Source organism: Streptomyces catenulae (assembly GCF_000718015.1).
Classification (GTDB): Bacteria; Actinomycetota; Actinomycetes; order Streptomycetales; family Streptomycetaceae; genus Streptomyces; species Streptomyces catenulae.
Map to the genome: position 1 here is coordinate 112,119 of NZ_JODY01000005.1, position 56,981 is coordinate 169,099.

A 56,981-nucleotide genomic window follows, 5' to 3' on the forward strand; every position below is an offset into this window, starting at 1 on the left:
ACAGCATGAAGGGCCCCGCCATCGTCTCCCTGCTCTGCGCCCCCGCCGCCGCCCCGCTGCCCACCGCGGGCCGCAGCGTCTGGTTCGACCGCGGCGACAACCGCCCCGCCACCGGCGGCGCCCGGGGCAGCGACTGGTCCGAGAAGGACTACAAGGGCCAGTGCGCCGACACCGAGTACGTCGCCGGGGTCGCCATGACCTGGAAGTCCGCCCAGCAGGGCCGCCCCGCCGCGCTGCTCTGCCGCGCCCTCACCTGAACCGGCTCGGCGCGCGGTGGGCCCGGCCACGTTCACCGGCGGGCGGCCAGCACCGCCGCGAGGCCGTCCCGCAGATCCTGGACGAAGTACCCGGGCACCTCCAGCGACGGGAAATGCCCCCCGGCCTCCGGCGCGTTCCAGCGGACGATCCGCCGGTACCGCTCCTGTGACCAGGGGCGCGGGTACTTCTCGATGTCGCGGGGGTAGATCGTGATCGCCGACGGGACATCGACCCGGAGCGCGGGGTCCAGCGCATTGTGGCTCTCGTGGTAGATACGGGCCGCCGAGGCGCCTGTCCGCGTCAGCCAGTACAGGGTGACGTTGTCGAGGACACGGCCCCGGGACACCGTCTCGAACGGGCTGTCCTCGGTGTCCGACCACTCGGCGAACTTGTCGAGAATCCAGGCGAGCAGCCCGACCGGTGAGTCGACGAGCGCGTAGCCGATGGTCTGCGGCCGGGTCGCCTGCTGCTTCGCGTACGCCGCGCGGTGGCGCCAGAAATCGCGGGTCTCCTCGGCCCATCGGCGCTCGACCGCCGTCAGCCCGTCCGTCGTGGCCCCGGGCAGCCCCTCCGCGAACGTCGTGTGGATACCGAGAACGTGCTCCGGGAACCGGCCGCCGAGCACCGTGGTGATGTTGCCGCCCCAGTCGCCGCCGTGGGCGAGGAAGGCGCCGTAGCCGAGCCGTGCCATCAGTTCCACCCAGGCAGCCGCGATCTTCTCCGTCCCCCACCCGGTGGTGGCCGGTCGCTCGCTGTACCCGAAGCCCGGCAGCGACGGGACCACGACATGGAACGCCGGGGCGTCCGCACGCGCCGGGTCCGCCAACTCGTCCACCACGTCGACGAACTCGGCGACGCTGCCCGGCCAGCCGTGCGTGAGGATCAGCGGCGTGGCATCCGCGCGCGCGGAGCGGCGGTGCAGGAAGTGGATTCCCAGACCGTCGATCGTCGTACGGAACTGACCGATCCGGTCGAGGCGCGCTTCGAACGCCCGCCAGTCGTAGCCGGTGCGCCAGTGCTCCACGACCTCGACGAGATCGGCGAGCGGCACGCCCTGCGCCCAGCGGCGGCGTCCGCGCGCGGCGGGGTGGACGGTCTCGGCCTCCGGCAGCCGCGCCGCGGCCAGCCGTGCGCGCAGATCGTCGAGATCGGCTTCGGTGGCGCGGGTTTCCCAGGCGTACACATCGCTGGGCACGGGATCGCTCGGCACGGGGCCTCCTGGTCGTCGCGGAGCCGGCTCGGTCTCGGGTGAACCGGCTAAGACGGTTCCAGCCTGCCCCGGTGGGCGCCGCCGCGCAACCGGCTAAGGTGGTTCCATGGATGCGCGGTTCCCCGAATTCCGGCTCGGCAAGGTGCTGGCGACCAGCTTCACGGCGACGCTGACGGAGCGGTGCGGCGATCCCGTCGAACGGATCCCCGTGCCGCAACGGCTCATCGACTGGCTGGCCGTGAACGACCTCGTGGTCGAGTCCTGCACCGCCGCCCAACTCGACCTCGCCCGGGAACTGCGGGAATCCTTGCACGCCGCCCTGACCGCCGCCGCGCTCCGGGAACCCCTTCCGGCGTCCGCCGTCCACGTCATCAACGACCGCAGCGTGCACGGCCGTGCCGCGGCCGTGCTGACCCCCGAGAACACCCGGCACTGGCGACTCCGCCCGGCCTCCGGCGTGGTGGACGCCCTGGGCGTGATCGCCGCCGACGCGATCGGCATCCTCGCGGGCGAACGGGACGGACGGTTGGCCCTCTGCGCCTCGCCGACCTGCCGGGCCGCCTTCTTCGACACCAGCCGGAGCCGCACCCGCAGATGGTGCGAGATGAACACCTGCGGAAACCGCGAGAAGAAAGCCCGCTTCCACGCCAACCAGCGCAAGAACCCGGGCGCGGTGCCGTAGGTGTCGTACGCGGTACGCAATTACGGAAAGTGCCTGGGGGGAGGGCGAGCGACGGGCCCCGGGCTCCCAACCCCTAGGCGCACCTCGGCACTCGGGCATCGCCTCATAAGGGCGGCGTCTCGCCCAGGGGCGGGGGAGGGGTGCGGCCCACGCGTCCCGACCGGAAGACTGGCCGCTATGCCGCACACCCCGAATCCGCCGGACGACCTGAACGCGCCGAGCCGCACGACCGCGGGCCCGTCCGTGATCCACCCCGTCCCGTACCACTCCCAATGGGCCTCGGCCGCGTTGGTGCCCGCCATCATCGGGCGCGAGATCTCGGCCGCCGAGGACCCGCTGTGGCGCGCGTACGGCGCCGACAGCCCGGAGACGTACGCCTGGTGGTCCTGGCGGCTCTGCGGCATCGCCTGTCTGCGGATGGCGCTCGACCACTGGCGCGACGGGGCCGAGGACGGCGGGGCACCCACCGCGATGGCGCTGGCCGCCGAGTGCCTGGCCGCCGGTGCCTACGTCGAGCGGGACGACGGCGGTCTCGACGGCCTGATCCACGCCCCGTTCGCCGACTACGTCCGCACCCGCTGGAGACTCCCCGCCGAGGCCCACCCCGACCTGCCCGCCGACGACCTCCCCGGGCATCTGGCGGCGGGACGCCTGGTGATGCTCTCCGTCCACCCCACCATCCGCACCCTCGCCCCCGAACCGCCGCAAAAGGGCGGCCACCTGGTCCTCGCCGTCGGCACCACCCCGAACCACCTGCTGATCCACAACCCCTCCGGATTCCCCGACCACTCCCAACGGTTCCACCGGATCCCATGGCCCGACCTGGACCGCTTCTACGCCGGGCGCGGAGTTGTGCTCGGGCCGCGGGGGGAGGCCGGGGCCTAGCCCTTCCCTCCGTCCTCAAACGGCGCACCGTTGCGTAATCCGCGCCCCGGGGGCGAACGGTGGCACGTGGGGGCCGGTCGTCGTACGGCGCGATCCCGTGGTGCGTCGCGCCCCGTTGCGCGCATCTCGCGCCCCCGCTTTCCCGGTGACGAAGGGGCAGATATCTGTGCAATGCTTCCGGGGCAGGTGGCCGACCGCGAGGGTGGAATTCCGGTGGAGCCGTCTTTTTCCTTCCGCTCCTTTTCCGTTTCCTTCTCGCTTCGATGCCGCCTCCGTGCTGTACGCGTGCCGGAATCCCGGACCCTCACCCCGAATGGAGATGTCGTGACGCTTGAGGAATTCGAGCAGATTCTGACGAGTGTGGTCCACGGCGACAAGGCAGGCCCCGAAAAAGCGATCAGGCTTCCCGAGGAGGCGCTCGACCGGCATTTCGAAGAACTCGATGTGGATTCGCTGGCCAGGGCCGAGATGGTGACGGTGATCAGCGACACCTACCGGATCGAGATCGGCGACGACGAGGCCGGTGAGCTGACCACCCCGCGCTCGGTGCTGGAATTCCTGGCCGCGGCCGAGCGCGGCACCTCGTGAGCGTCGACGCCGTACGCCCGTGCCGCATGGTGTCCACGGGCTCCTACCGTCCGGCGTCGGTCGACGCCGGGCAGGTGGCGGAGCGGTTGGGCGTGACAAGGGAATGGGTGCTGTCCCGGACGGGCGTGGAGTCCCGGTGCGTGGCGGGCCCGGACGAGTCCGTGATGTCGATGGCCACCCTCGCGGCGCGGGAGGCGCTGGCGGCGGCGGAGTTACCGGCCGACGCGGTCGATGTCGTCCTGGTGGCCACCTCGTCCAACCTCCAACTCTGCCCGGCCGTCGCCCCGCAGGTGGCCGCGGCCCTCGGGCTGCAGGTGGCCGCGTTCGACCTGAGCGTCGCTTGTGCGGGGTTCTGCTACGCCCTGCACGTGGCGCGTTCGCTGATCGGCGCCGGGGGCTGCGACACCGTTCTGGTGATCGGCGCGGACCGGATGCTGGACATGATCGACCCCGACGACCCGGTCACCGCCCCGCTGTTCGCCGACGGCGCGGGCGCGGTGGTCCTGCGTGCCACGGAGGGTGAGTCGGGGGTGGGCCCGGTGGTCTGGGGGTCGTGCGGGCAGCGGTCGGCGGCGCTGGAAGTGCGCCCGCATCCGCTGGAGTTGGAGATCGCCGCGCGGGTGCATCCGCGGCTCCACATGGACGGGCTGGCGGTCACCCGCTGGGCCTGCGCCACCGTGCCCGCCGCGGTGCGCGAGATCCTGGCGGCCGGCGGAATCGGCTGGGACGACGTGGCGGCGTTCATCCCGCACCAGGCCAACTGGAAGATGATCCGCCGGGTGGTCCGGGCGCTGGATGTGCCCGACTCCGTCGTGGTCGCCGATGACGGCCGCTTCACCGGCAACACCAGCGCCGCATCGGTGCCGCTCGCCCTGGACCGCCTGGTGACCTCGGGCGGCATCCCCCGCGGCCGGTGGGCCGTACTGGTCGGCTACGGCGCCGGTCTGGCCTACGCCGGACAGGCCGTACGGATCCCCTGACCGCACCGGACGGCGCCGCCGCGCATCCGGCCCGCGGCGGGACCCGGGATCAGTCGGTCCGTGCGACCGCGCGCAGATACGCCTCGGCGAACAGCTCGCAGCTCTCGTCCACGCCGGGGAGGACGGCGCCCAGCGTGGGTTCGAGGACGGGCCGCAGCAGGAGGTGGGTGACGATCGGCCCCAGCAGCAGCTGGACCAGGACCGGCAGCGGCAGCGGCCGGATCCGGCCCGCCTCCACATGCGGCAGCAGCAGCCGGGAGAGGCTGTCGAACAGCCGGGGCAGATAAGCCTGCATCGCCCGTGCGGCGGGCCCGTCCGGGCGGGCGAAGAGGTCCGCGAAGATCGCCGGGAGCACCCGCGGCTCGCGCCGGAACGTCGTGAGCACGGCCCGGTGCAGCTCCCGCACGGTGTCCTCCAGCCGCTCCGGCGGGTCCGCGGCCAGCGCCTCCAGGTCGGGCAGCGGGCCGTGGCGCTCGTAGACGGCGCCGAGCAGACCGTCCCGGCCGTCGAAGACCGTGTGCAGGCTGGGGAGCGAGCACCCGGCCCGCTCCGCGACGGCGTCCAGGGTCACCGCGCCGAGGCCGCGTTCGGCGACGAGCTGCGCCGTCGCCTCGATCGCCCGCTCGCGCACCGGCCGCCGCCCGCCGGGATCGACACCGGCCCGCCGGACCGCCTCGTCCAGCGCCGCCCGGGAGCCGCCCAGCCGACGCAGCAAAGTGCTGCGGGAGACTCCGGCCTTCGCCGCGATCGCCGTCAGCGGGACATCCGCGACGTCCCGGTCCCGGTCCCGCGCCGCCGCCAGGGCCACCGCCACCAGATCCGCCAGCTGTTCCCGCATGTCCCGCTCCTGGATGGTCCGTTCCCGCCCGCCTCGTGCCCGCATATGGAACATCGTACTACTTGACATCTGAGACCGTTCCACAGACTCTGTTCACAAGGGTTTCATTCGGAGTGATCGGAATGAGGGGAGAGGGCCATGAGCGTCGTCGTCTCCGGAGGCGGACCGGCCGGAATGATGCTTGGCCTGCTGCTGGCACGGGCCGGAATCGAGGTGACCGTGCTGGAGAAGCACAGCGATTTCCTGCGCGACTTCCGTGGCGACACGGTCCACGCCTCCACCGTGCGGCTCATGGACGAACTGGGCCTGGGCCGGAAGCTCGCCGCCCTGCCGCAGAGCAGGCTGGGCAACATGGAGGTGCCCGCGGCGGACGGCAGCGAGGTACGGCTGACCGATTTCGAGGGCCTGCGCGCGCCGTACAACTACATCGCGATGATCCCGCAGTGGGATCTGCTCAACCTCCTGGCCGAGGAGGCCCGGCAGGAGCCGACGTTCACCCTGTGGATGGACACGGCGGCGACCGGACTGATCCGGGAGGGCGGCAAGGTCGTCGGCGTCCGCTTCCGCACCCGGGACGGCGAGGAGGGCGAGATCCGCGCCGACCTCACCGTCGCCGCCGACGGCCGCAGCTCCGCGCTGCGCCGGGAAGCCGGGCTGGAGCCGCAGGAGTTCCCGGTCCCGTTCGACACCTGGTGGCTCCGGCTGCCCCGGCACGCCGAGGAGCGGTCCCAGGAGCCCCGGCTGATCCCCGCGTTCCGGGCCGGTGAGTTCGCCCTGAGCCTGACCAGGAACGACTACTTCCAGATCGCCTACTTCACGGCGAAGGGATCCGACGCCCGGCTGCGCGGCGAGGGCGTCGAACGCTTCCGGACGCGGATCGCCGGGCTGATGCCGCAGTACGCGGACCGCGTCGACCGGCTGGCGAGCATGGACGACGTCCATCTGCTCGACGTCCGGCTCAACCGGCTCCCGCGCTGGTACACCGACGGCCTGCTCTTCATCGGCGACGCCGCCCATGCGATGTCCCCGGCCGGGGGAGTGGGCATCAACCTCGCCATCCAGGACGCGGTCGCGGCGGCCACCCTCCTCGCCGGACCGCTGCGTACGGGCCGGTTGACCACCGCCGACCTGGCGAAGGTCCAGCGGCGGCGGTGGCGCCCCACGGTGATCATGCAGCGCGTCCAGCAGATGCTGCACAACGGCTTCTTCGCCCCGGTCCTCACCGGCCGCCGGATCGGCCCGCCCACCTCGATGGTCCTGGCCGCCCGGCACCTCCCCGGATTCCGCCAACTCCCCTCCCGCCTGGTCGCCTGGGGCCCACGACCGGAGCACGCCCCCGCCTTCGCCCGCCGCGCCCCGAAGGCACCGGCAGGGGCGTAGCCCGGCGGCCTCGCCGCGTCGCCGGGGAGGACCGTCCGGCGGGTGCGCCCGGACCCGACCAGGTCCGGGCGCACCCGTACGACGTGGGGCGGGGCCCGCGCGGTGGAACTTTCCGGCGCCGCCCGGGCCCGCGGTGTCGGATTCGGCCGCCGGGGCCGCCGTGGCTCGTGGGGCGGGCCGGTCCGACCGCAGAGTCATCGGGTCGACGAGCGGGATCCGCCCGCTGTCGTGAAGGAGCCCGGAGTGAGTGCAACAGTGGTCGAAGAACGCCCCGACCGGCGGACGGCAACGCTGGTCATGGCCTGTCTGGGGGTGTTCGTCGCCTACCTCCCGGTGACCACCGTCTCGGTGAGTCTGCCCGTCATCCAACAGGCGCTGCACGCGTCGACCTCCGACCTTTCCTGGGTGTCGGACGCGTTCGTCCTGCCGGTGGCGGCGCTGATCCTCACCGCGGGCGTCTTCGGTGACGTCCACGGCCGCAAGAAGGTCTTCCAGACGGGCCTCGGCTTCTGCGCCGTGGGCGCCGCGGTGGCGCTCAGCGCGCAGTCGATCGCCCAGGTGTGGATCGGGCAGGCGCTGCTGGGCGTCGGCGCCGCGGCGCTTCTGCCGATGACGCTGGCCCTCATCAGCCATGTCGTACCCGACCCGCGCGAACGCGGTAAGTACATCGGCCTGTGGACCACCTCGATGATGGGCTCGCTGGCCGTCGGCCCGCTCGTGGCGGGTGTCATCGTGCAGCACGCCGCCTGGCGCTGGATCTATCTGCTCCCCGTCCCGCTGTCGCTCGGCACGATGGTGGTGGCCGCCTTCGTCCTGTCGGAGTCGAGGTCCCCCGTGGCGCGGGCGCTGGATTGGCCCGGGCAGATCACCGCCGCACTGGCCGTCGTCGCCCTGGTGTACGGCGTCATCGAAGGCGGCGCGGGTTCCTTCGGCGAACCCCAGGTGATCGTCGCGCTCGCGGTGGCGGTCTGTTCCGGTGCGGCGTTCGCGCTGTTCGAGCGGCGGAGCGCCGATCCGATGCTGGACCTCAGCCTCTTCCGCAGCGCCGCGTTCACCGGGTCCGCGCTGGTCGTCATGGTCAGCTTCCTCGCGCTGATCGGCTTCTTCTTCGTGCTGAGCCTGTACCTGGGCATGGTGCAGCAGCTCAACACCCTGGAGGCGGGGCTGCGGATGCTGGTGATCAGCGTCCTGCCGATGGTGCTGGGCACGGCCGTGGGCCGCCTGATGCGGTTCCTGTCCGCCCGCACCCTGATCGCCGGGGGGCTCGTCCTCACGGCGGCGGGGCTGTTCACGCTGACCGGCGTCGGCGCCGACACCTCGTTCGCCGCCCTGGCCTGGCGGTTCGCCCTGGTCGGGCTCGGACTCGGGCTCGCCTTCCCGTGCATCACCGCGACGGCCGTGTCGTCCGTCCCGCCGCACCGGGCCGGAATGGCCGCGGCGGGCAACAACGCCTTCCGCCAGGTCGGCGGCGCACTGGGCCCCGCGATTCTCGGCGCCCTGCTGACCGGCAAGGTGGTCGGCGCGCTGCCCGACCACATGGCGGCCGCCGGAGTGCCGACGGCCGTCCGGGACCAGGTCCTGCACGCCGTCGACGCCGACGGTCTCGGCGCCGTCGCCGGTCTGCCGCTCGGCCGCGCCACCGGACCCGCGCTCGACGCGCTCTCGCGCTCCTTCCTCGACGGACTCCACCTGTGCCTGGTGGTGTCGGGCGTCGTCGTCCTGTGCGGCGCGGGCGTCGCGGCGCTGCTGCTGCGCCCCGTGCGCGGCGCCCGGTCCGGCGTCCCGGTCGCCGGTGGCCCCGGCCGTCCGGGAGCCGGGGCGGAACGCGTGTCGGGGCAGCGGGCCGACCGCACCCCTGTGTGACGCTCCGCTGCACGGAGACATCCCGGAGGAAGGCAGCCCACGTGTACGAGCCCGACGCTCTCGACCTGTGCCTGTTGCAGGCGCTGCAACTGGACGGCCGCGCGCCGTTCCGCAGGATCGCGGAGGTGCTCGGCGTGTCCGACCAGACGATCGCCCGCCGCTTCCGCAGGCTGCGCGGCGAGGCGCGGCTCAGGGTGGTGGGCGTCGCCGACCGGAGCAGGCTGGGGCGCACCAACTGGATCGTCCGGTTGCGGTGCGCCCCGGACGCCGCCGAACCGCTGGCGGACGCGCTCGCCCGGCGGCCGGACACCTCGTACATCGGGCTGATGTCCGGCGGCACCGAGGTGATGTGCACGATGAAGCCGCGCAGCCGCCAGGACCGTGACGACCTGCTCCTGGACCGCATCCCTCGCACCCGCCGGGTCACCTCCATCGACGCCTGCTGCGTCCTCTCCCACTTCTACGGCGCACCGCTCGGCTGGCTCAACAAGATCGACGCGCTCACCCCGGAGCAGGAGGCGGCCCTGCGCCCGGACCCGCCCGGGGCGGTGGACGGTCCCGTCGCCCCGGACGCCCTGGACGAGGCGCTGTTGGAGGTGCTGGGGCGCGACGGCCGCGCCTCGGCCACCGAGCTGGCGGCGGCCACCGGTCAGACGGAGTCCGCGGTCAAACGCCGGGTGAGGCGGCTGCGCGCCTCGGGCCTCCTGGTCTTCTACATCGAGTGCGACCACGAGCAGCTCGGCCACGGCACGGTCGCGGTGCTGTGGCTGAAGGTGGCGCCGTCCCGGCTGCGCTCGGTGGGCCGGACGCTCGCCGGGCACCGCGAGGTGCGGTTCGCGGCGGCCACCAGCGGCCAGGCCAACGTCATGGTCTCGGTGCTGTGCCGCACCACGGAGGAACTCTTCGCCTACCTCGCGGACCGGGTCGGCGCCATGGACGGCGTACAGGCCATCGAGACGCTGCCCACGCTGCGCGAGGTCAAGGCGCTCACCTACGTCACACCCCGCTGATCCGCCCGGCCGCCGCGCCCCCCGGAGCCGGAACGTCCGGCCCCGCCCGAAGAGAGGAAGCAGATGACCACTCCCAGCCTCCAGGACGGCATCGACCGCGCCGGTTCGCCCGTCGCCCTGCTCTGGCAGCCGGGCGCGGAGCCGTGGACGCCCGAGGTGGTCGACCGCGAGTACGCGGGCTGGCGCACCGAGCAGCGCGCCTGGCACGAGGGCGTCGCCCTGCTCAACCTCTCGCACCACATGTCCGACCTGTGGATCGAAGGCCCCGACGCCACCAGGGTCCTGGCGGACCACGGCGCCAACGACTTCACACGCTTCGCCGTCGGCCAGGCCAAGCAGTACGTCCCGGTCACCCGCCACGGCCACCTCGTCACCGACGGGATCCTCTCCCGCGAGGCCGAGCACTCCTATCTGCTCAGCGGCGTCCCGGCGGCCCAGAACTGGATCCGGTTCCACGCGGAGAAGGGCGGCTACGACGTCGGCTTCACGACCGACCCGTCCTCGGCGTTCCGCCCCGGCGGCGGCGCCCCGCGGCTCTTCCGCTACCAGCTCCAGGGCCCGCTCGCCCTCGCCCTCGTCGAGCAGGTCTTCGGCGCTCCCCTACCGGCCACGAAGTTCTTCCACTCCACCCCGGTCACCCTCGACGGACGCACCTTCAAGGCGCTCCGGCACGGCATGGCCGGACAGGCGGGTTACGAGTTCGTCGGCCCGTGGGAGCACGCCGACCACGTCCACGAAGCCTTCCTCAGAGCGGGCGAGCCGCTCGGCCTGGTGCGGGTCGGCGCCCTCGCGTACGCGACGCCCAACATCGAGAGCGGCTGGATACCCTCACCGGTCCCCGGCATCTACACCGACCCGGAGCTGGCGGAGTACCGCTCCTGGCTCCCGCTCCACGGCATCGAGGGCAGCCGCCCGCTGCACGGCAGCTCCTTCTCGCCGCACATCGAGGACCACTACGTCTCCCCGTACGAACTGGGCTACGGCAGGTTGATCCACTTCGGGCACGACTTCCTCGGCCGTGACGCGCTGCTCCGGGCTGCGCGGGAGCCGGAGCCACGCCGGAAGGTGACCCTGGTCCTCGACCCCGACGACGTACGCCGGGTGCTCGGCGACGGCGCGGACCCGGGCCATGTGCTCAGCTACGCCCGTCACCGGGTGGAGACCGCGTCCGGCCCGGTCGGCGTCACCCTGCAGACCGCGTCGATCGATCCGGTCGGCACCCTGCTCTCCCTGGGCCTGGTCGACGCGGCACACGCGGCGCCCGGTACCGAGGTGACCGTCGTCTGGGGCGACCACCCGGGACCGGGCACCGACCCCGGGGCCGACCTCGGGTTCCCGCGCCTGCGCGCCACGGTCCAGCTCACCCCGTTCAACCGGCACGCGCGCACCGAGTACCGTCGTGACGCCTGATTTGCGCGCCCCGCCCCATGAGGAGCTCGATGAACCCCCTCTGCCCGGCCTCGCCGTCGGTGAGTGCGTCGTTGCTGGACGACTTCTCCCTGGAGATGACCGGTAAGGACATACCGAACCTGGAGGCGGCCGCACCGCTCGTGCCGCCCGGGACACGGATCAATGTGACCTTCCTCGGCAACGAGGACCTGCGGATGCGGCTCGCCGCCGCCCGCGCCGTGAAACGCCTCGGGTTCCGCCCGGTCCCGCACATCTCCGCCCGGCGTCTGGGCTCCCGGGCCGACTTCGAGCAGTTCCTCGCCGGACTGCGCGCGGACGCCACCGGGACGGAGGTCTTCGCCGTGGGCGGCGACCCGGCGAGCCCGCAGGGCCCCTACCCGGACTCGCTCTCCCTGATCGAGTCCGGCCTGCTGTCCTCGTACGGGGTGCGGCACATCGGCATCAGCGGCTATCCGGAAGGCCATCCGGCCATCGCCGCCGAGGCGCTGTGGGGCGCGTTGCGCGACAAGAGCGCCGCCCTGGCCGAGCAGGGGCTGGGCGGCAGTGTCATCACCCAGTTCGGGTTCGCCGCCGAGCCGGTGCTGACCTGGCTCGCCCGCGTCCGCGACGAGGGCATCACCCTGCCCGTACGCATCGGCGTCCCCGGTCCCGCCGGGGTACGGCGTCTGATGGGGTACGCGGCCCGCTTCGGCGTGGGCACCAGCGCCTCCATCGCCAAGAAGTACGGCCTCTCCCTCACCAACCTGATGGGCACCGCCGGGCCCGACCGATTCCTGCACTCGCTGGCCGAGGGCCACGACCCGGCGCGCCACGGCGCCGTGAAGATCCACTTCTATACGTTCGGCGGCCTGGAGGCCACCTCCGAGTGGATCGCCTCGTTCCGGAAGAACGCCCTGGTGTGACGGTCGCCGCCGGTCGGGCGGCGGCTGCCGGGGACACCGGGGCGGCAGGACGACGAGGCGGCCCACGGAGCCATTTGCCGCCCCTCGCGCGGCACGGTTGTTCCTATAGGTTCGACACATCCCGTCCGAGGACGGGGCCGGACCTACGCGTGAGGGAGCTTGCCCGCATGGCCTTCATCCACCGCACCACCATGACGCCCACCAAGCTGGAGCTGCTCACCGAGTGGCTGCCGAAGCAGAGCTGGTACGTGGGCGGTGCCGCCACGCCGGAGCTGTCCAGGGCCGGTGGGTTCCGTCTGGACGACCCGGAGGGCGCGGTCGGCATCGAGTTCATGGTCGTCGTGGACACCGGCGCCCGGGAGCCGGTGGCGTATCTGGTGCCGATGGGCTACCGCGCCACGGCGCTGGAGGGCGCCCCGGGCGGGGCCCTGATCGGCACCTCCGAGCACGGGGTGCTCGGCACCCGGTGGCTCTACGACGGCGGCCACGACCCGGTGGTGCTGGCCCAGTTGGGCGCCCTGCTCCGCGGTGAGGCGGAACCGCAGCAGCAGAGCGTGAGCGACACCCCCGACCCGTCCGTCACGGTCCACGGCACCGTCCCGGACGGCGGGTCCGGCGTCCGCCTCCACCGCGTCCTCCGCGAGGCGACCGCCGGGCAGCAGCCCTCCGCCCACGTCGTCGCCGGGTGGACCTGGCCGAACGGAACGACCGCACAAGGCGTCTTCGCGACCGCCGCACCGCGGTAGACCCCGCCGGGGGAGAGCGCCGACCGTCGGCCGGTGCTCTCCCACCCTCGCCGCTCAGGACGGCTGGTGTTCGTCGAAGAAGGTGACAGCTTCGGCGGGGTCCGGGCTCACCAGGCGTTCCAGACCTGCCGTCGTGAGCGCCGCCCATCTGCCCGCCCGTGCCCACATCTGCTCCTCGAAGGCGCGGACGGTCGCGTCCAGGTCCTCGGGGTCGGCGGCGAGCGACTCGGCGAGTTCGGCGCCTTCCAGCATCGCGAGGTTCGCGCCCGCCCCCAGCGGCGGCATCAGATGCGCGGCGTCGCCCAGCAGCGTCACCCCGGGGACGTGCGCCCAGGTGTGGGCGACCGGCAGGGCGTGGAGCGGGCGGTGGGTGAACGCGGCGCCGTGGCGGAGGAGCGCGAGGACGGGGTCGGCCCAGCCGTCGAACAGCGCCAGCAGGCTCGACCGCAGGGCCTCGGCATCGGCCGGGTCCAGGTCCGCGTGCCAGTCCACCGGCGCACGGAACTGTGCGTACACCTTGACGTGGCCGCCGCTGTTGCGTTGGGCGACGAGAGCGCGGTTCACGCCGTACACCGCCAGGGAACCGTCGCCGATCAGGTGGGCGAGGTCCGGGTGGCGGGTGTCCACGTCGTCAAGGGAGGTCTCGACCGCGGTGACGCCGGTGTAGTGCGGGGTCACCGGCGAGACGGCGGAACGGGTCCGGGACCAGGCGCCGTCCGCGCCGACCACGAGGTCGAACGTCTCCTGCCGCCCGTCCGCGAGGTGGACCCGTACGCCGTCCCCGCCCCCCGGCACCACCTGCCGCACCGGCTGCCCCCACCGCACGTCGAGCGGGCCGAGCAGCAGGTCACGGAGGTGTCCGCGGTCGATCTCGGGGTGGGCCCGGTCGTCCGGATCCGGTTGCCAGTCGCGCAGGACGCTCCCGTCCGGGGCGAGGATGCGCAGGGCCTGCCCCTCGGGTCGGGACAGCGCCCGGAACTCCGCCAGCAGCCCCGCCTTGTCCAACGCCCGCTGCCCCAGCCCCTCGTGGAGGTCCAGCGTGCCGCCCGGGGGACGGGCCGTGGGCGAGGTCTCGCGTTCGAAGACGGTGACGGGGTGGCCGTGGCGGTGCAGCACCCGGGCGAAGGTGAGGCCGGCCGGACCGCTCCCGACCACAGCGATGCGATGTCTCATACCGATACACTGTATTGCTCGGATACGGTGTATCACAACGGTACGGTGTGATCATGACTGTCTGGGACCGGCCGGAGCCGCCGCACCGCCCTGTGCCGCTCGACCGGGAGCGGATCGTCGCCGCCGCCGTCGCGCTGGCCGACGAGGGCGGGCTGGCGGCGGTGTCGTTGCGCAAGGTCGCCGCCCGGCTGGGCGCCGGGCCGATGCGGCTGTACGGATTCCTCTCCACCAAGGAGGAGTTGTTCGACCTCCTGGTGGACGAGGTCCAGGGCGAGATCCTCCCCGAGGAACGGCCCGATGACTGGCGGGAGGCGCTGAGCGTCCTCTCCCACCGCACCCGGCGGACCGCCCTCCGCCACGAATGGCTGGCCGACCTGCTCGGCGGTCGGCCGACCCTGGGACCGAACGGCCTCGCCGTGACCGAGGCCAAGCTGGCCGCCCTCGACGGTCTCACCGACATCGACACCGCGCTGCGCGCCGTGGAGACCGTCAGCGCCTATGTCACCGGCGCGATCCGGCGGGAGATCGCGGATCTGCGGGCCGAGCGCGCCACGGGCCTGTCCGAGCAGGAGTGGCAGCGCGCCTCCGGACCGCATGTGACGAGCATGCTGGCCACCGGCCGTTTCCCGGCGCTGGCCAAGGCGGTCCACGACGGCACGGACGTGGACGCCGAGACCTCCTTCGCCACCGGCCTGGACTGGGTCCTCGACGCCGTGGCCGCCCAACTCGCCCGGCCGTGACGGGCTTTCCGGCCGCGTCGGACCGGCGAACCGGGTCCGGCACGTTCACGCGCCGGACCCGAGCGCGTCAGCCATTCATGGCTGCCCAGAACTCCTCGAAGGACATCGTGCGGTCGCCGTCGGTGTCGAGGGAGTCGATCAGCTCCTGCGCCTGCGACGCGGTGATCTCCGAGCCCTCCAACTCCGCGACGACCTTGCGGTATTCCTCCGCGGTGACCTGACCGTCCCCGTCGATGTCGTACCGCTCGAAGACCTTGCGCGCCGCCGTCTCCATGATGTCTGCCATGTGCTCAGCCCTTCCGTGATCTTTACCGACGGCCCAGGCTATCCGCCTGCCGGACACACCCCGGGGGCGCCCACCGCCCGCCGCGGTCGGGTCCCACAGGCGGCCGGAACCCGGCGCTTTCCGGTGGGTCGGTCGCCTCGTGGGCGCCGGGGGAGGGACCGGCTGTTTCGCCGGTGCCGCCGCGGTGAACGCTCAGTGCGTCCGGGCGGCCACGAGCGGAAGGCGGATGTGGATGAGCGTGGACGGAGTGAGCCGACGCGGGTTCTTGCAGGTGGCCTCCGCCGCCGGGCTGGTGGCTGCGGCGCCCGCCGCCCCGGCCCAGGGGGCGGCAGCCGAGGGCACCGGGGAGCAGGTGCTGACGTACACCGCCGCGACCGGCGGCTCGGTGACGGGGTGTCCGACGGGCGGGTGGTGGCTCGCCGAGGTCCAGGGGGTGCTGTGGCGCATCCCCCGGCACGGCGGTCGCGCGGCACAGCTGACGGACTGGACGCTGGAGCCCACGCGCCCGGCCGTCTCCCCGGACGGCACCGCGGTGGCGATGAGCGCCTACCGCGGCGGGGGCTTCCACCTGTGGCGTATGCGGCCGGACGGCGGCGGACTGCGGCAGCTGACCGACGGGCCGTGGGACGACCGCGGCGTGGCCTGGTCCCCGGACGGCGACCGGCTGGCGTTCTCCTCCGACCGGGGCGGGGACCCGGTACGCGGCGGCGGTTGCCACCTCTGGACGCTGGAGCTGCGCACCGGACGGCTGACACGGCTGACGGACGGCCCGTTCGAGGACTACGACCCCGCGTGGACGCCGGACGGGCGCGCGGTGGTCTTCGTCCGCGCCGCACACCGCCCCGACGGCGGCAACGACGGTGGCCGCACACTGGCCCGTACGCCCGCCACCGGCGGCGGCGCGGTGACCGTCCTGCGTACGGTGCCGGACGGGCGGCTGCTGTGCCCCGCGATCTCCCGCGGGAGCCGCGTCGCCTATCTGCATCTGCGCGACTCCGCGGACTCCGCCTCGCTGCCCGCCGTGGGCGCCGCGCTGCTGATCGACGGCCGACCGGTCGTCACCGGGCAGGACCTGGCCGCGGCTCCGCCCTGGTGGCGGGGCGAGGACCGGCTGCTGTACCTGGCCGACGGCCGCATCCGGCTGCGCACCCTCGCCACCGGCGCGGTCGAGGAGATCCCGTTCACCGCCCGCCTCCGCGTGCCCCGCCCCGGGCACCGGGCCAAGCGCCGCGACCTGGATTCCGCCGCCGCCCGGCCGGTGCGCGGCATCCACCGGCCCGTACTCTCCCCCGACGGGCGGCACGTCGCCTTCACCGCGCTCAACGCCCTGTGGACGGTGCGGCTCGGTGCGCCGCCGCGCAGGATCGTCCGGTCGCGGCCGGAGCACTACCTCCAGATGCCCGCCTGGGCACCGGACGGCCGGTCCCTGCTGTACTGCACCGACCGCGACGGGTCCACCGCCGTCCACCGCCACGATCTGCGCGACGGCGGCGACACCCTGCTGGCCGCGGGCGGCCGCTTCACCCCCGCGCTCTCCCCGGACGGCACCCGCCTGGCCTGCCAGGACGCCGCGGGCAACCTTCTCGTGCGGGAGCTGCGCACCGGAGCGGAGCGCACCGTGGCCGCACCGCTGAGCGGGGGAGGACCGCCCGGCGCCCCCACCTGGTCGCCCGACGGCCGCTACCTCGCCCTCTGCGACCGCACCCGTCTCAACCGGCGCTTCCGCGAGGGCTACCACCTCATCCGCGTCCTGGACACCGCCACCGGCACGGAGACCCGGCACCTCCCCGCCGCGCACCAGTCGCTCTCCGACCGCTTCGCCGCGGGGCCCGTCTGGTCACCCGACGGCCGCTGGATGGCGCTGGTCGCCGAATCCGCCCTGTGGCTGCTGCCGGTCGCGCCCGACGGCGTACCGACGGGGCCGCCGCGGCGGCTCACCGACGAGCCCGCCGATCACCCCAGTTGGTCCGGTGACTCCCGCACGCTCTGCTACCTCTGCGAGGGCCGACTGCGCCTGGTGGACCGGAACGGTACCCGTGCCCGCACCGTCCCCGTGGCGCTGACCACCCGCCGTTCCCTGCCGTCTCCCCGCGACACCGTGAGTATCCACGCCGGTCAACTCTGGGACGGCACCGGCGACCGCCCCCGCCGGGACGTCGACATCCTCCTCACCGGCCACCGCATCACCGCCGTCGAACCCCACCGGCCGCGCCGCGCCGCGCACCGCACGATCGACGCCTCCGGACAGACCGTGATCCCGGGCCTGTTCGACAGCCACACCCACCCGTACCCCTTCACCTACGGCAACCGGCAGAACCTCCTCGCCCTGGCGTACGGCATCACCACCACCGCCTCCATGGGCGGCCCGCTGCACGAGGGGACGCTGCTGCGGGAGTCCCTGGACGGCGGGCACCTCACCGGCCCGCGGCTGCTGTCCTGCGCCGAACTCATCGACGGCTCCCGCGTCGCCTACGCCATGGGCCGCGCCCACCGCACCCCCGACGGCGTCTCCCGCACCCTGCGCCGCGCGGCCGCCCTCGACGTCGACTTCGTCAAGACCTACGTCCGCGCGCCCGGCGCCACGATGGCCGCCGCGGCCCACCTCGCCGACCGGCTCGGCGTACCCTCCGGCAGCCACCTCTGCTTCCCGGGACGCGCCGCCGGGCAGCGCCTCACCACCCATCTGCAGGCCACCCAGCGGCTGCCGTTCGGGCACGCCACCACGCCGCTCGGCCGTGTCCACCAGGATCTCGTCCGGCAGTACGCGGACGGGGAGTTCGCGTTGATCGCCACGCCCTTCACCGCCCGTCCGCTGCTCGGCGCCGATCCCGCGCTCGCCGACGATCCGCGCGTGACCCGCCTCATGCCGCCGTGGGACGCCGACGCCGTACGCGCCGCCGCCCGGAAACCGCCGACCCCCGACCAACTACGGGCCCTCGACACCGAGATGGGCGCCTACCGCAGGCTGCTGGACGCCGGGGCGGTGATCGCGCTGGGGACCGACGCCCCGCTCGTCCCCGTCGGGCTCCATCTGCACCTCGCGCTGCGGGCCCTGCACGCCCACGGCTTCAGCCCCGCCGAGACGCTCCGCACCGCCACCGTCACCCCCGCCCGCCTCTTCGGACTCGCCGGGGACCTGGGGACCGTCGAACCCGGCAAACTCGCCGACCTCACGGTTGTCGACGGCGATCCCTTCACCGACTTCGACTCCCTCATCCGCACCTCACTGGTCCTCCGCGACGGCGTCCCGCACCGCCAGAGCGAGGTCACCGCCGTCCCGGCCGCTTGGACGGCGTAGGCGCGGGGGCGAGCGGTACGTCCACCGGGCGGGGCGGCGCTCCGTGCCCTCGCGGGAGCACTGCCCGGCAGGCGTTCACCGCGCCGACGGCGGCTCAGACGTAGCGGCTGGAGAGGGGTTCCCCGTCCCCCTGTCCCCGTCCGCGGCGTCTCCGGGTGATCAGGTGACGCGGTCGCAGGCGCGGCACCGCCTGCGGTCCGTCGGCGCCGGGTCCGGAGACGCTGGCACCATGTCCTCCCACCTCAGCGGCCCGAACCCGCGCTCCCCGGTGGGGGACGCCCGGCTGGAGATCACCGACCTGTTCGCCTTCGCCGTGCCCGGCGACCGCGCCGTCCTGATCATGAACGTCCACCCGGCCGCCCCCACCGGCGCCGCGTTCCACCCGGACGCGGTCTACCGCATCGACGTCGACACCGACGGCGACCACCGGGCCGACACCGCGTTCAGCTTCGTGTTCTCGCGGCCGGAGAACGGACGGCAGACCGCCACCGTCCACCGCGCCGAAGGTCCCCGCGCCCGGCAGCAGGACATCGGCGGCCTGCGGATCTTCGCCGACGAGCCCGTCTCCTCCGGCACCGAACCGGCGGTGGCCGCCTCCGGCCCGTATCTCTTCTCCGCCGGGCTGCGCAGCGACTCCTTCCCCGCCGACCCCGACGGCATCGTCCGGGACTTCCGGTGGACCGGTACGGACCGGGGCGCGGACCGGAACGTCCTCGGCATCGCGCTGGAGATGCCCCACACCGAACTGGGCCCCGGCCCGGTCATCGGCGTGTGGGGGCGGGTGAGCGTGCGCCGCCACGGACGGCTCACCCAGGTCGACCGCGGTGCGCACCCCCTGCTCGCCGCCTTCCACGCCGAGGGGGCGGCGGACGCGTACCGCGCGGGCGACCCCGCCGACGACTGGGACACCTACCGCGAACCGTGGGCCGCGGTCCTGCACCGAACCGGCGGATACCCGCCGCGGGCGGCCGAGGAGGCGCTGCGCACCGTCCTGCCCGACATCCTGCGCTACGACCGCGCGCAGCCCGCCGCCTACCCCAACGGCCGCACCCTCACCGACGACGTGACCTCCGCACGGCTCGCGATGCTCTCCGGCGGCAGCATCACCACTCGCGGCATCGGCCCGCACACCGACCTGCTCCCCGACTTCCCCTACCTCGGCCACCCGCACCCCGCCCCACCGGCCGGTTGACCGGGCGCGCAGGACACCCAGGCTCACCGCGCCTCCGCTCTCCGCAACTCCCGCCGGATCCGCCGACGTTCCCGGGCGGCGTCGGCGCCCACGAGGCGGACCGGTGGAGCGAAGCCGCGCAACCTCCGTCTGCCGGCCCTCGGTGAAGCGGACGACGGCCACCAGCCGTGTCTCGTCCGCCGACTCGGACGCGCCCGCCCGCCTCCCGTGCGCGGGATACGGAGGCAGCCGCGGGTACTGCCGCATCCCCGGGCCACGGTGGGGGAAGTGCGCCGCCCTGCGGGCACATACGGCGGCCACCTCGGTCCGGAACCGCCGGTACCGGTCGGCGCCCGCGCACACCAACAGGACGACCTGCTCCGGCTGTTGCACCCACAGCGCCTCGGTGAACCGCCAGACGTTCTCCGCTCCCGGCCATCCGCCCCCCACCACCGCCCGGGACGGCGAACAGGGCCGTCCGACCCGGTGCGGCGCTCCCATGGCTGGATTTCTCGTTCGGGTGACTTCTCGCATGTCAGACATTTCTGGTGGCCATGAACTCCGCATGGCCAAGAAATCCTGGTGGCGCACCGCCGCCACCGTGGCGGTCGCCGCCACCGCGCTGCTGGTTCCGGCGTCCACCGGAACCGCCGCCTCGCCGTCCGCCGCCCCCTCCCACAGCCTCGCGTTCCAGCTCCCCGAGCCGCCGTCCGCCGAAGTGGCCCGGGCGGAGCTGACCGGGCTGCACGTGGACACGCCGCATTCGATGAACGGCTACAGCCGGTCGAAGTTCCCGCACTGGATCAAGCAGCACGGGGAGTGCGACACCCGGGAAGTCGTCCTCGCCCGCGACGGCAAGGACGTCAAACAGGACGAGAAGTGCCGGGCGATCTCCGGGACCTGGCTCAGCGAGTACGACGCCAAGGAGTTCACGGTCTCGGGTCAGCTCGACATCGACCACATCGTCCCGCTCGCCAACGCCTGGCGCTCCGGCGCCGACGAGTGGACCACCCCCGACCGCAAGGCTTTCGCCAACGACCTCGTCCACTCCCAACTGATCGCGGTCTCCGCCGCCAGCAACCGGCAGAAGGGCGACCAGAGCCCCGACCAGTGGGCGCCGCCCCGGCACGCCTACTGGTGCACCTACGCGCGGGCGTGGGTGGACGTCAAGCACGTCTACCACCTCGACATCACCGCACCGGAGAAGGCCAAGCTGGGCGAGATGCTGGACACCTGCGCATGACGGGCACCCCTCGGCAGCCTGCGGTGACCGCCGAGGTCACCGCAGGTCCCGGCGGCGCCATGACCGTGGAGGTCGGCGTCGTCACCGGCGATCTCACGGTCACGACCACGGACACCGGCAACGGCACCGCCGCCGTCCGCGTCCGGTACACCGGCGCCGACGAGTGGTACGAACTGGAGGGCAGCCCGGTGCCGATGCCCGAAGGCGAGATGGCCGCCGTTCTGGACGCCGTCACCCAGGCCATCCGAGCCGGTGGCGCGGCTTGCGCCCCCGGGGCGCCGCAGAACCCCTCCGGGAGGCCGGATACGGCGTAGCCCGCGACGGCGCACCGAGGAACCGACCTCCACCCTTCTCGGGCGGCTTCACCTATATGGGTGAAGCTCCGCCCGTAGCGGCGTGGAGGGAGGCCGTCGAGGGGTAAAGGCCGCAGCAGCATCGGCGGCGGTGGCCCCGGCTGATGGCCCTTCGGCTCTGTGGAGGCGTGCGGTGAGCGTGTGGGAGATGCGCCGCTTCCGGCGTGATCCGCTGGCGTACATCGAGGACCGGGCTCGGCGGAGCACGGGCGAGGTGTTCCGGCTTCCGTGGGGCGCCTGGTGTGTGAAGGACACCGAGCTGGCACTCACGGTCCTGCACGACCCGGTCTTCCACACCGGAGTCTCCACGTTCTTCGGGGACATGCTCCCCGCCCGGCCCGCCCAGATCGCCCTGGGCCGCGCCGTCCGGAGCGTGATGCGGGCGCATCTGCCCCGCTACCGCGAGCGTCTGGCCGAGGCGGTGGCCGAACTGGGCCCGGTCAGCCGGTGGCCCGATGCGGGACCGTCGCTGGTCCACCGGTGCACGGCGGACGCATTGCTGCACCCCGACGCGCCACCCGCGCTGCACCATCTGATGGCGAGGGCCGTGGCGGGCGGATTCGCCGCCCGCCAGCGGTACATGTGGCAGCGGGCCCGGGTGGAGTTGCTCCGCCCCGGGCTGCTGGCCGCGATCACCGCGGAGGTGCGGGACCGCCGGGCGGCGGGCTCCCGCAGGGGCGAGCCCCGGGACGTACTGGACGGGGTCCTCGGAGCCTGCCCCGAGGAGACCACCGACCGGACCGTGGCAGACCTGTACGTGCTGCTGTTCCAGTCGATCGTGGGCAACATCGGCTACACCGTGGCGTGGTCGCTCCTGCTGGCCTGTCTGCACCACCCGCCCGGCCCGCCGTGGCCCTGGGCCACGGAGTCGCTGGTGCGGGAGGCCGGACGCCACCGCCCGTTCGTCTGGATGGTCGGCCGACCCGTTCCCCACGTGCTCGTATGCGGTGGCCTGTCGTTCGCGCCGGGCACGATCCTGTCGGTCAGCCCCTATCTGCTCCACCACGACGCGCGCCACTGGGACCGGCCCGAACAGTTCCGGCCCGAGCGCTGGGACGAGCCGGACGGGCAGGGCCCCTACCTGCCCTTCAGCACCGGCCCGTTCACCTGCGCCGGAGCGGCGGTCGCCCACCGGATGATCGCCGAGGCGGTCACCGCCCTGAGCCGGGACGCCCAGCTGGCCATCGGCGGGGGAGACGCCCGGCCCCTGGTGTCCGGCTCCGTCCACCCCCGCCCCTTCGTCCTGCGGCGCGCCCCCAGGACCCCCGTCCACCCCGCGCCTGAAGGGAGGTGAAGACATGATCGCCGCCATCCGACGCATCTTCCGGAACAAGCCCGCCAGTTACTGGGACCCGCCCGTCTGGCTCTAGCCGCCCCGAGCGCCCGACCGGTCCGCACCCCGTTCCCACGGAGTGCGGACCGCCTTTTTCTCCCGGCGGACGAAGGTGACGACGGGCGTCCGCTCCCGGCGGTGGGACGCGCGGGACAGGTGGGACAGGGTGTGGAACACTGACGCGGAGCGTTGCGGCAGGTGCCCACCAGGCGGTGATACAGGGGGTGTTGGCCTGTGGGAAGCGATCGGTGCGGTCGATCGGAACCCAGTGTCCATCAGTTGCGGTTGTTCGTGACGCTCTCGGAGGAACTGCACTTCCGGCGCGCGGCGGCCCGGTTGTTCATGACACAGTCCGCCCTCAGCCAGCAGATACGCGCCCTGGAACAGCGCATCGGTCTGCAACTGCTCAGCCGTACGACGCGCACGGTGACGCTCACCCCGTCCGGAGAGGCGCTCCTTCCCGAAGCCCGCGCGGTGACGGAGGCCATGGACGGACTCCACCGCACCGCCCGGGTCCGTGCGCGCGAGGTCGAGGGACGGGTCGTCATCGGAACCCTCACCGCAGAGCCCTCGATGCCGCAGACCCGGGCCATCATCGACGGACTGCGGTCCCGCCATCCGGCCCTCACCATCGAGATGCGCAGCCTCAACTTCGCCAACCAGTACGAGGCGCTCGCCACCGGCGAGGTGGACGTGGCCTTCCTGCGCCCGCCCGCCCCTCCCGGTATCCGCCTCCAGCATCTGGTCGAGGAGCCCCGGGTCGTCTGCCTCCCGGTCGACGACCCGCTGGTCGACAAGGAACGCATCGTCCTGGACGACCTCGCCACGCGCTCCATGGTGACGATGCCGGACGCGTCCCCGCGCGTGTGGCGGGACTTCTGGGCCATCGATCCGCGCCCGGACGGCACCCCCATCTCCTTCGGCCCGCTGGCCGTCGACGTGGAGGAGGTGTTGGCGCAGGTCGCCCTGGGAACGGTCATCGGCTTCCTGCCCGCGTCCGTCCGCACCTTCTACCCGCGCCCCGGTATCCGCTACCGGGATGTCGCCGACCTGCCGCCGTGCACGATGGCACTGACATGGTTCGCCCAGAACCACGACCACCCCGAGATCACCCTGATACGCAATCTGGCACGCGCCGTACTGCCCACCGGCCCCCACGGCGTACCGTCCGACGGGCCCTCCCGCACCTGACGTGGTCGACGGTCCGCCGGGACCCCGCTGCGGCGCTTGAACCAGTGGCCGGACTCCGCCACGGCGCCGCTGGTCCGCCCCTGCGAGACTGGCCCGTATGAGCACGGAACAACGCGCGATTCTCGTCATCGGCATCGGAGCAGGCGACCCGGAGCACCTCACGCTCGCCGCGGTCAAAGCGATCAGCCGGGCGGACGTCTTCTTCATCGTCGGCAAGGGGCCCGGCAAGTCCGCCCTGACGGATCTGCGGCACAGCATGATCGAGGAGCATGCGCGGGCCCCGTACCGCGTCGTGGAGATCGACGACCCGAGCCGGGACCGCCGCCCGATGGACCGCTCCGACTACACCGCGGTGGTCCGGGACTGGCACACCCGGCGGGCGGACCTCTTCGAGCGGCTGATGCGCGACGAGATGACCGCGGGAGAGACCGGAGCCTTCCTCGTCTGGGGCGACCCCTCGCTGTACGACAGCACACTCGCCATCCTCGCGGACGTCGAGTCGCGGGGCACGGTCTCCGCCGCGATCGAGGTCGTCCCCGGCATCAGCAGCGTCTCCTCGCTGTGCGCACGGCACCGGATTCCGCTGAACCAGGTCGGTCGTCCCGTACACATCACTCCGGCGCGCCGTCTGCCGGAGGTGGGCCAGAACGACGACGGGGACATCGTCGTGATGCTCGACGGCGGAGAGTCGTTCACGCAGGTCGACGGCGACGACGTGTGGATCTACTGGGGCGCCTATCTCGGCACCCCGGACGAACTGCTCGTGGCGGGCCCGTTGCGGGAAGTCTCCGGCCGGATCTCCGAGTTGCGGTCGGCGGCACGGGCCCGGCACGGGTGGATCATGGACACCTATCTGCTGCGGATGGCGTCCCCGGATCCGGAACAGCCGTGACGGTCGGCTCCGGGCGGTAGCGCGCCGAGCAGCCGCTGACCCGTGAGGCGGCCGGAGCCGCACGGCCGGGAGCCGGTACCGCGGTGCCTCCGGGGGGGCGACGGCGCGGTCGGGACGGCGGCGGTCCCGTCGGGGCCCGGTCCGCCCGGCGTCGAGCCGGGCGGACCGGCCGCGTCCCGGCGCTCAGGCCGACCGTGCGCCGCTCGCGGAAGAGCCGCCCCACGGCCCTGCTCTCATGCGGACAAGGCCCGGGGGAAACGGCCGCGCGCGAAGCCTTCGGGCTGCGCCGCCTTCCCGACCGCAAGCACAGGGTTGAAGCCGAAGTCGCGCTGGAGCTCCGTCAGCGTCCCTTCCGCCGTGGCCTTCACATCCCTCGGAACATCTCCGAGCTCCTTGATCAGGTCCTCGTAGATCGGTGTGTCGCCGCTCACGTGTTCCTCACATCTGGTATTGCGCTTGCAATTGCTTGTCCGCGAAGATCGCAGAAATCAGGAGTGTACGGGGCGCTGGCTGCTGACGGACACGGCTACCGGCAGGCGATACGCATGATGTGTTCATGGTCACCGCCGACGACCGATCCGGCGCCGCCGGAGGCGCCCATCACCTGAGGGGCCGAGACGCCGGAGCCTGTCGTACATCTGCTCCGCGGGCTCAACGGCGCGGGCAAGACGACCTACGCCCGGCGCCTCGCCACGCACCCGCCCGCCGTGTGGTCCGGGCTCGACGCATGGATGCCGCGCCTCTACCCGTACCGGTACGACACCGTCGAGTACGCCGAGCGGGCCGAGGTGCGCGGAGAGCTGATCTGCCGGATCCCCGCCCCCGCCGGTCCGGTCGCCGCGGACCGACCGGCTCGCCCGGGCCCTGCGGCGTTTGAGCGGCGGATGCGCCTTTTCCGATACCTCGCTGACAAACAGGCCGCATACGTTTCTTCTATGCCGTCGCGGCGCCCACCGACCCGAGCGGCACACCGCTGACAACCGTGCCCCGGGAGGGTTCCGTCTCCATGCCTATACGCGCCCGTGTCCTGCGTCGCACCATCCTCACCGTGGCAGCCGCCGCCGTGGCCGCCGTGGGGACCGCCTGTAGCGGTCCCCGGCCCGAGGCCGTCGGCCCGGCCCGGATCTCCGACGAGGCGGGCACGAAGCAGGTGGCCCAGCTCACCTACGACCTCGGGGACACCGCCTACGCACCGCCCGGTCCGGCGGGCGGACGTACGGAGTTGAGGGCCGCCGTCACCTACCCCCGCCAGTTGGGCAAGGGGAAGCATCCCCTGGTGATGATGGTGCACGGCTGGGCCGACACCTGCGCCGCCGGGGACGACCCCGTCCGCCCCTACGCCTGGCCGTGCGGCAAGGGCGCCCGGCCGGTCGACAACTACCGGGGCTACGCGTACCTCGGCCGGGCCCTGGCCGAGAAGGGATACATCGTGGTGTCGGCGTCGGCCAACGGCATCCAGGCACACGAACAGGACCAGGGACACCTGGCGCGCAGCGCCCTGCTGGACAGGCATCTGGAGATGTGGCGGCAACTGGCCGACGGAAAGGGCCCGTTGCAAAAGCTCGGGCAGTTCACCGACCACGTGGATCTCCACCGGGTCGGCACCCTCGGGCACTCGCGCGGCGGCGGAGGAGTTCTCGAACAGGCCCTGGACAGCCACAAGCCGCTGCCCGGTGTGACGATCCGGGGCACGGTGGCGCTCGCGCCCGCCCTGAACGGCATCGACGCCGGGAAGGAGCGCATCACCCGCGTCCCCGTCGCCGTGGTCGCCGGGACCTGCGACGCCATGTGGGACGACAGCAAGATCGCCCTCACCATGACCGCCGGGAACCCCCACGCCTCGCACCACGCCGTGACCGGCGCCAACCACAACTTCTTCAACACCGTCTGGACCCCCGGCACCGGGCCCCGCTTCGCCACCGACGACGTCGCCGTCGAGCAGCGGAACCTGCCCGGCGGCCGCTGCCGCAGCACCGACGGATCCGGCAACCCCCGGCAGCTCACCCCCGCCGAACAGCGCCGGGCCGCGACCCACTACGTCACCGAGTTCTTCGACACCTACGTGCGCTGAGACCACCCGCCCACAGCCGTCGCCGGACACGGCGCCCCCGGCAGGGCCGGTCGGCGGCTCTGCCGCGCAGGTCGTGGCGGGTGTCATTGACCGGTTCGGCGGGCCGACGCGATTACGGTGCCCCTGCTGACAGCGTGACCCCCACCACACTGGAGGACGTATGGTCACCCGGGACACCCCATGGCCCGAAGGAACACCCTGCTGGGTCGACCTCGCCGTGGACGACATCGACAGGGCCGTCGCCTTCTACGGCGGACTGCTCGGCTGGAACGTACAGCGAGGCGGCGCGGAGGTCGGCGGTTACAGCCTGGTCGTGCACGAGGGCGCCAACGTCGCCGGGATCGGCCCGAAGATGTCGCCCGGTGTGCCGACCGCCTGGACCACCTACCTCGCGACCGAGGACACCGACCGCACCGCCGCCAGGATCACCGCCGCGGGAGGCACCGTCGTCGTGGCGCCCATGGACGTGATGACGCTCGGCCGGATGGCCGTCGCGGCGGACCCGGCAGGCGGCGTCTTCGGCCTCTGGAAAGCCGGTGACCACACCGGCTTCGGAATCGCCAACGAGCACGGCACGGTCGTGTGGAACGAGAACATGAGCCGCGACTACGCCCACAACCGCGAGTTCTACGGCTCGGTCTTCGGCTACCGCTACGGCGACATCGACGACGGCATGATCAAGTACGCGACGCTCGACCTGCCGCATGGCACGGTCGGCGGCATCGGCGAACTGCCCGCGAGCCTGCCCCAGGAGATCCCGGCGCACTGGATGACCTACTTCAGCACCCCGGACATCGACGCCGACGTGGCCCGCGTGCCCGGCCTCGGCGGCACCGTCGCGCAGCCGCCGTTCGACACCCCGCACGGCCGGATGGCCGTCGTCGCCGACGACCAGGGGGCCGTCTTCAGCCTGATCACCCCGCCGCCGACGGACTGACCGTAAGCCCCCGGCCGGGCGGCCGACCGGGGGCGTCGGCGCGCCTGCCTCGCTCCCGGCAGGTGCGCGATCGGCGGTCGCGGCGCGCGGAATCCGCCACAACCGGCGGTCCCGTGCCCCGGCCGCGGGAGGCGATCGTGGCCCGGTACACGCACCATCCGCCCGCACAATCGGGAGCAACCATGACCTGGCCCAGTGGAGAGACCGCCTTCGTGACCGGAGCGGCATCGGGGATCGGCCTGGGCATCGCACGCGCCCTCGTCGCCCGCGGCGCACGGGTCGCCCTCGTCGATCTGGACGCCCACAAGCTCGCCGCGGCCGTCGGGGAACTCACCGCGGCGGGCGGGTCGGTGGCCGCGGTCGAACTCGACGTCAGCGCGGCGGACCGCTGGGCCGACGCCGCCGACCGTGTCGAGGCAGCCCTCGGCCCGGTCTCGATCCTCGTCAACAACGCCGGGGTCATCAGCGGCGCACCGATGACCGGGACGACGCTGGAGAGCTGGCGCCGCCACTTCAGGGTCAACGCCGACGGCCAGTTCCTCGGGACGTCCACCTTCCTGCCCCGCTTCCTGGAGCGGGGCGGGCGGGCGCACCTCCTCAACACCGCGTCGATGGCCGGTCTGATGCCCGTCCCGGGGGTGGGCGCCTACTCCGCCTCGAAGTTCGCCGGCGTCGGCCTGTCGCTGGCCCTGCGCGAGGAGCTGCGGGACACCGACGTCGCCGTCTCCGTGCTGTGCCCGGGCACCGTCTCCACCGGCATGGTCGCGGCCGACGCGACCGGCGAGCACCCGGCCGGCGCGGACCCGGACCGCGTCGGCGAGCAGGTCGTCGAGGCGCTGGAGGCCGGGCGGTTCTGGATCCCGACCCACGGCGACTTCGAGCCGATCGTCGCCGCACTCCACCGCGAGATCGAGCAGGCGTTCCGGGACACCGACGACCGGCACGGCCCCGACCCGTCGACGCAGCTGATGCTGGGCGGCATCGACCCGGTGGACCGGATGCTGCGGCCGGAAACCGCCCGCTGACCTTCCGGCCGAGCCCCTCAGCTCCCGTCCCGACCCGAGCCGCGCCCGTGATTCCCGCTGCGCGCATCCGGCCCCGGAGAAAGAGAACACCATGTCAGTGAAGCCTCCCCGTCCCCCGTTCGACCCGGAGCTGGAAGCCGTGCTCGCGGCGCTGGCCGACCAGTTCCCCGTCGGCATGACGGCCGAGATGATCCCGCAGCTGCGCGCCTCCGACGTACGGGCGCTGACGGACGAGCAGCTCGCCGCCGACGATCTGACCCGGCGCGATGTCACGATCCCGGGGTACGGGGGAGACGCCATCACGGTCTCCGTGATCGCCCGGCGCGACCACCGGGGCGCCGGACCGGGGATATTCCACACGCACGGCGGCGGGATGGTCACGGGAGACCGGTTCGCGGCCCTCGGCCAGTGCGTCCCCTGGGTGCTCGAACACGACGCCGTCCTCGTCACCGTCGAGTACCGGCTCGCCCCCGAGCACCCGGACCCCTACCCGGTCGAGGACTGCTACGCCGGGCTGTTGTGGACGGCCGGGCACGCGGCCGAGCTGGGGATCGACCCGGCCCGGCTGATCATCGCCGGGCCCAGCGCGGGAGGCGGCCTCGCGGCGGGCACCGCCCTCCTCGCCCGCGACCGGAAGGGGCCCGAGCTGGCCGGTCAGGTCCTCATGTGCCCGATGCTCGACGACCGGAACCTGACCACGTCCTCGTACCAGTTCGACGGCGTCGGCGTATGGGACCGCGGGAGCAACCTCATGGGCTGGACCGCCCTTCTCGGCGACCGCCGCGGCACCGAGGACGTCTCCGTCTACGCCGCCCCCGCACGCGCGACGGATCTGTCCGGACTGCCGCCCACCTTCATCGACGTCGGCTCCGCCGAGGTCTTCCGGGACGAGGACGTGGCCTTCGCGACGGGCCTGTGGCGCGACGGCGGGGAGGCGGAGCTGCATGTGTGGCCCGGCGGGTTCCACGGGTTCGACATGACCGCGCCGCACACCGCGGTCGCGCAGGCGGCGGTCGCCGCACGCAACGCCTGGGTGGCGCGCATACTGGAGTCCTGAGCAGGCCGGACCCCGGTGGGTCGGCCCGGCGACTTCCGTGAGCGCGACGAGAGAACGCACATGCACCATCTGCTCGGTCGGCTGAGCACCAGCGATCCGGAGGCCGGAGACAGCCTCCGGATCGTGGCGTACTTCGATGTCCTCCTCGCCCGGGGCTCCGGGGTCGCCGGACTGCTGCGCGGCGCCGCGGTCCTCGCGGGCTGCACCGCCGGAGCCGAGATCTCCGGACGCATCCGCCGCCGCGACCCCGAGGGGAAGGAACCGGCCGAACACCGCGACGCCCCGCGCGCCCCGCAGCGGTCCGGCACCGACTGGGCCGTCTGGCTGGAGCGCGACGGCGAGGGGTCGGCCCTGGACGAGATGATCGTGGACCGTCTCGCCTTCGGCGTCGAACTCCTGGAGACCCACCGCGCCCCCACGGGCTTCGACGCCGTCGTCGACGACGCACGGCCGCTCGCCGAACGCGTCAAGCGGCTCCCACGGTTCCGCCTCGACCCGTCCACACCCGTACGCATCCTCGCCACCGCCGCGGACGCACCGGAACTGGGCGCGCCCTCGGCGGTCGTGCCCACCCGCTACGGACTCCTGCGCGCCACCCTCGACGTCTCCGGCCGTCTCGCCGCCACGGGTACGACGGGCATCGGCCCCTGGGCCCGCGCCGATCAGGCCCCGGAGTCCTGGGAGGGAGCCTGTATCGCCTTCCGGCTGACGGACGCCGACGACCCGGTGGTCGACGCCTCGGACCTGGGCGCCGTGCTGATGCTGCTGCGGGCCCACGACCCGCGGGCGCCGCACGACGACGTCCGGGCCCTGGCCCGCCTCGACGCGCGGTCCGCGCACGTCCTCCGCACGCTCGTGGAGGCCGACAGCATCCGCTCCGCGGCGGCCACGCTCGGTATGCACCACTCCAGCGTCCAGGCGCGCCACGAGGCACTCGTCGAGGCGCTCGGCTACGACCCGCGCACGAACGTCGGCAAGATGCGCTACATCGCCGCCGAACTGCTGCAACGCCTCACCGACACACCGCCCGGAAGGTGAGACGCCGCCGCTCCGCGCCGCCTCACCTCCGGACTCACCCCCGCGACCTCAACACATCGACCTCACAGCCCGGTGCGAACGGGTCGAAGCCGTGCTCGACCAGCCAGCGGACCACCAACAGGCTCCGCAGCGACCACCATCCGCGGATCACGGCGCGATCGACCTCGGCGCCGTAACCGGCGAGGACGTCGTCGAGACGCTCCTCGTGGCCGAGCGTGAAGGTGGCGAGGTCGTACAGGGCGTCGCCCCGGCCCGCCTCGGACCAGTCGATGATGCCGGTGACCTCGTCGCCGTCGACGAAGACGTGCGCGATCTGCAGGTCACCGTGGGTGAACGCCGGGGTCCACGGCCGGAGTGCGGCCTCGGCGACCCGGCGGTTGCGGGTGACCAGATCGGCGGGGGGGACGCCGCCCGCCACGAGCTGCTCGCACTCGGCGTCGAGCTGCGCCCTCAGCGCGGCGGCGCTCCGACCGGCCTGGCCGGGACGGGGCGGCGGCGGTGCCTCGTGCAGCTCACGGAAGGCGGCGCCCGCCGCCGCCCACGCCGCCGGGGACCCGGTCGACGGTCCGCCGAGACGCCCGAGCGTCGTCCCCGGGAGCGCGGCGAGGGCGAGCACGGGCGGTCTGTGCCACCGGATCTGCGGGGTCGGGACCGGCGCCAGGGACATCGCCTCGACCTCGGCTTCCAGACGCGCCCGATCGGCGTCCACCTTCAGGAACACGTCGCCGACGCGCAGGGTCGCGCGCTCGGAGTGGGCGACGACGACTTCGACCTCATCCATGGGCGACCAGTATTCCGGGGATGATCGCCGCCGTCGCCGGGTTTCCGACGTGCGCCCGCGCGGCCGACCGTGGCCCGGGCACCCGGCGGCCAGGCGGCGGAGCTCGGTGGGCGGCCGCCCGTCCACCGCGCTCCGCCGTCCTCATCCGACGCGCAGCAGGATCTTGGTCCCGGTTCCCGCGCGGAGCCTGTGGATGGCCTCGACGGCGTCGTCGAGCGCCATCTCCTCGACCCAGCCGGTGGTGTCGTACTCGCCCGCTGACATCCGCCCGATGACGCCGTCGAACTCCTCGGGGCGGTACCCCAGCGAACCCAGCAGCTCGTACTCGCCCATCATGATCTCGTTCGGCTGGATCTCGAACGGCTTCTCATGTCCCGACTGGAGGATCACCCGGCCCCCGGGGGCGAGGTGGGCGAGCCCCGTCCGCAGGGCCGCGCCGACCCCCGCGGCGTCGTAGAACACATCGACGCCGTCGCCACCCGTCAGACTCGCGACCGCCGCTCCGAGGTCCTCGGTGACCGGGTCGATGACGTGCGCGCCGAGCGCCGCGAGCTTGCCGCGGCGCTCCCCGTTCGGCTCGGACACCAGGATGTGCGCGACGCCACGCGCCCGGAACGCGTACCACGCCCCGATGCCCACCGGACCGGCGCCCGCCACGAGCACGACGTCCCCGGGGCCGGAGCGGCTGCGACCGGCACCGTGCCATGCGACGGACATCGGCTCGACCAGGGCGCCTCGCGCCAGGTCGACGTCCTCGGGCAGCCGGTGGAACTGCCGCGCGTCGATCGAGACGAACTCCGCCATGCCGCCGCCGTTGGCGTTCGCCCCCAGCCCCGCCATGAGGCGGCAACTGGTGGGCCGTCCGTGGCGGCACGCCGTGCACGTCCCGCAGCTGTAGGCGGTGGGGAAGACCGCGCCGCGCTCGCCCACCTCGACTCCGGTGACGCCTTCCCCGACCTCGACGACCGTCCCGGAGAACTCGTGTCCCATGGGCTGCGGCAGCTGTGCGCCGGTCACGGGATGCGGGCGGAAGAGATCGACGGGGGACGCCTCCGGGTGGAAATAGGTGTGCACATCGCCGCCGCAGATACCGACGTACCCGTTGCGGATCTTTATCCGACCGGGACCGACGACGGGCTCCGGCACGTCCTCGATCCGCAGATCTTCCCTGCCGTAGAACATTGCTGCTTTCACGGTTGCTCCTCGTCCCCCGTCCTCGCGCACTGAACAGGGCGCCCGCCGGTGCGGTGCCTGTCGAGGAGGGTTCCGCTCCCGGCAGGGGGCCGACAACCGCCACATGAGCAGGGTGGGACCGCCGCGCACCGCCACCCGCGCGGAGGGCGCGCGGGCGCGGTGCGCGCGCCGGTGTCGGAGGTGTGGCTACGGCAGCACTTCCTCCGTCACCTCGATATGGCCCTGGTCGGGGTCGATGACGCCGCCGAGGCGCTGGAAGGCGCCGTCGGTGAGGTCGAGGCACTTGGGTTCCTGCGGGGTCTGGGCGAAGGTGCCGCGGTCGTTGATACGGACGACGAGGGACGCGCCGGTCGCCGTGTTGGTGACCTTCACCCGGGTGTTGAAGGGCAGCTGCGGATCGCGGGAGAGGGAGGTCGCCGCGGTGTCCGCGTTGTTGTCGAAGAGTTCACCGCTGGCGGTGTAGGCGCCGGGCGGTATGGGGCCGTAGTGCGTCGCCCAGCAGGTGTCGGCGCGCGGCGCGGTGGGCGCGGCGGAGCTGGGCGGCGCCGCGAGGACCACCGCGGCGAGCGCGCTGACACCGACGGCCAGCCGGGCGAGGGGGAGTGCGCGGACCATGACTGCTGCCTTTCTCCGGGGCGGGAATGTCGGGCAGTTCTGTGGTTCAGCCCGCCGCGCGGTAGGCGGCGCCCACCTGCGTGGCGGTCGTGCCGTCGTACAGTCCGGTGCCGTCGCCGCGGCTGGTGGAGAGCGTGAACCAGGCGTACCGCTCGACGAACGGCAGGCCCTGGAGCATGGCCGTCGACTGCTGTACGAACGCCGCCTGCTGCTCCTGCGACGGGTAGCGCGGGGTACCGGACGAGAAGTCGATCAAGGCGTACTCGGTGAGCCAGAGCGGCTTGTGGTGACGGTCGTAGGTGGCCTGGAGGTAGCCGCGCAGCTGGTCGGTGGCGCGGGCGGCGTCGAAGTCGCCGCCGTACCAGTGGACGGGCACGAAATCGACCGTGAGGCCGCGACCGGCGGCGCCCTGGAGGAACCGGTCGAGCCAGCCACCGGCGGTGTCCGCGCCGGTGGCGACCGCGGGCGCGCCGAGCCGCAGGCCCGTCGACTGCAACCGGGGCCACAGGTCGAGCGCCTGCTCCACCGGCATGGTGGCCTGTCCCGGGTGGTCGGGCTCGTTGAAGCCGAGCAGCGTCGTGCCCTGCTGCTTGGCCTGGTTCAGCTCGTCGTCGGTCACCGAACCCGGGCCCCAGATCATCGGGACGAACTCGACGCCGTCGGGCGCGGCGATCCCGGACCGGCCCGAGGACCAGGTGTAGAACCAACCGGCCCCGGAATCGGCGAGCGCCCAGGCGTCGCCGTCGAAGTTCCAGGCGCTCACGCCCTTCTTCTTCCCGTCGGCGACCTTTGGAACGGCGCTCCGGCCGGTGGCCGTCGCCGGGGCGTCGTCCGGAGCCGGGAGCGCCGTGGCGCTCCCGGCGGCCGAGAGGACGAGGGGGGCCGCCAGTGCGGCGGTGAGGATGCTTCTTCTGCGCATGGTGCGTTCCCGTCCGTTCAGGCGCCGCGGTGGAATTCGACGGTGAAGCCGCTGCACCGGCTGCACTGCTGCATGACCTGGTTGCCCGGCTCCTGGTCCTGCCCCGACCAGCCGTACGCCTTCGGGCAGTTGGTCGCGATCATGTCGCTGTAGGGGGTCTTGGCGTCACGGTTCGGGCTGGTGCACAACTTCGGCGTGCCGTCGTCCCACCGCGTCAGGTTGTCGGCGGGGCACTTCGGCAGCAGATCCTCGGAGCACCCCACCTCGCCACAGCCGCCACCGGAGCCGGACACCTCGGTCGGCGTGATCGTGATGGGGACGGAGAAGGCGTTGACGTAGCTCACGTTGTACCAGGGCGCCAGGCCGTCGCCGCGGTCGAAGTTGAACTCGGCGAGACTGACCGGCTGTTCGCCGGTGTCCGGCGCACAGTGGTCGGCGAAGACGCCGCAGTCGCCCAACTCGCAGTGGAAACTGCTGCCGGACTCGCCGCTGCACCCCATACGGGCGAAGAACTTGCCGCGCCAGTGGCCGGGGTCCGCGTCCTCCGGGACGGTGACCGTCGCCGACTGCCCGGGCTCCAGGACGGGCAGCGACCCGAAATTCCGGGAACCGTCGGCGTTGACGGCGCTGCCGACCCAGATTTTCTTTCCGGTGCTGTTGACGAACGTCACGGTGTGGGCGCCCGCGGTGGCCGCGGCAGGCACGGCGGCGAACGTCGAACCCGTGGCCGTCTCCGTCCGGGACCAGGCGCCCGGGTGTGACGGGACCAGCACCAGTAACGCGGCGACCACGGCTGCCGTGGCCACCAGCACACTCAAAACCTTGCGCACAACTCCTCCGTCGAAGGTGGGGTGGGAGGCGGGAATTCGAGGACGCGCCGGTCACGCCGGTGGCTCTACGGTGCGGGCGTCGGCGCGGCGTGCGGTGCCCGGCGTACGACGCGGCGGTCGCGGCCCGGGCCTGCCGCGGCCCCGCCCACAAGGGCGCCTCGGGCACGTGCGGCAGTACATGGGCGGTAGGAGTCCGGTGGGCGGGGAAGCGGTGGCGGACGGTGGAACGGCCGGCCGGCGAGGGGACGTTCGGAATGGCAACGTTGCCATCCCCCAGGCGCGGCAACCCGAAAACACGTACGGGAGCCCGCCGGGTCATATGACAGCCGCCGCCTCCCCACCTGTCAATGGTCTGCACCAGAACGCGACCCGTTTCCGGCCAGACGAAGGGGTGCCCCGTGGGGCGGCGCCGCCACCCCTCCTTGACGTTCCGGCCACGAGGGCTGAAAAGGCGTCATTACGCATCGAGCCGAGGCAATGGATCCTGAAACGGCGAGGAAGAAGAGCGAGGTACGAGGACGCGGGCCCAGCCGAGGGGGAGCGCCATGTCCGGACCGCTGTATGTTCCCGTTCTGCCGGCGAAGTCGCACGCCCGAGAGGCGTACCGAAAGCTGATACCGGAGGTTCAGAGCGCCGTCGTGCCGCTGTGGAATCTCCCTCCCCGTCCGGGCCGCCGCCCGGACGAACTCATCTCCGGCGTACGGGGCGACGTACTCGACGTGAGCAAGGCCCAGCGCCACCATCCCGCCTGGGTCGACTCCCCGTTCGCCGACGAGGCGCAACTGTCGGTTCTCGCAAAGGTGTTGGCCGACCTCGCCGAGATGGGGCCGTTGCGCCCGGTCACCGGGCCCGAGCGCCCCGCAGGGCATCAGGCCGCGACGCTGGAGACTGCGCGGTGCGCGGGAAACGGCCTGGCCATACGGGTCAGGGTGCCCGGTGAGTGGGATGACGTCGTCAGCCACGCTGTCCGCGGTCTGGTCGCCCGAGTCGATCCCGCGGTCGAGGCGGACCTCCTGCTCGACCTGGGCGCCGTCCGCGCCGACCGGCCCGATGCGGCGAAGGAGGCGTTGCGGGCGCTCGACGCCCTGATGCCACTGGCGCCCTGGCGGACGGCCGCCGTCCTGAGCGGCGGCTTTCCCGGCGTGACCGCCGAACTCGTGGAACTTGGCACGGCCGTGGAGCCTCGCTGGGATTGGCTCGCCTGGCGTGAGCTGGCCAGCGCCACACGGGAGTTCCTTCCCCGGCTCACCTACGGTGACTACGGCATCGACTCCCCGCACGGCATCGCCCGGGGCCCCTCCTCCGGCAGCGGCGGACCGTCCTGGGGCGTGCTGCGGTACACCACCGACGAGTCGTTCGTTCTCGCGAAGGTTCCGACACAAGGCGACGGCAGGGCCGCTGTCATCCGGGACGCCGCTCGGGAACTGCTCGCGCTGCCGGATTTCCGTGGTGCGACGGCCAGTGCGGGCGAGACCTGGCTGCGCGACTGCGCGGGAGGCCGGGGCCCGGAAGGCACCGGGAACTTCGCGGTCTGGCTCCGGATGGGCAACATCCAGCACATGACGTACCTCGTCCGGAGCCTACGAGCCTGACCGGCGCGGGGCACCTCCACGCGCTGCACGCCGGTCACGACGACGTCTTCGCCGCTCTGCGGCACTTCTCCGGCACCGGCGCCCCCCCGGGCGCGCGGGCGGCCTCGCGGTCGACCCGCTCTGGTGGCGGCGCCTGCTCGGCCGGTACGCCGACGCGGTGCACCGGCTCAGGGGACGACCGCGTTGCCGGGGGGGCGGGTGCCCGCCCCGCCCCCCGCCGGACACCTCAAGGCTCCCCCTCCGTGCTGCCCGCCCTGGCGTTCTGGAGGTCGGGGGTGGGGTTCGGGGGGACGGGGTCGTGGGGGAGGCGGTGTTCCAGGCGGAGCATCAGGAGTGTGCCCAGTGCGGCGAGGAGGCCGATGGCGAGCCAGGGGAGTTGGTGGTTCCGGCTGAAGAGGAGGCCGAACAGGCTGGGGGAGATGACGCTCGCGGCGGCGAAGGAGTACTGGAACGCCGCGAGGTAGGTGCCCCGCGATTCGATCGGCGCCGACGCCGCCGCGAGCGCGTTGGACGCGGGCCCGTACGTCATCTCCGCCAGGGAGAAGCACACCACCACCGGTACCAGGACCGGCACCAGCGCCGCCGACGGCACCAGCGCGGCGGCGGCGGACGCGGCGCACCACACCACCCACAGTCCCCCCGCCCACGCCATGGCCCGCGCCCGGGAACAGCGGCGGCGGACGAACCGGCTGACCGCGGCGGTGCACGTGGCCAGCAGCAGCGTGTTGAGAGCCAGCAGCGGACCGGGGGCCCAGCCCGGCCCGGACAGGCCCTTGACGACGTACGTCGGCAGCGACAGCGCCAGGAAGTTGCTGCACAGGGAGAAGAGGGTGCAGGTGGCGATCAGCACCAGATAGGGCCGGTCGCGCAGCAGCGCCGGGAGGCCGGAACGGCCCTGGGGCGACGGCGCCTGCGCGGTGCGGACGTGCGAGGTGGACGGCACCATCAGGACGACCACCACCGCGGCCACCAGGAACGCCAGCGCGCTGCCGAGGATCAGCCCGTCGTACGCCCGCGAGGAGTCGACGGCGAGCAGCAGACCGGCGAGCAACGCCCCGCCACCGGCTCCGGTCTCGCGGAGCATGCCGGTCCGGGCGAACCACGACTCCTTCGCGTCCGCCCCCTCGGCGTCCGCCTGGTCGGCGATGAGGGTGAAGACCGATGACCAGTAGACGCGGGTGCCGGCCTTCATCACGAAGACCGCGATCAGCAGGGAACTCGTCCCCGACACCGTCAGATAGAGCAGGAAACCCAGCCCCTGGAGCGCCTGCCCACCGGCGACCACCAGCCGGGGCCCGAACCGGTCGACCACCCGCCCCACGAGCAGCGGCACCGGCAGCGCCGCCGCGCTGGCCACGCTGACGAGCACCCCGATCGTCCCCAGATCCAGCTCGGTGACGCGCAGGAAGTACAGCAGGGACAGCGGAAGGTACAGGCCGGTGCCCAGGGAGTCGATCCCCACCGCCACCAGCAGCGGCCACTTCCTCGGGCCGTCCCGCCCCGCTCGTGTCGTATCCCCTGCCACCTGCGCACCACCCTTCCCACCCGCCGGTACCGGGACCGGCGGGGCTGGATCTCCTTGTTCGGCTCCGGCCCGCGGACCGGTACGGCCGTCCGGCGGCCCGGCGGCGCCGGTCAGCCGAACCACCGCTCCAACTCGCGCGCCACCCCGTCGTCCTCGGCCGCCTCCGTGACCGCGTCCGCGGCGTCCAGGACCTCCTGCGGCGACCGCGCCACCGCCACCCCGTGCCCGGCCCGGCGCAGCATCTCGATGTCGTTGTGCCCGTCACCGATGGCGAGCACCTCCGCCTCCGTCAGCCCGAGGTCGGCGCAGACACGCCGTAGCGCGGACGCCTTGGAGACGCCGACGGGCGTGAGGTCCAGCCACGCCGACCAGCCGACGACATGGTCCGCGCCCGGCAGATCGAGGGTGTCCGCCAGCCGCGCGAACTCCTCGGGGGCGGCCGCCGGATCACGGACGATCACCCGGCTGACCGGCCGGGCGAGGAGGTCGTCCAGCCCGGCGGGCACCGTCTCGCCCGGCAGTTCCCCCGCGGGGAACGGCGCGGTGACGCGGTAGCCGCCGCCCGGGCGCTCCACCGCGACCAGCGCCGAGGGCCACCGGTCGAGGAACGCCCGGACGGCCGGGCCCGCGTCGAACGTCTCCCGGTGCACGGTCTCCAGCGGCGCGTAGCGGCACAGCACCGTGCCGCTGGACGCCACCAGCCACATCCGTTCGCCGTCCCGCCCGCGCAGACCGAGCCGGTCGGCGACGCGCGTCATCCCCAGCGGTGAGCGGCCCGAGCACAGGACGACGCGGGCACCGGCGTCCGTCGCGGCCCGCAGCGCCGCCCGGATCCGGCTGCCGGGCGGTTCGGCCCGCTCCTCCTCGACCTCCGTCCAGGAGGGGAGCGTGCCGTCGATGTCGAGCGCCACCAGGCGCGGCCGGGCCCTCACACCGCCCCCAGGAACGCCCGCAGGAGCGCGGCGGCGTCCGCGCCGTCGCCCGCGGCCCGCGCGAGCACCGCCGCCGCCGACGGGCCGCCGGAGGGCCCGAACATCTTGCCGTAGCCGCGCGGGGTGACCCCGCTGAACGGAGCGAGGCGCACCTTCTCCGCCGCGGAGCCGTCGCGGCTGAGGGCGTCCGCGTGGAACGGCTGGTGGGCGGCGTCGGCGGGCCCGAGGAAGCGGACCGTCGCCACGCCGCTGACGATGAGCTGACGCAGGCACTGACGGCACGGCGGGCGGGTGACCACCGCCTCCGCGCCGACGACGGCGGCGCCGTGCCGGGCGGCCGACGCCAGCGCCGCCAGTTCCGCGTGGACCACCCGGCCCAGACTCTCCAGCACCTGGACGACACCGTGGTGGGCGGGCCCGCTGTCGAGCGCGTCGACGAAGCGCCCGGCCCGCGCCCGCAGATCGTCGGGCGGTTCGCCCCGGCCCTCCGCGGCGAACCGCAGCACCTCCTGGACCAGCGCGACCTTCGACGTGTACGCCGGATCGGTGTCGCCCGGCCGGTCGCGGGCGTCGTCGGGGGAGTCCGCCCAGTACTGGCCGCCGCCCGCCCGCGGCACCTCGTTGGTGCCCAGCGCGATGACGTCGCCCACCGGGTCGAGGAGGGCGCAGCCGACGCCGCCGCGCAGCCCCGCGGACCTGCTGGCCTGACCCCCGGCGAGGAACATCGCGTGCTCGTACCGGTTCGGCCGCCGCTCCGGGCCGCCGATCAGGGCCGTCACCGCCTGCTCCAGACCGGCTCCGCCGTCGTCCCCCTCCGGGGCGAGCACATAGTCGGCCTCGCTCCACAGGAGGGAGCCGTCCGCCGTACCGGCGTCCGCCAGCAGCCGGAAGTCGGCGCCCAGCAGCCGGTTCAACGCCTCCGACCAGCGGCGCGGGGCGTCGAGCGGGACCACCACGGTGTCGTGGTCCCGCAGCGTCCGCAGCAGCGCGGTCAGCGCCGCCACGGTCGGTCCGGGGCCCTCGGCGGCGGACCACCCGGTGTCGACCGCGACCGTGCGGCCCCGCTCCTCGAACAGTTTCCGCAGGCTCTCCGGGCGGTCCTCCGGGCCCGGGGGCAGCGCGACGACGAGGCTCATCCGGCCACCACGCCCTCGTCCCCGTCCGGCAGCGCGCGCCGGTCGTACAGGTCGGTGCCGGGCCGCCGGGGCACGAACCGGCCGCCGTCCTCCGGCCCCGTCCACCGGCCCCGGTCGACCAGCGTCCGCCCGCGCAGCAGCACGGTGTGCACGCTCCCGCGCAGCCGCAGGCCCTCGAACGCCGAGTGGTCGACGCGCATGTGATGGTCCGAGGCGCCGGTGCGCGTCGCGCCCCGGGGGTCGAGAAGGGTGATGTCGGCGTGCGCGCCGGGCGCCAGCGACCCCTTGTCGGGGTGCATGCCGAAGAGCCGGGCGGGAGAGGTCGAGGTGACGTCGGTGAATCGGGACAACGGGATCTTTCCTCGGAGAGCGGCGTCGTACAGCAGGGGCACGCGGTACTCGATGCCCGCGATGCCGCCGGGCAGCTTCGTGAAGTCGCGCTGCCCGGCCGGGAACAGCGTGGACCGGCAGAACGGACAGTGGTCGGACGAGACGACCGACAGATCGCCCGCGGACAGCGCCCACCACAGCCGGTCGCGGTGCTCCCGGGTCCGCAGCGGCGGCGCGCACACGTAGTCGGCGCCCTCCTCCCACGGCCGGTCCAACTCCGCGACATCCAGATACAGATAGTGCGGGCACGTCTCGGCGAAGACCGGGAGCCCGCGGCGGCGGGCGTCGGCTATCGCCGCCAGCGCCTCGGCGGAGGAGACATGGACGAAGTAGAGCGTCGGCATCCCGGCCAGTTCGGCGAGGAAGATGGCGCGGCGGGTCGCCTCGGCCTCGATCGCCGGGGTCGCTGTTTTCGCGTGCCAGGGCAGGGACACATCGCCGCGCTCCCGGGCCCGGGTGCGCAGATACTCCATGGCCAGCCCGTTCTCGGCGTGCACCATCACGGTGACGCCCAGCTCCGCGGCGCGTTCCATCGCGCCCAGCAGCTGACTGTCGTCGCTGTAGAGATCGCCGGGGAACGCCATGAAGAGCTTGATGCTCGGCACACCGGCCGCCACCAGCTGCGGCAGCTGCCCGAGCGACGTCTCGTGGACGTCACCGACGATCTGGTGGAACCCGTAGTCGATCGCGCAGCGCCCCCGGGCCCGCGCGCCCGCGTCGTCGAGCCGTTCGAGCAGGTCCTCGCCCGGGCCCTGCCGGACGAAGTCGACCACGGTGGTGGTGCCGCCGAACGCCGCCGCCCGGGTGCCGGAGGCGAAGTCGTCCGCCGTCGACACCCCCGCGACCACCGTCTCCAGATGGGTGTGCACATCGACGAAGCCGGGGGCGACGTGCAGACCGGTGGCGTCGATGACGGTGTCCGCGTCGTCCGCCGTGCCCGGCGCCCGCCAGGCGTCGATCCGGCCGTCACGGACCATCAGGTCCACGGTGTGGGTACCGGACGCGGTCAGCACGGTGCCGCCGCGGATGGCCAGTGTCGTCATCGGCTCTCCCCTTCGTCGTGACGTAGACCGTCCGCCCACCGGTCGGCGTCGAGATCGAGTTCCCGGGCGGCGGCGAGGGCGCGGACGAAGTCCCGCTCCCGGGCGAGGAACTCCTGACGGTTGCGCCACAGCAGCTCGGTGATGGCGCCGACGTCCCGGGTGGGGCGGTTGGTGACGTCGCGGAGCAGGCCGTTCTGGCTGAGCTGGTGCAGATCCGAGGCGACCGACTGCGTCGTCGCGAAGCGCATCGGGAGGGAGATGTTGCCGTCGGTCAGCGTCTCGACCTCATGGACCCAGAACGGCGGGATGTAGAGGATCTCGCCCGCGGACAGCACCCCCTCGTACCGCACCTCGCCGGACCAGTCGGGGCGCGCCGCGAGGCCGAGGCCCGGCGCGGGCGCCACGTCGTAGCGCTCCCGGTCCGCCCACCCCACCTGGAGGTTCACGGTGTCGAGCGGGTGGACGAGGGTGTAGCGCTTGGTGCCGCGCACCTGGATCAGGAAGCTGTGCCACCAGTCGTGGTGCCCCGGGGTGACGTTCCCCGTCTGGCTGAACCACACGCCGGTCGCCTCCGGCCGGTACGCGGCACCGACGTCGGGGACGGGGAAGTCCCGCGCCAGCTCGTCGAACCCGTCGGACCCGGCGCCGATCCGGAGGTAGAGCGAGCCGTCGACGACCCGCCGCCGCCCGAAGAGGTGCGCGGCGGCGTCCTCGAAGGACATCGTCCTGGTGGCGTTGACCTGCTTGAGGACGGTGTTGCCCGCCGCCCGGTCCGTCACGAACGGCGCGACCTCCAGATGCCCCAACCGCCGGGTGAGCGACGCCAGATCCCACTCCCGGTAGCACGCCCAGCCGGTCACGACGTCCGTGATCAGCAGCGGGCTCTCGCCGAGGAGCGGGCGGCCGTCGCGTCCGCCGCGCACCGGCAGCGCCGCCACCCGGGTCGCCTCCCGGGCGCTCATGCCGCGCCCCCGCCGGTGAGGGTGGCGTCCGCCGCCGCCCAGCCGGAGGCGGGCCAGCCGGGATGCCCGTGGTACGCCGCGTCGAAGACCCGGATCTGGTGCTGGAGGCTGCGTGCGTAGGCGAACAGCATCTTCTCCCGCCGCTCCGGGGTGGTCGCGCAGGCGTTCATCTGGGCGGCGTGGGCCTCGGCCATCGCACTGCCCGCCTTGTTCGCGTAGTACCCCGCCCAGTCGCGGAAGGCCGCCGGGCCCTGGATGTCGACGCCCTGGAAGCGCTGTCCGACGACCCGGGTGAACATCGCGCACGGGTAGAGCGCGGCGGCGATCTCCCCGATGTCCCCGGCGAGACCGGTGGTGAGCATGTGGTTGGCGTACGCCTCCCGCGCCGGGGTCAGCGCCCCCGCGTCGAAGCGCACCGTGTGCTGCCCCAGGCTCTCGACCAGCGACCGCTTGAAATCCGTCTCCGCGGTGACGAAGTACTCCGACAGCAGGTTCGCCGTCGTCCGCGACCACGCCGAACCGCTGGGCGACTTCGTCAGCCCCAGCGCCAGCGTGCGGTGGATGTAGGGGATGAACGGGGCGTCGTCGACCTGGAAGGCCAGGAACCGTTCGACGGTCATCCGCCCGTGTTCCAGATCGGTCAGCCAGGGATGGTCCTCGTACGCCCGCCAACCGGCCGCCGTCGCCTCGCGGCACCGGTCGGTGAAGGGGGTCGCGTCCTGCGCGTCGATGTCGGTGGCGCTCACGAAGTCACCTCTCCGCTGTCGGCAACCAGCCATTGCGACAGCACGTCGTCGGAGGGAATCGCCGGATTTCCCGGTGTGGTCGGCACGGTGAACTCCCACTCCCCGCCGGGCGGGGAGACGAGATCGCGTGCGGTGAGCGGGGTGGGGAAGAACCGCTCGGAGCGGAAGAGGTCCGCCGGGTACGTCGCCCAGGTGCAGGCGGCGAGCGCGAGGCAGAGGTGGGCGCCGACCGGACTCTCCAGCATGTTGCCGACGACCGCGCCGATCCCGGCGCGCGCCGCCAGCTCGCCGATCGCCACAGCCGGGGCCAGACCGCCCACCCGCCCCGGCTTGACGTTGACGAACCGGCAACTGCCCAGCTCCAGCGCGAGTTCCAGATGGTGGCGCGAGGTGATCGACTCGTCGAGGCACACCGGGGTCGCCACCCGGCGCTGGAGGGCCGCGTGCCCCAGGAAGTCGTCCTTCGCCAGGGGCTGTTCGATCATGGCGAGGCCGAGCGGGTCCAGCTGCTCCAGACGGCCGAGGTCGTCGCCGGTGAACGTCGCGTTGCAGTCGACGTGCAGGGTGGCGTCGGGGAACGCCCGCCGGATCTCGCGGAGCTGCTCGATCCGTGTGCCACGGCCCATCTTCAGCTTGATCCGCGGGCACCCGGAGCCGATCACCCCCGCGATCTTCGCGAGCAGCGCATCGGTGTCGTCGTGGAGGTCGAAGTCCGCACCGACCGGCACCGTGGTGCGGGTGCCGCCGGTGTACGCGGTGAGCGGGCGCTGCTCGACGGCGCCGCGCAGCGCCCACCAGGCCGTCTCCACGGCCGCCTTGGCGAAGGTGTTCTCCCGGATCTCCGTGAGCGGAGCGGTCAGTTCGCCGATCTCGTCGATCCGGGACCCGGCCAGGCGGGGGAGCAGGCGGTCACGCACCAGCCGGTACGTGGCGCCGCCCCACTCCCCGCAGAACAGCGGCCAGGTGCCCGGCGCCGCCTCACCCCATGCGGTCGTCCCCCCGCTGCGCAGCCGGACGAGCACGGTGTCGATGTCCGGCTGCGCGCCGAAGGACGTCTTCCAGGGCACCTGTAACGGCATGCGCAGCAGATATGCGCGTGCGGAATCGATCTGCATGGTCTCCTCCGCTGCCCGGTCCGGGAGGTCTTCCCGGCGGCAGATTCACGAGTGACGCACCAGCCACGCCTTCGCCTGCTCCGCGTACTGCGGGGCCCACTGCGGGGTCCAGCGCAGGAAGTAGGCGTGCATGGACAGGGCGTGCAGGAAATGGGCGAGTTCGATGCGCTCGCGGTGGTCGTCCGGCAGCGGACAGGCCGCCGCGTACGCGTCGAGGAAGACCTCCCGGCCCTCCGCGAAGCCGTCGAAGAGGTGCTCGTCGAGCTTGCCGAAGTCGCGGAACCGGTCGGCGTACAGGGCGTGTTCGAAGTCCAGGACGCAGCTGATCCGCCCGTCGCGGACGAGGAAGTTCGGCAGCCACAGGTCGCCGTGGGTCAGGGCCGGGACGTTCGCCGCGGCGTCCAGCTGCGCCAGGGCGTCGCCGACGGCGGTCCGCAGCACATCGGCGTCGCCGATCAGCGTCAGATCGGACTGCGGCAGCAGCGCCTCCACCTCCGCCTCGACCGCCTGCCGCAGCGTCGCCGCGGTGGTGGTGCCGAGCACGTCGCCGTAGTGGGGGCCCTTGACGGCGTGCAGCCGTCCGACGACGTCGCCGAGGTCGCGGACGAGCGTCAGCTGCTCCTCCGGGCCGAGGTCTGCCCACACGTCCCCCGCGGCGTCGCCCTCCTGGAACTCCTGGACGATCAGCGGACCGTCCACGGCGGGCTCGTGCGGGACGAGCCGCCGGTAGCGGACCACCGGGATGCCGTGTTCGGCCGCCACCTGCGCGGCGGCCGTCAGACGCCGCAGGTGCTCGGGGTCGCGTTCCCGCTGCGGCACCTTGACCAGGAGCCGGCCCTGATCGGTGTCGGCCACCCACTGCTTGCTCGTGTAGCCCTTGTCGAGGGGGTGGACCGAGGCGACACGGATCTGCGGGAACTCCCGTTCCAGGAGGGTGCTGACGAAGTCGGAGGGGTGGGTGGGCATGCGGAAATCACCTGCTGTGAGCATGAGGGGTACGGTCCGGCGCACGGTTCGGCACCTGGGTGGGGGCGATCTTGAGGCGCCCCTGCATCAGTACAACGTAGGCCATGCGCATGGCCGTTGCGCCACGCCTGATCCGCTCCCAGACCAGGTCGGCGACGCCGAGCCGGGCCGCCTGCGCCATGAGGAACACCACCGCGTCCCGTGACTTCGCCGAGTGCCCCATCTCCACGTTGTCGTCGGCGATGTGGAGCCGGGTGAAGCTCGTGTCGTACCCCAACTCCGTCAGATCGTCGGCCTTGGAGATGCCCGCGGAGCCCAGTCCGTGGAACTCGCAGACCATGTTCACCCCGACGATCTCCGGGAATCTGCTCCGCGGGAACTCCGCGACGGCCAGCCGGAACACCGGGGCGTAGAAGCCCTCGTCGAGGAAGTCGACGTCCTCGACGAACTCCCGCGTCCAGAACTTCGGCAGCCGGTGGCCGAGCCCGACGAGCAGATCCTCGTAGAGCACGCCGTGGCTCTGTCCCGGTTTGCCGTTGCCGATTTCGTCCCAGTAGATGTCGTAAAGCAGCCGTTCACTGTCCGACATCACGGTGCTGCGGGTCAGCCCCTGGAGCCACGCCCCGTCGACCAGGTTGTCCGCCGCGCCGTGGAAGCTGCGGTCGTGGTGGGCCTTGCCGTCGTCGGTCACCGGCGCGACCGGCGCCGACGCCATGGCCTCGTACGTCGCCTGCATCCACGCCGGGAACTCCTCGGCGTCGTAGCGTTCGGGCAGCTCCCAGGTGAACGCCGGTTTCTCCATCCGCTCCGCCGCGTCCAACCAGTGCTCGACGAAGGCGGCGGCCCGGCGGACCGCCCCGGCCCGGTCGCGCCCGGCGACGAGATCGTGGAACAGCTCCCGTGTACGCGGGCCGTCGAACGTGACGGGGACCGGCGCGTCCGGGCACCCGCCGGGCCCGGTAACGGGCACGGTCACGGCGAGCGGGGCGATCACCGGCCCGTCGCCCGGCCCAGTCAGCCCGGTGATCCAGCGCCGGACGAGCGCGAGGTCCTCGGCGCTGAAGATCTTGCCCATCGGGGCGTGCCGCGGGGTGAGCACCGTGAGGAACGGGCTGCGGTCCGGCTCCCCGGGCTTGATCCACTTCGAGTCGGCGAGGGCCCGCAGCAGATCGCCGCCCGCCTCCGGGGACCGGTCGAAGTAGTGGTCCAGCAGGGTGCCGTCCACCGTGGCCGTCCCGTGGGCGTGGCGGGCCGACGGCGTCTTGCGCGCCACGAGGTCGCGGACGGCGTGCTCCGGTGCCCGCAGCGCGTTCAGACAGGCCCGGGTCAGCTCCGCCCGGAAGAGCCGCGCGGTGTCGCCGAGCAGCCGCGCGAACCGGGCGAACCGCTCCTCGCCGTCCGTGGCCAGACCCGACGCGGCGAACTCCCGCAGCGCCGCGCCGACGGCCGGGGCGACCTCGTCCGGCCGCTGGGCGGGCGGCCACCCCACCTCGACGCCCTCGGTCTCCTCCGCGACCGTCGTGACGCACGCCGCGATCCACTCCGGGACGTCGTACCACGTGCCGGTCAGGGTCGGTTCGACGGCGGCGAGCAGCTCGGGCGTGCAGGAGCCGGGTGCCTGGGCGAGCGCCAGGAGGAGGGTGGGCAGCAGATAGGCCGTCTCCGTCAGCCGCAGCGACTCCAGGTAGGCGCCGCTGCCCGGGTCACCGCTCGGCTTCCCCAGCGCGCGCAGCAGCCCGCCGGTCATCCCCGACAGACGCCCCTGCCGCCCGGGGCCGAACCGGTACGCGTGGCTCAGCTCGGCCAGGCGGGCGCCGGTGGGCAGATGGCACAGCGGTACCCGGGCGAACGGCGCCAGCCACACACCGTCCCGGTCGGCCAGGAGGGCCAGGTGCCGGGCGGCGGTGGCGGCGACCACCCGGACGCCGTCCGCGTCGAGGTCGCCGAACTCCGGTGCCGCGTCGTGGAGTTCACGCTCCAGGTCGTCGAGTGCGCCGACCGGGAACGGTGCCTTCTCGCTCACCCCGTCGAGCAGCCGCTCCGCGCTGCGGAGCGCGTCGGGCGCGGGCTCCAGCGCGCCCAGTTCCCGGTACAGGCCGGTCAGTGGTCCCATCGCCAGTCCTCTGTTCGTGGTCACGGCAGGTCGTGGAGTACGTCGCGGGGGCGCCGGTCAGGCGGCCGAGGGGCGGGGCGGAGCCGCCGCCAGCACCTCGGCCACCGCGGCGTCGAGCACATCGAGGTCCACCTGACCCGTGAACTCGACGGTCTTCACCGGGGCGAACGCGTCGAGCCCCTTGATGAGCCCGGCGTACTCCTTGTCCGCCTCCAGGAGCAGCACCATGGGCACCCGGCTCGCCGACGCCCACCCGATCTCGATGTGCGTACCGGGCGACGCCGGGCTGCCGGGGGCCGCGATGATCACGTCGGAGGCGCAGATCTGCTCGTAGTCCAGCACGGTGAACTGCTCGGGCTCCATGAACGCCTGGCCCCACTTCTCCCGGCGGTGCGCGTTGTGCACGACGCAGCCCTGGTTGTCGTAGTGCTTGAGGATCCGGTTGATCGTCTCGAACGCCTCGGTGTCGAACTCGCCGGTCTCCTTGTCGACATAGGCCCAGAAGGGCGCGGCGACGAAGACGGTCTCGATCTTGGTGGCCATGGGAGGTGCCTTCCGTAGTCGGTGACCTGCTGGCGTGTCCCGGCGCGGCGCGGGGCGCCCGCGCGCGGGGTGGGGAAGAAAGTTCAGTGCTCGGTGGCGCGCACGATGTCGCGCATCAGCCGGGTGTCCAGCACCGCGCCCCGGGCGTCGGTGAGCGGGCGGCGGCCGGTGGTGACGCACTCGTGGAAGTGCTCCCACTGCGCCCGGAACGCCTCGTCGTGCGCGCCCGTGACGACCTCCTCGACCGCACCGCCCCGCGGCGCCCCCGGCCCGGCGGCGGGCTCGTCCCGCCAGATCCGGACGGTCGACGGGGCGTCGCGCAGAAAGGGGTTGGAGACATCGAGCCGCACCGTGCGGTCCTCGCCCCACACCGTGAGGCTCTCCTCGAAGCGGTGCAGCGCGGTGGAGGCGCCGAGAAAGGTGCACTGCGGACCGTCGGCCCAGCGGAGGGAGGCGGTCAGCAGCGTGCCGTCCTCCGAGGCGTGCGCCTTGATCGAGTCGGGGGAGGCGGGGAAGGCGGCACGGAGGAGATTGATGTCATGGCTCCAGACCCCGAACATGTCCATATAGGTCTCCAGCGCGGCGTCGCGGGAGCCCGGGATCTCCTGCCGCACCCGCTCGCGGCGGGTGTCGCTCCCGGGCGGCGGCTGCGGGGAGCGGACGATCCGCGCCAGCTCGGGAATGATCCAGTTCCCGTAGTCGGGACCGACGACGATCTCCAGGCGCGCCGCCAGCGGACGCGTCAGCCGCGCGATCTCCGCGAGCCCGCGCCGCACCCCGCTGTCGTAGCGCTTCATGTAGCCCACCATCACGGTGACACCGGCCGCGTCCCCGGCGGCGGCCACCTCCTCGGTCTCCGCGACGGTGTAGCCGAGCGGCTTCTCGGTGAAGACGTGTTTGCTGCGGCGCAGCGACAGCAGAACGGGCTCCACATGGTCCGCGTTGAGGACGGCGACCGCGTCGATCTCCGGTGAGCCGTCCAGCATCTCCGGCAACGACGCGTACACCCGGGGGACCCGGAAGCGCTGCGCCACCGCCTCCGCCAGATCGAAGGAGCGGTCGCAGACCGCCGTCACGTCGAAACGCTCCCGCAGGGCGGTCAGGTACGGCAGATGCATGAGCTGCGCGATCATGCCGCAGCCCAGGACGCCTACTCGGATCCGGTGCACGTCTCTCCCTTCGCGATGAACTGTCCGTACCGATCGGGCGGCAGCCCGGTCACTGCGCCGCGCGCTCCGCCGCGGCCACTCTCCGGAGGATGTCGAGAACACCGGCGAGCTCCGGCTCCCGCGAGCGGTGCCAGGCGCCCGCCTCGGCCTCCGCCGGGAGGGCGGCACCCGCCACGAACGCGCTGCGGACGCCCGGGACACCCGGTATCCAGTCGGCCGGGGAGTCGCCGACCAGCAGCACGTCCCGCAGCCCCTCCGCCGCCAGACCCGCCAGCGCCCGGCGTTTCCCCAGCCGGATCGGGGCGTACGGGTGTATCCCCGCGTACGTCCGCGCCGGGCTCGGCTCCACCGCGAGCGTGACGGAGTTCCGCGCGGCCCACCGGGTGAGGTGCCGTTCCACGGCGGCGACGAACGGGACCGGGCCGAAGACGCTCAGCGAGGCACGGCGGTTCGCGCCCAGCCCCCACGCCCCCGGCGGCAGCGGCGTCCCGCCGAACTCGGGCGCCCGCAACTCCCCGCCGTGGCGCAGACCGTGACGGTCCGCGCACTCCGCCACCTGCGCGCGGACCGCGTCCCGGCCGGGGAACGGGGTCAGTACGCGGATCCTCTCCCCGGCCACCACGTTCCCGTTCTCCGCGAGAACCGGGAACGTGGCCGGGGGGCCGAGTCCGATGGCCCGCCCGAACTCCCGGAGCTGCTCGACGGGCGAGTCCGAGCACAGACCGACCCGGATCCCGGCCGCGCGCACCTCCCGTACCGCATGACGGAACGCGCCGGAGGTCTCGGGGGCGGGCGCACCGCGGCGGGGCACGGAGGGCACCAGCGTGCCGTTCACATCGAGCAGCACCGTTCCGATCCGGTGGTCCGCGGCCCCCGTCATACGAGCGATCCCGTCGCCGCGGGCAGCCGGTCCGTCTCCCACCGGTGCAGCAGGTCCGTCCAGTCGTCCATCCAGCCCATCAGTCGCTCCAGCACGGCGGTCACCGGTTCGTGAAGGTCGGCGATCCCCAGCGACGTCAGCAGCCGGTGCACCGCCGGACGGAGATCCACGACCAGGACGGGCCCGTCGAGCAGTTGGCCGATACGGAGGAAGAACCGCAGGTTCGCGACGAGCATGCAGATGGCGAAGTCCTGGTCGCACGCGGGCGAGATGCCCGAGCGCTCCGAGGTACGGACGAACGGCAGCCAGTAGGGGGCGCGGGCCCACCCGCCGTCCGGCAGCCGCACCACAAGCCCCGACACCCCCAGCAGGAAGTTACGGGTGTCGGCCACCTCCAGGGCCCGCTGCCCACCGGTGCCCGTGGTCCGGTACTGGAGGACCGGCTCCACGGGGACCCCCAGAAGGGCGGCGTCCTCGGGCCCCGCCACCCGGATACCCGGCACCACACGCCGCACCCGCACCCCCGCCTCCCGGAGCGAGCGGAGCACCGCGGAGAGGGTGGTGCCGGTGACGATGTCGTCGTCGACGAGCGTGTAGGGATGACCGGTGGCGGCCAGCGCGGCCACCTGCTCCCCGAGCGGGCGGCGGCCCGGACCGGGGACGACGCCGACGGATTCCCGGCCGCCGAGCAGGAAGCCACGGGAGGCCCGCAGCGGATGCGCGCCCCGCCGGAACAGCGGATCGAGGCTGATGAGCCGCTCGGACCGGGTACGGCGCCGGACCGCGTCCGCCAACTGCCGGGAGTCCACCAGATGGAGGGCCGTGTGGTCCGCGTGCCGCGACATCCGCGGCAGCGCCTCCTGCACCTCCTCCCGGAAGTCGAAATAGCTCTGCGTCAGGGCGGGGACCAGCGTCTCCCGGGCGAGCGGATGCCGCCGGGCGAGCGCGTCGTACAGCTTCCGCACGGAGTACGCGGTGTCGTCGCGCATGATCACGGTGAAGGTGCCGGACGCGGGGACATCGAGGAACGTCGTCCCGGACACCGCGGGGTCCGGGCCCGTATGGTGCCGACTGACGCCGCGCATCAGGAAGCCCCCCGTTCCCGGACCGTCAGCTCACGGCTGCGACCGGCCTCACGGTCACCGTCCACCACCACTTCCAGCGGCATGGGGTGACAGTGGAACCCCGTCAGGGACGAATGCAGGCCGTACGCGCCCACGTTCGGCACCGTCAGAAGATCCCCGATACGCAGCTCCGGCAGGGAACCGGTGCGCGTCCACAGGTCGAGGGGGTGGCAGAGCGGACCGCTGACGATGTCGTCGCCCCCCTTCGCGGACCGGTGCCCGCCGGGCGCCCGGGGGAACCGGAAGTCGGGGTCGAGGAACGGCTCCTTGCCCAGCCCCGCCATCCCGGCGAGATGGTTCACGCCCGCGTCGAGGACCACCACCCGGCGCCCCTGCGACACCTTCACATCGAGCACCCGGGTCAGCAGACGGCCGCACCCCGCGGTGAGATAGCGGCCCGATTCGAAGACCACGGTGCGCCCGTCGGCCGGGCTGCCGGGCAGTCGCTGCGCCAGAAGGGAGGTCAGCTCCGCCCGGAGCGCGGGGAACCGGGGCAGATCACCCTCCACCGCGTAGGGCGCACCGAATCCGCCGCCGAGGTCCACCGTGGCCAGCCGGAAGCCGAGCCGCGCCTCCACCTCCGCCACGATGTCCAGGCCGTACGCGAAGGTGGCGAGCAGCTTGGCGCCGTCGTGCTGGTTGCTGCCCATGTAGAGGTGGATGCCGGTGGTCGCGACGTGCTCCCGGCCGTGGAAGAGCCGGGGTTCGGCCAGCACCCAGGCGAGGTCGGCACCGAACTGCGACGGCCCGCCCGTCATCGCCAGCCCGACCCCGGCCGGAGGCTCGGGCGGGTTGATCCGCAGCAGGGCGGAGAGCGGGACGCCCCGCACCCGCCCCACATGGTCCAGCTGGTCCAGCGCGTGCGGGGAGTCCACCGAGAAGTGGCGCACCCCCCGCGCCACCGCGAGGCCGACATCGGCGTCCCGTCTGCCCGGACCGGTGTAGAGGATGTCCCCGGCCCGGAATCCGGCCTCCAGGGCGGCGGTCAGCTCACCGGGCGAACTGACCTCCGCGCGGCAGCCGAGCGCGGACAACTGCCGGAGCACGGCCGGATGGGGGTTGGCTTTGAGGGAGTAGAACAGCCCGGCCGATTCGGGCAGGGAATCCCGCAGGAGTCCGTGGGCATGCCGTACGGCAGCCAGGTCGTAGACATAGGCCGGCGTCTCTGGCACATCGGTCGTTCTCATGTTCCCCGTCAAGGTGATTCTCCTGCGGAAAGTGCCTGGAATCCGGTGTCCGCACGCCCGACACCGTTCGGTCGGGCAGGCGCGGTACGGCTCCCGGGCCGCGGCGCGGCACCGGTGTGGCGGAGCGGCGGCGCCTCCCGTCCGGGAGCGCCGTGAATGCCGTCGGTCAAAAGGGCTGGACGGCCCGGCCCACCGCGCAACCGCGGCCAAGGGCACAGGGTGAACCGTCGTGTGGTGGCAGGTTTTCCGCAATCAGGATGGACGCCCCCTTCGCGGGCTGCGCTCTTCGGGAATGCGACAGGAAAGACCCCTGGAAACGCCGTCCAGGGCGGGTGAAGGCATGGCCATATTCCCCGGGAAAAGGGGCGGCCACCGCGGAGCCGATGAACGCGGCTCCTCGTCGGAGAAAAATCTACCGGAGCCCATGACGGTGGCATAGGGCGATTAGAGACACATGAGTTGCTCGCGTGAAGCGGGTGGAGGCATGACGATTCCGGGTCCCCACGGTGCCACCGTGAAGCCTGATTCCGGGGCGGGGGAGCGGGAGAAGGCCGGACGGCGCCCCCGTCGGCGCGGCGGCGGAGCGCGTCGCGGACCGGCCGCGCGGTGTGGCTTGTCTCCGACGGAGGCGACCGTCGGTCCACCCTCCGTCCCCCCTGCGAGCAGGACGTTCCGGCTTCCACCCGGTACTTCGCGCCGCGGATTCCGGGCGTTCGGAGCGCGCGCCTCATGCGTTACGGCCACTCTGCGTCCGGCCCCGGCACCGGTCCGCAGCCGCCACTTCCCACCCGTGCGGACCCCTCGCCCCACGCCTGCCTCAAACCTCATCCGTTCCGCCCAAACAGCAGAAATACAAGGGTCGTATTCTGCGGAGCGGGAAATTCCACAGAGCCCGGGGAAGAGGTGTAAGGGCCGCCGGAACGGTCGTGGAAAGCGCCGGATGAATGACGTGATCACGTCGGCATGGCTTGCTGGCCCCGTGGCGCGTCCATATGCTCACCGACATGACTCCAGGAAGTGTGGCGTCAGTTGACCGCGACCACCCTTATCCGCTTCGCGAGTGAGCGGCGTGGTCGGTCTCATCGGTCTCATCGAATTCTTCGGCGCCTGGACGGCATAATCCGGAGGTATCTCCGTGGTTCATCCCCTGCGACGTGCCTATATCTCGTTTCCTGCCGAGTCGGCCGTTGTCCCCCACCACGATGGCGGGTTCCTTCCTCTGTACGGCTTGGAAGGCGCGTCCATCCTTCAGGTAAACGAGCTGACGCAGACACAGCTCCTCTCCCTCTTCGCCCTGGCGTCGGATCTGGAGACCGGTCGGCGCACCGCTTCCCGGGCACTGGAGGGCGTCATCGTCCTCACCGCGTTCTTCGAACCCAGTACCCGCACACGCCTTTCCTTCGAAAGCGCGGCACACCGGTCGGGCGCCTCCGTCATCAGCGTTCCGGACGGCCGGGTCAGCAGCGTCCACAAAGGGGAGAGTCTCGCCGACACCGGCGTCATGCTGAATTCCTACGCCGATATCGTGGTGCTCCGCCACCCTTCCGGAACCGCCCTGGACGATATCCGCGCCACCCGGCTGAACATTCCCCTCATCAACGGCGGCAACGGCTGCGCGGAACACCCCACCCAGGCGATGGCCGACTGGTACGCCCTGCACAAGCGGTGCGCGGACCGCGACGGCGCCGAGATACCGCTGCGCCCCGGGCGCAGGCGCTCCCTGGGAGTCATCGGGACACCCCGCAGGATGCGGGCGCTGCGCAGCTTCCTGCTGATGGGAGCGGTGCACTTCCCCCATCTCCTGCGGGAGGTGACGGTGGTGTCCGAGGACCCGCAGCCGCTCGACGCCGAGCTGGCGAAGGCGCTGGCCGACGCCTCCCTGCCGGTGGTGTGCACCGCCGATCTCCGGCAGCACGTGGGCCGTTTCGACATCGTCTACCAGAATTCGCTGACCCTGGTCGGCACCGAGTACGAGGTCTTCGACTCGGCCTTCCGCATCGACGGCGACACCCCGCTCAAGCCCGACGCCCTGGTGATGCACCCCCTGGCGCGCCTCTCGGAACTGGGGGCCGATCTGGACGGCACGCCGCACAACCTCTACTTCGATCAGGCCGACGGCGCGGTCTTCGTGCGGCAGGCCCTGCTGCTGGCGGTGGCCGGGCGGCTCGACCGGATCCGCCGGAGCGACCCCGAGGACCTCGGGTGAGGTGGCCGCCGACCGCTCCCCGCACCCCGCCCGCCGTGCCGACGGCCCACGACAGTTCACGAGGAGTTCCCCCGTGCACACCCACCTGAGCTACCCCACCTTCGAAGCCGCCTATCTGGAGAACCTCCTGGCGGCCCGGGACGCGCCCGAATTCGTCAACGCCCCCAGAGGCTTCCACAGCCGGGAGATCCTCGGCGTCTCCTACCGGATCGCGAATCCCCGGGAGAGGATCGTCCGGATCCCCGAACGGAAGCTGAACCTGGTCTTCAACTTCGCCGAATCGCTGTGGTACCTGTCCGGCAGCAACGCACTGGACTTCATCGCGTTCTACGCGCCGTCCATGAAGAAGTACTCCGCGGACGGACAGCGACTGGCCGGAACCGCCTACGGGCCGCGGTTGTTCGGCTTCGGCGGCGCCGGAATCAACCAGTGGGACAGCGTCGCGCGCACCCTCCGGCAGGACGCCGACTCCAAGCGCGCCGTGATGCAGATCTTCGCCCCCGAGGAACTCCTCGTGCCGGGCAACATCGACGTCGCCTGCACCCTCGGGCTCCAGTACATGATCCGCGAGGGCGCGCTGCACGCCGTGTCCTTCATGCGCGCCAACGACGCCTACCGCGGCACCGTGAGCGACGTCTTCTCCTTCACCTTCCTCCAGGAGGTACTGGCCACCCAACTCGGCCTCGACCTGGGCTCGTACACCCACACCGTCGGCTCGTACCACCTCTACCGGCACGACGACACCGTCGCGGACAAGGTCCTCGCCGCACGGACGGAGCAGGTCAGCGCCGAGCCCTTCCCCGCGATGCCGGCGCAGGACAACTGGCCCGCCATCCGTGAGGTCCTGGCCCTGGAGGAGGCGCTGCGGAAGCGGCGGCTGACCCTGGACGCGACCGCCGCCGACGGCCTCGGGCTGGGGAGGTACTGGACCGATGTGGTGATCCTCTTCGCGCTGCACGCCCGCTGGCGCCACGAGGGCACCGTCGACCGGGACCTCCTCGACGTGCTCCACCCGCTGTTCGCCCGCCTCGTCGAGAACCGCTGGGGCATCCACCGCTCGCTGACGTCACCGGCACGGTAGGCGCGCCGCCGTACCCGTACCCGCAGCCCACGCGTACACCGCTCCCGCCCACCCGGGAGCCCGACACCGTCCGCCGAGCGCTCCTCGCGGACGGAAGGGGTCGAACCACCGTGCCAGACAACGCAGCACCTCCCGTGTGCCTCACCATCGGCACCTCCGACTCCGGCGGCGGCGCGGGCATCCAGGGCGACATCAAGGCCCTGGCCTCGGTCGGCTGTTTCACCGCGACGGTCCTGGCCGGTCTGACCGCCCAGAACACCACCGGCGTGCTGAGCCGCCACCCCGTGCCCGTCGACTTCCTGCGCGCCCAGTTCGACGCGGTCCGCGCCGACTTCGACATCCGGGCGGTGAAGGTCGGCACCACCTGGAGCGCGGCGCACCTGCTCGCCATCGCGGAGCTGCTGGCCGACCTCGCGGTGCCCGTCGTCGTGGACCCGGTCATGGTCAGCGCGGCCGGTGGCGCACTGGGCGGCCGGGACGCGCGCGCCGCGCTGATCGAGGCGCTCCTCCCGCTCGCCGACGTCCTGACCCCCAACGTCGCGGAGGCCCGCCTCCTCACCGGCGACGAGACGTCCGGGCCGGGGGAGTTGGCGCAGCGCCTGATCGGTCTGGGTGCCCCGGCCGTCGTCGTGACGTCCGGCGGCGACGGCGAGGACTGGTTCGCCGACGGCCTGACGGCGCTGCGCCTGGACCGCCCGGCCCACCGCACCGGAGCCGAACACGGTGCGGGCTGCGCCCACTCCGCGCTGATCACCGGCCTGCGCGCGCACGGCCTCCCGCTGTCACAGGCGGTCCTGGAGGCGACGGCCCTCGCCTCCGGAGCGGTCCGCGACGGCCTGACGTCGATCGGCCGGGGCGTCCACCCCGTCGACGTCCTCGGCCTCCCGGCCCGCGCACCGGGCCGGGCCACGGCCGTCTGAGAACCCCGCGGGCGGGCCGTCAGGACCCGCCCGCGGCGCCGCCGCCGGGCAGACCGAACCACGGCAGGCACTCCGGCAACCCCGCCACCTGCACGGGAACCGACCGGTACCGCCGCCACCGGTCGGCGGTGAGGCGGAGCCTGCGCAGCTCGACGGGCGCACCGCGGACGGCGTGGCGTTCGATGCCGTCCTCGCGGTAGCCGAGCTTGCGCGAGACCTCCAGCGAGGCCGCGTTGTCCGCGTAGGCACCGGAGACGGCGTGCTGGGCGCCGAGTCCGGCGAAGGCCAGTTGGAGGACGGCCGCGCGCATCTCGGTCCCCAGCCCCTGGCCGTGGTGGGCCCGGCCCAGCCAGGAACCCGTGCCCACCTCACGGCGGACCGCGAAGTCCCGCGCGCCGATGCCCTGCGTCCCCACGACGGTCCCGTCGCGTACGGCGACCAGGTTCAGCTCC

Annotated in this window: 54 protein-coding genes (2 of these 54 cut by a window edge); 29 read left to right on the forward strand and 25 right to left on the reverse strand. The window is 73.0% G+C overall.

Annotated features, from left to right (window positions below; genetic code table 11):
* Positions 1–257, forward strand: partial view of a glycoside hydrolase family 5 protein gene (locus IF23_RS0107600; protein WP_030281148.1) — the end only. Its footprint begins 1,684 nt before the window's first position; 257 of the gene's 1,941 nt are visible here — the last part of the coding sequence; its start codon lies beyond the left edge, outside the window; it ends in the stop codon at positions 255–257.
* 32 nt (positions 258–289) lie between these two features.
* Here IF23_RS0107600 and IF23_RS0107605 read toward each other — a convergent pair whose 3' ends face one another.
* Positions 290–1,468: an epoxide hydrolase family protein gene (locus IF23_RS0107605; RefSeq protein ID WP_030281150.1), complete on the reverse strand. Its 1,179-nt coding sequence runs from the start codon at positions 1,466–1,468 to the stop codon at positions 290–292.
* 106 nt (positions 1,469–1,574) lie between these two features.
* On the opposite strand from IF23_RS0107605, the gene IF23_RS0107610 reads away from it, so the two are divergent.
* The 4 genes from IF23_RS0107610 (at position 1,575) to IF23_RS0107625 (ending at position 4,603) form a co-directional block, all read left to right on the forward strand.
* Entirely contained in the window at positions 1,575–2,150 is a 576-nt protein-coding gene (locus IF23_RS0107610; protein ID WP_030281152.1) for a CGNR zinc finger domain-containing protein, read from the forward strand.
* 177 nt (positions 2,151–2,327) lie between these two features.
* A complete protein-coding gene (locus tag IF23_RS0107615) occupies positions 2,328–3,035 on the forward strand; it encodes a C39 family peptidase (RefSeq protein ID WP_051739375.1) in 708 nt (235 codons plus the stop codon).
* 324 nt (positions 3,036–3,359) lie between these two features.
* Positions 3,360–3,623 (forward strand): acyl carrier protein, encoded by a 264-nt coding sequence (locus IF23_RS0107620; RefSeq protein ID WP_030281156.1) that lies wholly within the window; start codon positions 3,360–3,362, stop codon positions 3,621–3,623.
* A gap of 26 nt (positions 3,624–3,649) precedes the next feature.
* Positions 3,650–4,603, forward strand: a complete 954-nt coding sequence (locus tag IF23_RS0107625; RefSeq protein WP_051739406.1) for a ketoacyl-ACP synthase III — start codon at positions 3,650–3,652, stop codon at positions 4,601–4,603.
* A 49-nt stretch (positions 4,604–4,652) separates the two neighbouring features.
* On the opposite strand, the gene IF23_RS0107630 is transcribed toward IF23_RS0107625, so the two are convergent.
* Positions 4,653–5,486 (reverse strand): TetR/AcrR family transcriptional regulator, encoded by an 834-nt coding sequence (locus IF23_RS0107630; RefSeq protein ID WP_245654924.1) that lies wholly within the window; start codon positions 5,484–5,486, stop codon positions 4,653–4,655.
* A 93-nt stretch (positions 5,487–5,579) separates the two neighbouring features.
* On the opposite strand from IF23_RS0107630, the gene IF23_RS0107635 reads away from it, so the two are divergent.
* The 6 genes from IF23_RS0107635 to IF23_RS0107660 all read left to right on the forward strand — a co-directional run bounded on the left by IF23_RS0107635 (position 5,580) and on the right by IF23_RS0107660 (position 12,752).
* On the forward strand, positions 5,580–6,821 hold the full coding sequence (locus IF23_RS0107635; RefSeq protein WP_030281162.1) for an FAD-dependent oxidoreductase: 1,242 nt from the start codon (positions 5,580–5,582) through the stop codon (positions 6,819–6,821).
* Between the two features lie 297 nt (positions 6,822–7,118).
* Positions 7,119–8,684 carry an MFS transporter gene (locus IF23_RS0107640; RefSeq protein WP_078653853.1) on the forward strand — a complete coding sequence of 522 codons (1,566 nt, stop codon included), beginning with the start codon at positions 7,119–7,121 and terminating at the stop codon, positions 8,682–8,684.
* A gap of 41 nt (positions 8,685–8,725) precedes the next feature.
* Positions 8,726–9,694 carry an Lrp/AsnC family transcriptional regulator gene (locus IF23_RS0107645; protein WP_030281166.1) on the forward strand — a complete coding sequence of 323 codons (969 nt, stop codon included), beginning with the start codon at positions 8,726–8,728 and terminating at the stop codon, positions 9,692–9,694.
* 63 nt (positions 9,695–9,757) lie between these two features.
* Positions 9,758–11,104, forward strand: coding sequence for an aminomethyltransferase family protein (locus IF23_RS0107650; protein WP_030281168.1), 1,347 nt, complete (start codon positions 9,758–9,760; stop codon positions 11,102–11,104).
* A 29-nt stretch (positions 11,105–11,133) separates the two neighbouring features.
* Positions 11,134–12,006 carry a methylenetetrahydrofolate reductase gene (locus tag IF23_RS0107655; protein WP_030281170.1) on the forward strand — a complete coding sequence of 291 codons (873 nt, stop codon included), beginning with the start codon at positions 11,134–11,136 and terminating at the stop codon, positions 12,004–12,006.
* Between the two features lie 167 nt (positions 12,007–12,173).
* Complete coding sequence (locus tag IF23_RS0107660; protein ID WP_030281172.1) at positions 12,174–12,752, forward strand: maltokinase N-terminal cap-like domain-containing protein; 579 nt, start codon at positions 12,174–12,176, stop codon at positions 12,750–12,752.
* A gap of 54 nt (positions 12,753–12,806) precedes the next feature.
* Here the strand turns inward: IF23_RS0107660 and IF23_RS0107665 are convergent, their stop codons facing one another.
* Positions 12,807–13,925, reverse strand: coding sequence for an FAD-dependent oxidoreductase (locus tag IF23_RS0107665; protein ID WP_030281174.1), 1,119 nt, complete (start codon positions 13,923–13,925; stop codon positions 12,807–12,809).
* A 53-nt stretch (positions 13,926–13,978) separates the two neighbouring features.
* Between IF23_RS0107665 and IF23_RS0107670 the strand changes: the two genes are divergently transcribed.
* Positions 13,979–14,665, forward strand: coding sequence for a TetR/AcrR family transcriptional regulator (locus IF23_RS0107670; protein ID WP_037677677.1), 687 nt, complete (start codon positions 13,979–13,981; stop codon positions 14,663–14,665).
* Between the two features lie 67 nt (positions 14,666–14,732).
* On the opposite strand, the gene IF23_RS0107675 is transcribed toward IF23_RS0107670, so the two are convergent.
* A complete protein-coding gene (locus IF23_RS0107675) occupies positions 14,733–14,951 on the reverse strand; it encodes an EF-hand domain-containing protein (RefSeq protein ID WP_030281177.1) in 219 nt (72 codons plus the stop codon).
* Between the two features lie 232 nt (positions 14,952–15,183).
* On the opposite strand from IF23_RS0107675, the gene IF23_RS0107680 reads away from it, so the two are divergent.
* The 7 genes from IF23_RS0107680 (at position 15,184) to cobF (ending at position 24,432) form a co-directional block, all read left to right on the forward strand.
* The gene (locus tag IF23_RS0107680) at positions 15,184–18,249 is read left to right on the forward strand and encodes an amidohydrolase family protein (RefSeq protein ID WP_037677679.1); all 3,066 of its coding nucleotides are present in this window, start codon (positions 15,184–15,186) and stop codon (positions 18,247–18,249) included.
* Between the two features lie 229 nt (positions 18,250–18,478).
* Positions 18,479–19,441: a DUF4331 family protein gene (locus IF23_RS0107685; RefSeq protein ID WP_030281180.1), complete on the forward strand. Its 963-nt coding sequence runs from the start codon at positions 18,479–18,481 to the stop codon at positions 19,439–19,441.
* Between the two features lie 544 nt (positions 19,442–19,985).
* Positions 19,986–20,663 (forward strand): HNH endonuclease family protein, encoded by a 678-nt coding sequence (locus IF23_RS0107690; protein ID WP_030281182.1) that lies wholly within the window; start codon positions 19,986–19,988, stop codon positions 20,661–20,663.
* Entirely contained in the window at positions 20,660–20,977 is a 318-nt protein-coding gene (locus tag IF23_RS0107695; protein ID WP_037677622.1) for a hypothetical protein, read from the forward strand. Before IF23_RS0107690 ends, IF23_RS0107695 begins: the two co-directional genes overlap by 4 nt.
* 172 nt (positions 20,978–21,149) lie before the next feature.
* Entirely contained in the window at positions 21,150–22,310 is a 1,161-nt protein-coding gene (locus tag IF23_RS0107700; RefSeq protein ID WP_245654925.1) for a cytochrome P450, read from the forward strand.
* A 273-nt stretch (positions 22,311–22,583) separates the two neighbouring features.
* Positions 22,584–23,540, forward strand: coding sequence for a LysR family transcriptional regulator (locus IF23_RS35355; RefSeq protein WP_037677625.1), 957 nt, complete (start codon positions 22,584–22,586; stop codon positions 23,538–23,540).
* Positions 23,541–23,637: 97 nt separating this feature from the next.
* Positions 23,638–24,432 carry a precorrin-6A synthase (deacetylating) gene (cobF, locus tag IF23_RS0107710; RefSeq protein WP_030281187.1) on the forward strand — a complete coding sequence of 265 codons (795 nt, stop codon included), beginning with the start codon at positions 23,638–23,640 and terminating at the stop codon, positions 24,430–24,432.
* 233 nt (positions 24,433–24,665) lie between these two features.
* Here the strand turns inward: cobF and IF23_RS0107715 are convergent, their stop codons facing one another.
* Positions 24,666–24,863, reverse strand: coding sequence for a hypothetical protein (locus IF23_RS0107715; protein ID WP_030281190.1), 198 nt, complete (start codon positions 24,861–24,863; stop codon positions 24,666–24,668).
* A 207-nt stretch (positions 24,864–25,070) separates the two neighbouring features.
* Here IF23_RS0107715 and IF23_RS35570 point away from each other — a divergent pair, with 207 nt between their 5' ends.
* The 6 genes from IF23_RS35570 (at position 25,071) to IF23_RS0107740 (ending at position 30,560) form a co-directional block, all read left to right on the forward strand.
* On the forward strand, positions 25,071–25,409 hold the full coding sequence (locus IF23_RS35570) for an AAA family ATPase (protein ID WP_359041369.1): 339 nt from the start codon (positions 25,071–25,073) through the stop codon (positions 25,407–25,409).
* Between the two features lie 71 nt (positions 25,410–25,480).
* On the forward strand, positions 25,481–26,503 hold the full coding sequence (locus IF23_RS30995) for an alpha/beta hydrolase (protein ID WP_157847978.1): 1,023 nt from the start codon (positions 25,481–25,483) through the stop codon (positions 26,501–26,503).
* A 160-nt stretch (positions 26,504–26,663) separates the two neighbouring features.
* Positions 26,664–27,440 carry a VOC family protein gene (locus IF23_RS0107725; protein WP_030281193.1) on the forward strand — a complete coding sequence of 259 codons (777 nt, stop codon included), beginning with the start codon at positions 26,664–26,666 and terminating at the stop codon, positions 27,438–27,440.
* Between the two features lie 182 nt (positions 27,441–27,622).
* A complete protein-coding gene (locus IF23_RS0107730) occupies positions 27,623–28,465 on the forward strand; it encodes an SDR family NAD(P)-dependent oxidoreductase (RefSeq protein WP_037677627.1) in 843 nt (280 codons plus the stop codon).
* A gap of 91 nt (positions 28,466–28,556) precedes the next feature.
* Positions 28,557–29,522 carry an alpha/beta hydrolase gene (locus IF23_RS0107735; RefSeq protein ID WP_030281197.1) on the forward strand — a complete coding sequence of 322 codons (966 nt, stop codon included), beginning with the start codon at positions 28,557–28,559 and terminating at the stop codon, positions 29,520–29,522.
* A gap of 60 nt (positions 29,523–29,582) precedes the next feature.
* Positions 29,583–30,560, forward strand: a complete 978-nt coding sequence (locus tag IF23_RS0107740) for a hypothetical protein (RefSeq protein WP_030281200.1) — start codon at positions 29,583–29,585, stop codon at positions 30,558–30,560.
* Between the two features lie 34 nt (positions 30,561–30,594).
* Here the strand turns inward: IF23_RS0107740 and IF23_RS0107745 are convergent, their stop codons facing one another.
* The 5 genes from IF23_RS0107745 to IF23_RS0107765 form a co-directional block, all read right to left on the reverse strand.
* A complete protein-coding gene (locus IF23_RS0107745) occupies positions 30,595–31,341 on the reverse strand; it encodes a phosphotransferase family protein (RefSeq protein ID WP_030281202.1) in 747 nt (248 codons plus the stop codon).
* A 141-nt stretch (positions 31,342–31,482) separates the two neighbouring features.
* Positions 31,483–32,535, reverse strand: a complete 1,053-nt coding sequence (locus IF23_RS0107750; protein ID WP_030281204.1) for an alcohol dehydrogenase catalytic domain-containing protein — start codon at positions 32,533–32,535, stop codon at positions 31,483–31,485.
* 186 nt (positions 32,536–32,721) lie between these two features.
* Positions 32,722–33,150, reverse strand: a complete 429-nt coding sequence (locus tag IF23_RS31000) for a septal ring lytic transglycosylase RlpA family protein (protein ID WP_245654926.1) — start codon at positions 33,148–33,150, stop codon at positions 32,722–32,724.
* Positions 33,151–33,196: 46 nt separating this feature from the next.
* Complete coding sequence (locus IF23_RS0107760; RefSeq protein ID WP_078653844.1) at positions 33,197–34,069, reverse strand: glycoside hydrolase family protein; 873 nt, start codon at positions 34,067–34,069, stop codon at positions 33,197–33,199.
* Between the two features lie 17 nt (positions 34,070–34,086).
* Entirely contained in the window at positions 34,087–34,899 is an 813-nt protein-coding gene (locus IF23_RS0107765) for a thaumatin family protein (RefSeq protein ID WP_037677629.1), read from the reverse strand.
* A 545-nt stretch (positions 34,900–35,444) separates the two neighbouring features.
* Here IF23_RS0107765 and IF23_RS0107770 point away from each other — a divergent pair.
* Complete coding sequence (locus IF23_RS0107770) at positions 35,445–36,491, forward strand: beta family protein (RefSeq protein ID WP_030281208.1); 1,047 nt, start codon at positions 35,445–35,447, stop codon at positions 36,489–36,491.
* Between the two features lie 226 nt (positions 36,492–36,717).
* On the opposite strand, the gene IF23_RS0107775 is transcribed toward IF23_RS0107770, so the two are convergent.
* The 14 genes from IF23_RS0107775 to IF23_RS0107840 all read right to left on the reverse strand — a co-directional run bounded on the left by IF23_RS0107775 (position 36,718) and on the right by IF23_RS0107840 (position 52,307).
* Positions 36,718–38,016 carry an MFS transporter gene (locus IF23_RS0107775; RefSeq protein ID WP_078653845.1) on the reverse strand — a complete coding sequence of 433 codons (1,299 nt, stop codon included), beginning with the start codon at positions 38,014–38,016 and terminating at the stop codon, positions 36,718–36,720.
* Positions 38,017–38,126: 110 nt separating this feature from the next.
* Positions 38,127–38,948 (reverse strand): HAD family hydrolase, encoded by an 822-nt coding sequence (locus tag IF23_RS0107780; protein ID WP_030281212.1) that lies wholly within the window; start codon positions 38,946–38,948, stop codon positions 38,127–38,129.
* Positions 38,945–40,084, reverse strand: a complete 1,140-nt coding sequence (locus tag IF23_RS0107785; RefSeq protein ID WP_030281214.1) for a hypothetical protein — start codon at positions 40,082–40,084, stop codon at positions 38,945–38,947. Before IF23_RS0107785 ends, IF23_RS0107780 begins: the two co-directional genes overlap by 4 nt.
* Positions 40,081–41,517, reverse strand: coding sequence for a dihydropyrimidinase (gene hydA, locus IF23_RS0107790; RefSeq protein WP_051739382.1), 1,437 nt, complete (start codon positions 41,515–41,517; stop codon positions 40,081–40,083). Before hydA ends, IF23_RS0107785 begins: the two co-directional genes overlap by 4 nt.
* Positions 41,514–42,479 carry a cupin-like domain-containing protein gene (locus IF23_RS0107795; protein WP_030281218.1) on the reverse strand — a complete coding sequence of 322 codons (966 nt, stop codon included), beginning with the start codon at positions 42,477–42,479 and terminating at the stop codon, positions 41,514–41,516. Before IF23_RS0107795 ends, hydA begins: the two co-directional genes overlap by 4 nt.
* A complete protein-coding gene (locus tag IF23_RS0107800) occupies positions 42,476–43,225 on the reverse strand; it encodes a TenA family protein (RefSeq protein ID WP_030281220.1) in 750 nt (249 codons plus the stop codon). The genes IF23_RS0107795 and IF23_RS0107800 overlap by 4 nt, the downstream gene beginning before the upstream one ends.
* Positions 43,222–44,340 (reverse strand): o-succinylbenzoate synthase, encoded by a 1,119-nt coding sequence (gene menC / locus IF23_RS0107805; RefSeq protein ID WP_051739384.1) that lies wholly within the window; start codon positions 44,338–44,340, stop codon positions 43,222–43,224. Before menC ends, IF23_RS0107800 begins: the two co-directional genes overlap by 4 nt.
* Positions 44,341–44,385: 45 nt before the next feature.
* On the reverse strand, positions 44,386–45,306 hold the full coding sequence (locus IF23_RS31005) for a phosphotransferase family protein (protein WP_037677630.1): 921 nt from the start codon (positions 45,304–45,306) through the stop codon (positions 44,386–44,388).
* A 7-nt stretch (positions 45,307–45,313) separates the two neighbouring features.
* Positions 45,314–47,419 carry an iron-containing redox enzyme family protein gene (locus IF23_RS0107815; RefSeq protein ID WP_030281224.1) on the reverse strand — a complete coding sequence of 702 codons (2,106 nt, stop codon included), beginning with the start codon at positions 47,417–47,419 and terminating at the stop codon, positions 45,314–45,316.
* 57 nt (positions 47,420–47,476) lie between these two features.
* Positions 47,477–47,962 (reverse strand): hypothetical protein, encoded by a 486-nt coding sequence (locus IF23_RS33905; protein WP_037677632.1) that lies wholly within the window; start codon positions 47,960–47,962, stop codon positions 47,477–47,479.
* An 83-nt stretch (positions 47,963–48,045) separates the two neighbouring features.
* Positions 48,046–49,131: a Gfo/Idh/MocA family oxidoreductase gene (locus IF23_RS34825; RefSeq protein WP_157847979.1), complete on the reverse strand. Its 1,086-nt coding sequence runs from the start codon at positions 49,129–49,131 to the stop codon at positions 48,046–48,048.
* A 49-nt stretch (positions 49,132–49,180) separates the two neighbouring features.
* Positions 49,181–50,011, reverse strand: coding sequence for a hypothetical protein (locus IF23_RS0107830; protein WP_030281234.1), 831 nt, complete (start codon positions 50,009–50,011; stop codon positions 49,181–49,183).
* Positions 50,008–51,054 (reverse strand): phosphoribosyltransferase, encoded by a 1,047-nt coding sequence (locus IF23_RS0107835; protein WP_030281236.1) that lies wholly within the window; start codon positions 51,052–51,054, stop codon positions 50,008–50,010. Before IF23_RS0107835 ends, IF23_RS0107830 begins: the two co-directional genes overlap by 4 nt.
* Positions 51,055–51,095: 41 nt before the next feature.
* Positions 51,096–52,307 carry a type III PLP-dependent enzyme domain-containing protein gene (locus IF23_RS0107840; RefSeq protein ID WP_157847980.1) on the reverse strand — a complete coding sequence of 404 codons (1,212 nt, stop codon included), beginning with the start codon at positions 52,305–52,307 and terminating at the stop codon, positions 51,096–51,098.
* 1,243 nt (positions 52,308–53,550) lie between these two features.
* Here IF23_RS0107840 and IF23_RS34350 point away from each other — a divergent pair.
* The 3 genes from IF23_RS34350 (at position 53,551) to thiD (ending at position 56,529) form a co-directional block, all read left to right on the forward strand.
* Positions 53,551–54,528 carry an aspartate/ornithine carbamoyltransferase family protein gene (locus IF23_RS34350; RefSeq protein ID WP_051739388.1) on the forward strand — a complete coding sequence of 326 codons (978 nt, stop codon included), beginning with the start codon at positions 53,551–53,553 and terminating at the stop codon, positions 54,526–54,528.
* Between the two features lie 73 nt (positions 54,529–54,601).
* On the forward strand, positions 54,602–55,609 hold the full coding sequence (locus IF23_RS0107850) for a thymidylate synthase (protein ID WP_051739390.1): 1,008 nt from the start codon (positions 54,602–54,604) through the stop codon (positions 55,607–55,609).
* A gap of 110 nt (positions 55,610–55,719) precedes the next feature.
* Positions 55,720–56,529 (forward strand): bifunctional hydroxymethylpyrimidine kinase/phosphomethylpyrimidine kinase, encoded by an 810-nt coding sequence (gene thiD, locus IF23_RS0107855; protein WP_037677637.1) that lies wholly within the window; start codon positions 55,720–55,722, stop codon positions 56,527–56,529.
* A 19-nt stretch (positions 56,530–56,548) separates the two neighbouring features.
* Here the strand turns inward: thiD and IF23_RS31010 are convergent, their stop codons facing one another.
* Positions 56,549–56,981, reverse strand: partial view of a GNAT family N-acetyltransferase gene (locus tag IF23_RS31010; RefSeq protein ID WP_030281246.1) — the 3' portion only. The gene runs 239 nt beyond the window's last position; 433 of the gene's 672 nt are visible here — the last part of the coding sequence; its start codon lies off the right edge, out of view; the stop codon is at positions 56,549–56,551.

Excerpts from the sequence above, each read along its gene's own strand:
- IF23_RS0107610 (WP_030281152.1), top strand. The coding sequence starts at position 1,575 with ATGGATGCGCGGTTCCCCGAATTCCGGCTCGGCAAGGTGCTGGCGACC.
- IF23_RS0107815 (WP_030281224.1), bottom strand. The coding sequence starts at position 47,419 with ATGGGACCACTGACCGGCCTGTACCGGGAACTGGGCGCGCTGGAGCCC.
- IF23_RS0107735 (WP_030281197.1), top strand. The coding sequence starts at position 28,557 with ATGTCAGTGAAGCCTCCCCGTCCCCCGTTCGACCCGGAGCTGGAAGCC.
- IF23_RS0107670 (WP_037677677.1), top strand. The coding sequence starts at position 13,979 with ATGACTGTCTGGGACCGGCCGGAGCCGCCGCACCGCCCTGTGCCGCTC.
- IF23_RS0107685 (WP_030281180.1), top strand. The coding sequence starts at position 18,479 with ATGTCCTCCCACCTCAGCGGCCCGAACCCGCGCTCCCCGGTGGGGGAC.
- IF23_RS31000 (WP_245654926.1), bottom strand. The coding sequence starts at position 33,150 with ATGGTCCGCGCACTCCCCCTCGCCCGGCTGGCCGTCGGTGTCAGCGCG.
- IF23_RS0107660 (WP_030281172.1), top strand. The coding sequence starts at position 12,174 with ATGGCCTTCATCCACCGCACCACCATGACGCCCACCAAGCTGGAGCTG.
- IF23_RS0107635 (WP_030281162.1), top strand. The coding sequence starts at position 5,580 with ATGAGCGTCGTCGTCTCCGGAGGCGGACCGGCCGGAATGATGCTTGGC.
- IF23_RS0107740 (WP_030281200.1), top strand. The coding sequence starts at position 29,583 with ATGCACCATCTGCTCGGTCGGCTGAGCACCAGCGATCCGGAGGCCGGA.
- IF23_RS0107795 (WP_030281218.1), bottom strand. The coding sequence starts at position 42,479 with ATGAGCGCCCGGGAGGCGACCCGGGTGGCGGCGCTGCCGGTGCGCGGC.
- IF23_RS0107640 (WP_078653853.1), top strand. The coding sequence starts at position 7,119 with ATGGCCTGTCTGGGGGTGTTCGTCGCCTACCTCCCGGTGACCACCGTC.
- IF23_RS0107625 (WP_051739406.1), top strand. The coding sequence starts at position 3,650 with ATGGTGTCCACGGGCTCCTACCGTCCGGCGTCGGTCGACGCCGGGCAG.
- IF23_RS33905 (WP_037677632.1), bottom strand. The coding sequence starts at position 47,962 with ATGGCCACCAAGATCGAGACCGTCTTCGTCGCCGCGCCCTTCTGGGCC.
- IF23_RS0107745 (WP_030281202.1), bottom strand. The coding sequence starts at position 31,341 with ATGGATGAGGTCGAAGTCGTCGTCGCCCACTCCGAGCGCGCGACCCTG.
- IF23_RS0107650 (WP_030281168.1), top strand. The coding sequence starts at position 9,758 with ATGACCACTCCCAGCCTCCAGGACGGCATCGACCGCGCCGGTTCGCCC.
- IF23_RS0107665 (WP_030281174.1), bottom strand. The coding sequence starts at position 13,925 with ATGAGACATCGCATCGCTGTGGTCGGGAGCGGTCCGGCCGGCCTCACC.
- IF23_RS0107690 (WP_030281182.1), top strand. The coding sequence starts at position 19,986 with ATGGCCAAGAAATCCTGGTGGCGCACCGCCGCCACCGTGGCGGTCGCC.
- IF23_RS0107675 (WP_030281177.1), bottom strand. The coding sequence starts at position 14,951 with ATGGCAGACATCATGGAGACGGCGGCGCGCAAGGTCTTCGAGCGGTAC.
- IF23_RS0107830 (WP_030281234.1), bottom strand. The coding sequence starts at position 50,011 with ATGACGGGGGCCGCGGACCACCGGATCGGAACGGTGCTGCTCGATGTG.
- IF23_RS0107615 (WP_051739375.1), top strand. The coding sequence starts at position 2,328 with ATGCCGCACACCCCGAATCCGCCGGACGACCTGAACGCGCCGAGCCGC.
- IF23_RS0107695 (WP_037677622.1), top strand. The coding sequence starts at position 20,660 with ATGACGGGCACCCCTCGGCAGCCTGCGGTGACCGCCGAGGTCACCGCA.
- IF23_RS0107630 (WP_245654924.1), bottom strand. The coding sequence starts at position 5,486 with ATGCGGGCACGAGGCGGGCGGGAACGGACCATCCAGGAGCGGGACATG.
- hydA (WP_051739382.1), bottom strand. The coding sequence starts at position 41,517 with ATGACGACACTGGCCATCCGCGGCGGCACCGTGCTGACCGCGTCCGGT.
- menC (WP_051739384.1), bottom strand. The coding sequence starts at position 44,340 with ATGCAGATCGATTCCGCACGCGCATATCTGCTGCGCATGCCGTTACAG.
- IF23_RS0107785 (WP_030281214.1), bottom strand. The coding sequence starts at position 40,084 with ATGAGCCTCGTCGTCGCGCTGCCCCCGGGCCCGGAGGACCGCCCGGAG.
- IF23_RS0107770 (WP_030281208.1), top strand. The coding sequence starts at position 35,445 with ATGTCCGGACCGCTGTATGTTCCCGTTCTGCCGGCGAAGTCGCACGCC.
- IF23_RS0107655 (WP_030281170.1), top strand. The coding sequence starts at position 11,134 with ATGAACCCCCTCTGCCCGGCCTCGCCGTCGGTGAGTGCGTCGTTGCTG.
- IF23_RS0107680 (WP_037677679.1), top strand. The coding sequence starts at position 15,184 with ATGAGCGTGGACGGAGTGAGCCGACGCGGGTTCTTGCAGGTGGCCTCC.
- IF23_RS0107725 (WP_030281193.1), top strand. The coding sequence starts at position 26,664 with ATGGTCACCCGGGACACCCCATGGCCCGAAGGAACACCCTGCTGGGTC.
- IF23_RS0107730 (WP_037677627.1), top strand. The coding sequence starts at position 27,623 with ATGACCTGGCCCAGTGGAGAGACCGCCTTCGTGACCGGAGCGGCATCG.
- cobF (WP_030281187.1), top strand. The coding sequence starts at position 23,638 with ATGAGCACGGAACAACGCGCGATTCTCGTCATCGGCATCGGAGCAGGC.
- IF23_RS0107760 (WP_078653844.1), bottom strand. The coding sequence starts at position 34,069 with ATGCGCAGAAGAAGCATCCTCACCGCCGCACTGGCGGCCCCCCTCGTC.
- IF23_RS31005 (WP_037677630.1), bottom strand. The coding sequence starts at position 45,306 with ATGCCCACCCACCCCTCCGACTTCGTCAGCACCCTCCTGGAACGGGAG.